At 44.9% G+C, this 57671-nt stretch carries 44 protein-coding genes and 1 tRNA gene (1 of these 45 only partly in view); 6 read left to right on the top strand and 39 right to left on the bottom strand.

Annotated elements, in window-relative coordinates; translation table 11 throughout:
• Nucleotides 1-164: 164 nt before the first annotated feature.
• From AC0MXB_RS17595 to AC0MXB_RS17545, 11 genes are all read right to left on the bottom strand, one after another.
• On the bottom strand, nt 165-2210 hold the full coding sequence (locus AC0MXB_RS17595) for a methyl-accepting chemotaxis protein (protein WP_474041030.1): 2046 nt from the start codon (nt 2208-2210) through the stop codon (nt 165-167).
• A gap of 403 nt (nt 2211-2613) precedes the next feature.
• Nucleotides 2614-3978 (bottom strand): aldehyde dehydrogenase family protein, encoded by a 1365-nt coding sequence (locus AC0MXB_RS17590; protein WP_474041029.1) that lies wholly within the window; start codon nt 3976-3978, stop codon nt 2614-2616.
• A 12-nt stretch (nt 3979-3990) separates the two neighbouring features.
• The gene (locus AC0MXB_RS17585) at nt 3991-5106 is read right to left on the bottom strand and encodes a 4-hydroxybutyrate dehydrogenase (RefSeq protein ID WP_474041028.1); all 1116 of its coding nucleotides are present in this window, start codon (nt 5104-5106) and stop codon (nt 3991-3993) included.
• Nucleotides 5107-5548: 442 nt separating this feature from the next.
• Nucleotides 5549-6976, bottom strand: a complete 1428-nt coding sequence (locus AC0MXB_RS17580; RefSeq protein WP_474041027.1) for a sigma-54 interaction domain-containing protein — start codon at nt 6974-6976, stop codon at nt 5549-5551.
• Between the two features lie 111 nt (nt 6977-7087).
• Nucleotides 7088-8509 (bottom strand): AMP-binding protein, encoded by a 1422-nt coding sequence (locus AC0MXB_RS17575; protein WP_474041026.1) that lies wholly within the window; start codon nt 8507-8509, stop codon nt 7088-7090.
• A 12-nt stretch (nt 8510-8521) separates the two neighbouring features.
• Entirely contained in the window at nt 8522-9718 is a 1197-nt protein-coding gene (locus AC0MXB_RS17570) for an acyl-CoA reductase (protein ID WP_474041025.1), read from the bottom strand.
• The gene (locus AC0MXB_RS17565) at nt 9708-10778 is read right to left on the bottom strand and encodes a LuxE/PaaK family acyltransferase (RefSeq protein WP_474041024.1); all 1071 of its coding nucleotides are present in this window, start codon (nt 10776-10778) and stop codon (nt 9708-9710) included. The genes AC0MXB_RS17570 and AC0MXB_RS17565 overlap by 11 nt, the downstream gene beginning before the upstream one ends.
• On the bottom strand, nt 10768-11442 hold the full coding sequence (locus tag AC0MXB_RS17560) for an MBL fold metallo-hydrolase (protein WP_474041023.1): 675 nt from the start codon (nt 11440-11442) through the stop codon (nt 10768-10770). Before AC0MXB_RS17560 ends, AC0MXB_RS17565 begins: the two co-directional genes overlap by 11 nt.
• 9 nt (nt 11443-11451) lie before the next feature.
• Entirely contained in the window at nt 11452-11697 is a 246-nt protein-coding gene (locus AC0MXB_RS17555) for an acyl carrier protein (RefSeq protein WP_474041022.1), read from the bottom strand.
• 1 nt (nt 11698) lies between these two features.
• Complete coding sequence (locus AC0MXB_RS17550) at nt 11699-11971, bottom strand: hypothetical protein (RefSeq protein WP_474041021.1); 273 nt, start codon at nt 11969-11971, stop codon at nt 11699-11701.
• 10 nt (nt 11972-11981) lie between these two features.
• Complete coding sequence (locus AC0MXB_RS17545; RefSeq protein ID WP_474041020.1) at nt 11982-12278, bottom strand: NifU family protein; 297 nt, start codon at nt 12276-12278, stop codon at nt 11982-11984.
• Nucleotides 12279-12719: 441 nt separating this feature from the next.
• Here AC0MXB_RS17545 and AC0MXB_RS17540 point away from each other — a divergent pair, with 441 nt between their 5' ends.
• From AC0MXB_RS17540 to AC0MXB_RS17530, 3 genes are read left to right on the top strand one after another with little or no spacing between them, the layout of a single operon-like run.
• Complete coding sequence (locus AC0MXB_RS17540) at nt 12720-14171, top strand: 4-hydroxyphenylacetate 3-hydroxylase family protein (protein WP_474041019.1); 1452 nt, start codon at nt 12720-12722, stop codon at nt 14169-14171.
• A 26-nt stretch (nt 14172-14197) separates the two neighbouring features.
• Entirely contained in the window at nt 14198-15505 is a 1308-nt protein-coding gene (locus AC0MXB_RS17535; protein ID WP_474041018.1) for an acetyl-CoA hydrolase/transferase family protein, read from the top strand.
• 60 nt (nt 15506-15565) lie between these two features.
• Nucleotides 15566-16366: an N-acyl homoserine lactonase family protein gene (locus AC0MXB_RS17530; RefSeq protein WP_474041017.1), complete on the top strand. Its 801-nt coding sequence runs from the start codon at nt 15566-15568 to the stop codon at nt 16364-16366.
• A gap of 105 nt (nt 16367-16471) precedes the next feature.
• Here AC0MXB_RS17530 and nifJ read toward each other — a convergent pair whose 3' ends face one another.
• The 10 genes from nifJ to AC0MXB_RS17480 form a co-directional block, all read right to left on the bottom strand.
• Nucleotides 16472-19981 (bottom strand): pyruvate:ferredoxin (flavodoxin) oxidoreductase, encoded by a 3510-nt coding sequence (gene nifJ / locus AC0MXB_RS17525; RefSeq protein ID WP_474041016.1) that lies wholly within the window; start codon nt 19979-19981, stop codon nt 16472-16474.
• An 86-nt stretch (nt 19982-20067) separates the two neighbouring features.
• Nucleotides 20068-21639, bottom strand: coding sequence for a BCCT family transporter (locus AC0MXB_RS17520; RefSeq protein ID WP_474041015.1), 1572 nt, complete (start codon nt 21637-21639; stop codon nt 20068-20070).
• 17 nt (nt 21640-21656) lie between these two features.
• Entirely contained in the window at nt 21657-22844 is a 1188-nt protein-coding gene (locus tag AC0MXB_RS17515; RefSeq protein WP_474041014.1) for a trans-sulfuration enzyme family protein, read from the bottom strand.
• A gap of 241 nt (nt 22845-23085) precedes the next feature.
• Nucleotides 23086-23886 (bottom strand): MerR family transcriptional regulator, encoded by an 801-nt coding sequence (locus AC0MXB_RS17510; RefSeq protein WP_474041013.1) that lies wholly within the window; start codon nt 23884-23886, stop codon nt 23086-23088.
• Nucleotides 23887-24005: 119 nt separating this feature from the next.
• On the bottom strand, nt 24006-25298 hold the full coding sequence (locus AC0MXB_RS17505; protein ID WP_474041012.1) for an APC family permease: 1293 nt from the start codon (nt 25296-25298) through the stop codon (nt 24006-24008).
• Complete coding sequence (locus tag AC0MXB_RS17500) at nt 25295-26062, bottom strand: gamma-glutamyl-gamma-aminobutyrate hydrolase family protein (RefSeq protein WP_474041011.1); 768 nt, start codon at nt 26060-26062, stop codon at nt 25295-25297. Before AC0MXB_RS17500 ends, AC0MXB_RS17505 begins: the two co-directional genes overlap by 4 nt.
• A 140-nt stretch (nt 26063-26202) precedes the next feature.
• The gene (locus AC0MXB_RS17495) at nt 26203-28251 is read right to left on the bottom strand and encodes a sigma-54 interaction domain-containing protein (protein WP_474041010.1); all 2049 of its coding nucleotides are present in this window, start codon (nt 28249-28251) and stop codon (nt 26203-26205) included.
• Nucleotides 28252-28386: 135 nt separating this feature from the next.
• Nucleotides 28387-29283, bottom strand: coding sequence for a dihydrodipicolinate synthase family protein (locus AC0MXB_RS17490; RefSeq protein ID WP_474041009.1), 897 nt, complete (start codon nt 29281-29283; stop codon nt 28387-28389).
• 28 nt (nt 29284-29311) lie between these two features.
• Complete coding sequence (locus AC0MXB_RS17485) at nt 29312-30661, bottom strand: gluconate:H+ symporter (protein ID WP_474041008.1); 1350 nt, start codon at nt 30659-30661, stop codon at nt 29312-29314.
• Between the two features lie 32 nt (nt 30662-30693).
• Nucleotides 30694-32670 (bottom strand): YjhG/YagF family D-xylonate dehydratase, encoded by a 1977-nt coding sequence (locus AC0MXB_RS17480; RefSeq protein WP_474041007.1) that lies wholly within the window; start codon nt 32668-32670, stop codon nt 30694-30696.
• Between the two features lie 287 nt (nt 32671-32957).
• Between AC0MXB_RS17480 and AC0MXB_RS17475 the strand changes: the two genes are divergently transcribed.
• Nucleotides 32958-33707, top strand: coding sequence for an IclR family transcriptional regulator (locus tag AC0MXB_RS17475; RefSeq protein WP_474041006.1), 750 nt, complete (start codon nt 32958-32960; stop codon nt 33705-33707).
• 119 nt (nt 33708-33826) lie between these two features.
• Here the strand turns inward: AC0MXB_RS17475 and AC0MXB_RS17470 are convergent, their stop codons facing one another.
• From AC0MXB_RS17470 to AC0MXB_RS17460, 3 genes are all read right to left on the bottom strand, one after another.
• Complete coding sequence (locus AC0MXB_RS17470; protein WP_474041005.1) at nt 33827-34453, bottom strand: NAD(P)-dependent oxidoreductase; 627 nt, start codon at nt 34451-34453, stop codon at nt 33827-33829.
• 47 nt (nt 34454-34500) lie between these two features.
• Nucleotides 34501-35130: a DsbA family protein gene (locus AC0MXB_RS17465; protein ID WP_474041004.1), complete on the bottom strand. Its 630-nt coding sequence runs from the start codon at nt 35128-35130 to the stop codon at nt 34501-34503.
• A gap of 127 nt (nt 35131-35257) precedes the next feature.
• A complete protein-coding gene (locus AC0MXB_RS17460; protein ID WP_474041003.1) occupies nt 35258-35692 on the bottom strand; it encodes an Rrf2 family transcriptional regulator in 435 nt (144 codons plus the stop codon).
• Between the two features lie 224 nt (nt 35693-35916).
• On the opposite strand from AC0MXB_RS17460, the gene AC0MXB_RS17455 reads away from it, so the two are divergent.
• Both AC0MXB_RS17455 and AC0MXB_RS17450 read left to right on the top strand, forming a co-directional pair.
• Nucleotides 35917-36330 (top strand): MarR family winged helix-turn-helix transcriptional regulator, encoded by a 414-nt coding sequence (locus AC0MXB_RS17455; RefSeq protein WP_474041002.1) that lies wholly within the window; start codon nt 35917-35919, stop codon nt 36328-36330.
• 18 nt (nt 36331-36348) lie between these two features.
• Entirely contained in the window at nt 36349-38250 is a 1902-nt protein-coding gene (locus tag AC0MXB_RS17450) for a heavy metal translocating P-type ATPase (protein WP_474041001.1), read from the top strand.
• 116 nt (nt 38251-38366) lie between these two features.
• Here the strand turns inward: AC0MXB_RS17450 and AC0MXB_RS17445 are convergent, their stop codons facing one another.
• The 15 genes from AC0MXB_RS17445 to AC0MXB_RS17375 all read right to left on the bottom strand — a co-directional run.
• The gene (locus AC0MXB_RS17445) at nt 38367-40526 is read right to left on the bottom strand and encodes a BclA C-terminal domain-containing protein (RefSeq protein ID WP_474041000.1); all 2160 of its coding nucleotides are present in this window, start codon (nt 40524-40526) and stop codon (nt 38367-38369) included.
• A 96-nt stretch (nt 40527-40622) separates the two neighbouring features.
• Complete coding sequence (locus AC0MXB_RS17440; RefSeq protein WP_474040999.1) at nt 40623-41720, bottom strand: tetratricopeptide repeat-containing glycosyltransferase family 2 protein; 1098 nt, start codon at nt 41718-41720, stop codon at nt 40623-40625.
• 236 nt (nt 41721-41956) lie between these two features.
• Complete coding sequence (locus AC0MXB_RS17435; RefSeq protein ID WP_474040998.1) at nt 41957-42991, bottom strand: phage tail protein; 1035 nt, start codon at nt 42989-42991, stop codon at nt 41957-41959.
• An 11-nt stretch (nt 42992-43002) separates the two neighbouring features.
• A complete protein-coding gene (locus AC0MXB_RS17430) occupies nt 43003-43536 on the bottom strand; it encodes a phage tail protein (RefSeq protein ID WP_474040997.1) in 534 nt (177 codons plus the stop codon).
• 99 nt (nt 43537-43635) lie between these two features.
• Nucleotides 43636-47622: a SpaA isopeptide-forming pilin-related protein gene (locus tag AC0MXB_RS17425; protein WP_474040996.1), complete on the bottom strand. Its 3987-nt coding sequence runs from the start codon at nt 47620-47622 to the stop codon at nt 43636-43638.
• A 158-nt stretch (nt 47623-47780) separates the two neighbouring features.
• Nucleotides 47781-48440, bottom strand: a complete 660-nt coding sequence (locus tag AC0MXB_RS17420) for a response regulator transcription factor (RefSeq protein WP_474040995.1) — start codon at nt 48438-48440, stop codon at nt 47781-47783.
• 75 nt (nt 48441-48515) lie between these two features.
• On the bottom strand, nt 48516-50201 hold the full coding sequence (locus tag AC0MXB_RS17415; protein WP_474040994.1) for a sensor histidine kinase: 1686 nt from the start codon (nt 50199-50201) through the stop codon (nt 48516-48518).
• A 480-nt stretch (nt 50202-50681) separates the two neighbouring features.
• Nucleotides 50682-50771 (bottom strand) — tRNA-Ser (locus tag AC0MXB_RS17410).
• 5 nt (nt 50772-50776) lie between these two features.
• On the bottom strand, nt 50777-51232 hold the full coding sequence (gene tadA / locus AC0MXB_RS17405) for a tRNA adenosine(34) deaminase TadA (RefSeq protein WP_474040993.1): 456 nt from the start codon (nt 51230-51232) through the stop codon (nt 50777-50779).
• A gap of 156 nt (nt 51233-51388) precedes the next feature.
• Nucleotides 51389-52540 carry an iron-containing alcohol dehydrogenase gene (locus AC0MXB_RS17400; protein WP_474040992.1) on the bottom strand — a complete coding sequence of 384 codons (1152 nt, stop codon included), beginning with the start codon at nt 52538-52540 and terminating at the stop codon, nt 51389-51391.
• Between the two features lie 91 nt (nt 52541-52631).
• Nucleotides 52632-53930 (bottom strand): amidohydrolase, encoded by a 1299-nt coding sequence (locus tag AC0MXB_RS17395; RefSeq protein ID WP_474040991.1) that lies wholly within the window; start codon nt 53928-53930, stop codon nt 52632-52634.
• A gap of 332 nt (nt 53931-54262) precedes the next feature.
• On the bottom strand, nt 54263-54922 hold the full coding sequence (locus tag AC0MXB_RS17390; RefSeq protein WP_474040990.1) for a carbonic anhydrase: 660 nt from the start codon (nt 54920-54922) through the stop codon (nt 54263-54265).
• Between the two features lie 261 nt (nt 54923-55183).
• Nucleotides 55184-56044 carry a 3-hydroxybutyryl-CoA dehydrogenase gene (locus AC0MXB_RS17385; protein WP_474040989.1) on the bottom strand — a complete coding sequence of 287 codons (861 nt, stop codon included), beginning with the start codon at nt 56042-56044 and terminating at the stop codon, nt 55184-55186.
• Nucleotides 56045-56088: 44 nt separating this feature from the next.
• The gene (locus AC0MXB_RS17380; protein ID WP_474040674.1) at nt 56089-57282 is read right to left on the bottom strand and encodes an FAD-binding protein; all 1194 of its coding nucleotides are present in this window, start codon (nt 57280-57282) and stop codon (nt 56089-56091) included.
• Between the two features lie 14 nt (nt 57283-57296).
• Nucleotides 57297-57671, bottom strand: the final stretch of a protein-coding gene (locus tag AC0MXB_RS17375; RefSeq protein WP_474040988.1) for an electron transfer flavoprotein subunit beta/FixA family protein. The gene runs 411 nt beyond the window's last position; 375 of the gene's 786 nt are visible here — the last part of the coding sequence; its start codon lies off the right edge, out of view; the stop codon is at nt 57297-57299.

The following is a 57671-nucleotide window of genomic DNA, read 5'->3' as shown; positions in this document are numbered from 1 at the left end:
GCTATTTTGCATTTTTATTAAAATTCTAATTTTTCTCGCAAAACAGCAATAAATTGTTCTTACTTATGCCAAAAATTTTTTGTCCCTTAAAACAGCAAGAAACCGTATCAAAATCTCTTTTGATACGGTTATCTACTGTAAATAATCCCACTTCACTGCCTCTATTAATTTTTGATTGTAAATTGATTAACAGCAAATTCTAAGTCATGTGCTAATCTAGCAAGGTTTTGGCTGGCTGTTGTAATTTCTGCCATCGAAGCAGACTGTTCTTCCATCGCTGCAGAAACACTCTGCGCTTCATTGCTTGCTAACGACGTTAATTGATCAATTTGTTGTGCTGCTGTAACAATCTTTTCTCGATCACTGGCTAATTGCTGAATAGACTTCGATATCTCCTTAGTCTGATCTGCTAAACTTGCTACCAATGAAACGATTTCGTTGAAAGCCTGGCCAGCTATATTGACAATTTCAGCGCCTGCCTTGACTTCCCTTGTCCCGTTGTTCATCGCTGTAACTGCTTTATCCGTCTCCACTTGTGTCTGATTGATCAACATTGAAATTTGTTTTGCTGCAATTTCAGACTGCTCTGCCAGCTTGCGGACTTCCTCTGCCACTACAGCAAAACCTCTGCCTTGTTCGCCGGCTCTTGCCGCTTCAATGGCGGCATTCAGCGCCAAAAGATTCGTTTGCCCGGCAATTCCCGAAATAGTATCGACAATCTGCCCAATTTCTTTGGATTGTTCACCAAGCTGTGCTACAACATTCGCTGAGTTGCTAACTGTTCGTTCTAAATCCAGCATCTGCGTTACAGCTTTTTCAACAGAATTACCACCTTCTTGCGCCGTTTCCGTCGCTTTTATCGATTGCTCAGATAGCAACCTTACTGCCTCAGCCACTTGCCCGATACTTTTTGACATTTGTTCAATAATAACCATCGTTTCCTTGGCAGCATGGCTCTGCGTCTCAGTACCTTCCGCCATTTGTGTAATTGATCCCGATACTTGATTTGCCGCCAAAGCCGACTGCTCAGCACTGGCCGTAAGCTCTTCTGATGCTGCCGCAACCTGATGTGATTTATCTTGGACATTTTCCACAATACCAATTAACGCTTTTTTCATTACGTGGAAGCTATCTGCCATTTGCCCGAGCTCATCACTTCGTTTGCTAATGCGATCAGACTTGTTCAAATCTCCTTGCGCCACAACGGCCATTTCCTGATTCATCGTCACGATTGGATTAACAAACTTTCTGCCGTACACATAAACAATGACCCCTGAGATCAATAGCCCGCACAAAGTGATTAGGAGAACCCATCGCAAAATTTCTCTAGAATCTTCATAAACCTCACTGGTATCCGTAGTAATCATCAATATCCAATGTTGCATTTCACCTAATATAACAGGACGTACAACTGCATACCGCTCACTATCATCGCCACTCTTATAGAAAATTTGGCTAGTTTTCCCTTCTAAAGCCGCTTTGGCACTATTTACAAAATTTTCAGCTAGGCTTTTTTGCGATAGCTTTAAATCAGGCGAGATACTCTGACTCAGTAAATTGAGCTTGCCTGTCGTCTCACTGTATTTTCCATGAACAACAACCAGTCCATCACTGCCGCCTAAAATAGCATAACCAGTCTTACCAAACTTAGCTTGTTGAACCTTATCGAGAATTTTTTCTATGGGATAAACTGCATTAATCATGCCGTCAAGCTTGCCATTTCGAAAAACAGGATAGACTACTGCTACCGTATACTTACCCGTAATTTTAGAAATATAAGGGTTGGAAACGTAGGGCTTTTGATTTTGTTTTACTATCTTGAAATAATCCCTGTCGCCACTTTGTGTTTCCAGACCTGTTGTATCAATTGAGGTTCCATTCATATCAAAATACCATAATGCACTAAACATGGGAAATCGTTTATATTCTTTTCTCAAGATTTCTCGAATTTGATTTTTATCGGTTGTACTGACTAGTTGCTCTGATGTAGCAATACTATAGGCATAGCTTGATAAGAGATTGAATTCAGACTCGATATCCCGTGCATAATCTGACGCAACAGCCTGCTGGGTTTCCGATACATTCTTTAAAATGGTTTTCTTCGTCTTCTCATAAATTACCAGGGAAACAGCCGACAAGGCAATAAGTAAAATGACACAAATTACAGCGACTAGTCTAAATTGCAATCGATTCACTAACTTATTTTTCATATACGCCCTCCTCCGTTCGCAAAATAGGTCTTATTATAAAACGTTTCTAGATTTACGGTTTATATTTTGACATATTCCATCATTTTTCTCACAAACCTCTTTCTTATAACAAATACAGATGCTCTTGTATCAATTATATATGAAATTGATTCACGCTCTGTTTTAACTCTTGTGCCAACTTTGTAGGCACTCCTGATAGTTACATGTATTTCTTTTTAAAACAAAAGTAATTTTTATTACCTTAAGTATAATCACCCGTTTAAATTTTGTAAAGATTTCATATTTTCTAAAATAAAAATAAATACTTCTTCTCTTCAACAAAAAACTTTCCTTCCTAATTGCAAAAAAATCTACTGCATAATGAAAATCACTATGCAGCAGACGTAAAACTTAAATGTATCATTTACCCTTGCCAAATTTCCTCATCAGTCGGAACGTTAGCGTCTTTATTAAAATAGCCGATTCGAGATATATTAATTAGATGTTCATAATTGAGGTTTTCCGAGATGGAGTTCATTCCCCACGATCCACAGCCTAGCGTTGTCGTTGGGGAAAAACCGTTATAGAAACTGCCGCCTGCACCAGTAGAAGAAGGTTGATTCACAACAAGACGACTAACTGGCAGCGCCTCGCCTACAGCAGTAACATGAGTCGTATTATTGGAGTGAATTGCCGCTGTATGACCAGCGCCTTCATAAAATAGATTCGTCTTAGCAATATCAATCGCTTCCTCGAAAGAATCATAAGTCAAAGTAATCAAGATAGGACACATTTTTTCTTTGCAAAGAATATCAGTCTGTCCCTTCCCTTGTGCTTTTAGAATAATAACCTTCGTCTCCGGCGGAATTGAAACATCAGCCAATTTAGCAATAAACGCTACAGATTGACCAACAACGCTGCTATTCATTGCGCCATCAATAAATAAAACCTTGCGGAATTTCGCTATCATTGCTTCATCTGACACATAGTAAGCGCCGTTTCTTTCAAAAGCAGCCATAATTTCTGTATGTTGTTCGGCTGGAGCAATAATGGACTGCTCACCAGAACAAATAATGCCGTTATCAAATTTGCGACCAGCAATAATATCTTTAGCTGCTTGGTCAAAGTCGTAGTTTCGATCAACAATGACCTGTACATTGCCAGCACCGACCCCATAAGAAGGTTTCCCGCTAGAATAGGCAGCCTTTACAAGCCCCATGCCGCCTGTGGCTACGACAACATCAACTTTCTGCATTAATTCCTGCGTCAATTCCATAGTAGGCTCCGTAATAACTTGAATCAAATAATCAGGCGCCCCTAATTTTTTCAGTTCTGCATTCATTAACTCTACGGTATGCGTTGAACATCGTTTAGAGCGAGGATGCGGAGCAATAACAATTGCATTGCGACCTTTTAAAGCAAACATAGCATTACACATGGGAGTAACTACAGGATTTGTCGTAGGCGTAATCGCGCCAATAACGCCTTTCGGTTTTGCCACATAGATCAAGCCTTTATCGGGCTCTGCTTTGATAATATCAACCGATTTTTTCCCTTTCAAGCTGTGCCAAATTGTTCTTGATTTTCCTCTCGCTTTGGCAACTTTATCTTCATAAACACCCATGCGGGTTTCTTCAACGGCTTCTTTTGCTAACATTTCAGCATTATCATAAACTACCTTGCCAATCACTCTGACTAGTTCATCGACTTGCTCTTGCGTATATCCAGCAATAGCTTGCTGCGCCATCCGAGCTTTTTCAAGCATATCATTAATTGTCACTGCGTTCATATAATCCCCCTATTAATACAGTTGCGTGTAAATCGCAATCAGATTTTTTCGATCAAGTGCTATGTAGTTATTTGCCAGCAATCTCTGTTGGTTTGCTAATACACTATCGGAAAAACCTTCGATCTCGCCTTCTTTCATGCCATATTCCCGCAATGATTTTCGTGGTATGATCTTCTCTAATAAAGCTTCCAGCTCAGCCCATACGCATTCTACTTCGACGCCGAGCAACTGGGCCAACTGGTCTTCAAGCTCTACAATCTTGCCCTGTGGCGCTAGTTTCTTATATTCTTTAAAAACAGCAATAAACATGAGTTGATTGGCTTCCCCGTGAGGAACATGATAGGTCGCGCCTAACGGATAAGCCATGGCATGTACGGCACCGACGCCAGCATTCGCAAAGGCAATTCCAGCATAATTGCTTGCGATAAGAAAATCTTTCATTAGCTTACCGCTAGGAGCTTTATTGGTATCACGGACTTGCTTATAACCAGTCAAAATTAATTCAATGGCCTTAGCGCTAAAAAGTTTAGTAAATTCCGTTGCCTTTGGTGAAATATAAGATTCCACTGCATGGACAAGCGCATCAACAGAACTGGTAGCAAAAACTTGATAAGGCAAGGTTGCTAGCAAATCAGGAATGAGAACCGCAGCATCGGCATAAAGCACATCGTCAGCTAGACCTTTTTTCGTATGTTGTTCCTTGATTTCCATAATCGTAATATTAGTCACTTCACTACCAGTACCACAGGTTGTCGGCACAATAATAAGCGCTTTTTCTTTCTGCAACGGAATACGACGTTCGAAATAATCAACCGTTTTCCCCGTGCCGCCCAGAACTAATAGTTTTGCTATATCAATAACAGTGCCGCCGCCAACGGCAATAACACGGTCAAACTCCTTCGTCCGAGCCACGCGCCAAATTTCATCCATCATCACATTAGACGGTTCGCCGCTGCCAAACCTTTCTTGAAATAGAAAGCTGCACTTCAGATTCAATGTCGCCATATGATCTGTATACAAAAATTCATTTGTAATCACTAAATCACTGGCATCCAGTTGAAATGATGCAGCAAACTCCCGAAAATCTTTACATGTTGCAATTTGAGGCGCAATTTTAAAAGGCACCATAGCTCTCATCCTCGCTTTTCATATGGTTACCCCCTCACATACTACTTTCACTGTAAGACCGAAATCTTTTCATCTCCTTTCTTTTCACCTGCATATAGTCTTGCCTAAACCCGATTTCGGTTAGGTATATTTTTTTCTTTTTTATATTTTTGTAATAAATATTACACAAATAATATAAACTAAGCTTAATAGCTTAGTAAAACCTTCTAGGTTTTGATTAGCTTCTATTCTCGCTTCTTTTCATGAAAATTCAATGATTAGCTACGATTTACACGCTTTTATTAAAATTCTAATTTTTCTCACAAAAATACAACAGATCGTTGCTACCGTACTAACACAATAAAAAAACTTCTTTTAAAAGTGTAGATTCTATCTCTACAGCTTTTAAAAGAAGTTTATATAATACACCAAACAACATTTCCTAAGCTTTACTTCTCATCGGTTACTCTTCTTGCTGGTCTAAATATCTTTGCCGTTTCCGCACAAAAGTAGAGGCTGTCATATTCAAACTTTTCGCGGCTTCACGAACATTACCATATTCTTGATAAGCCTTTTCAAGATACTGAAACTCTAATTTATCGAGCGTTGCTTTTAAATCTGTTGTGGCGGCAAGCGAGACTTTTGCTACAGCGCTGCTCCCAGTGTAACTATTAATTCCCTTGGTCTGATGAATATGAAGATTCTCCGGCTTAATCTCATTGCCAGCGCTAATAATTGTAGCGCGTTCAATTACATTTTTCAGCTCACGAATATTGCCCGGCCAGGAATATTCATTGAGAAGTTGGATCGAAATCGCCGAAAAATACTTTGACAGATTATATTTATGATTTAATTTATCTAAGAAAAATTTAGCAAGCGGCATAATGTCTTTCGGTCTTTCCCGCAGCGGCGGAATGTAAATAGGAAATACATTAAGGCGATAATAAAGATCCTCGCGAAAAGTCTGGTCGATCACCATTTTTTCTAAATCCCGGTTCGTCGCCGCAATGACACGCACATCCACCTGAATCGGTTTCACCCCGCCGACTCGTACAATTTCCTGCTCCTGTAAGACCCGCAAAAGCTTAACTTGCATTTCTTTTGGCAGCTCGCCCACCTCATCAAGAAATAAAGTTCCCTGATCCGCCAGCTCAAAGAGTCCCATTTTTCCGGTTTTATTCGCACCAGTAAAGGCGCCTTTTTCATAGCCGAACAGTTCGCTCTCAATGAGCTTTTCCGGAATGGCGCCGCAATTTACCTTAATAAAGCTCTGCTTAGCGCGAGGACTCTGGCGATAAATATATTTAGCCATCACTTCTTTGCCAACGCCCGTTTCACCGAGCAGCATGACTGTCGTATCCATGGGCGCCACCCGATTCGCGAGCAGTACGGCACTAAAGGTCGCATCGTCTTTCGCAATAAGCTCAGGATCATTGGAATCATTGATATGCTCCAATTCCAAACGCAGCTTATTCATAGTTTCCGTCTTTTCTTCCACTTCGCGCTTTAGGTTATAGATTTCCGTTAAATCTCGCACATTTGTAACTACCATAACAAGCTCACCGTTCCTATCAAAAATCGGTGAACTGGTAATTAAAGCGCGTTTACCTGTTTTAAAATGCTGCTCTAACGTAACCGGTTTTTTATCAACCACAACAATTAACGAACCTGATACGGAAATCATTTTTTCCCGCACAAGATCAGCCATATTGCGCCCTAGGACATCGGATTTTTTTAAGCCCGTAATTTCCTCATAAGCCTGATTTACTTTGATGGTCGTGGCATTCTTATCGGTAATAAAAATTCCATCAAAAGAATGTTCAATAATCGCATCAAGTCGTTCTACGGCTTCTGAAACAGTCGAAAATATGGGTAACTTTTTATTTGCCATGGGATAAACCTTCTCATAAGCAAGCGTAAGCTATTGCGATAACAGAGAATACAACAGCTCCACTTCCATTTTATCTCATTTTTTCAGCGTTGCCAAACAATTAAAACAAGTTCAGTCTTTCCTTGGTTGTAAATCTGTATATTGCGTTTTTCCTGAAGAATTTTTCGGAATCGCTGCGATCGAAGCCATTTGGAACAAGGCTGGGTGAAGATTCACCTTATCTGTAAGAAAGTCCGCCAGTGCTGCCAAATCCGCTGCTGGCGCCGTTGTATAAATTGTGACAGCATCATCTTCACCAATACAGGCAAAATCATAAGTCGTATATTCATTTTTAAAGATTTGCTCGATTTCATCAAGATTGACACGTTTCCCCTGCATTTTTACAAACCGTTTCTTCCGTCCCGTAATATAGTAAAAACCATCGGCATCGCGATAGGCAATGTCACCAGTAAACAGCCTGCCCTGATTTTCATCGCCTGCTTGCAAATCAGCAGCGCAACAGGCATAGCCAAGTGTCACATTATCCCCTTCATAGCAAAGCTCACCCACAGCCAAAGGCTCAGTAATTTCTGCCTGGGAATCTTCCATGATGCGAAAAACCCCGCCGGGAATGGCAACACCGATACTGCCGATTTTCTCCAGACAGTATCGCGGCGGCAGATAGGACATGCGCGCTGTAGCTTCCGTCTGCCCATACATTACCACAAGACGTTTATTTGTTTTTACAGCAAATTCGCCATATTCTTGGTGAAGCCGTTTCGACAACTTGCCGCCAGCTTGCAGCATTAGCTTTAGATCCGGTAAATCCAGCGTGAAAAACCGCAGCCGCTGCAAACATTCATAAGTAAAGGGAACTCCCGCCAACGAAGTAATGCTCTTTTCCTTCATAAACTCCCAGAAAGCAGCATCCATAATCGTTGCTTCTGTTACATAAATGGCGGCGCCGCAAACAAGATGGCTATGAATGACTGACAAGCCAAACGTATAATACATCGGCAGCGATGAGATCGGCCGCTGCTGTGCATCAAGCTCTAAATAAGCGGCAATCGATGCGGCATTGGCTTGAATATTTTTGTAGCTCTGCCGAACTAATTTCGGGCTTCCCGTACTACCTGAGGTGGTCAACAGCAACGCCAATTCAGGAAATAGTTCGACTGGTTCAGCGGCATAACAAGGATAAACACCATAATCAAAGAGATCGTAAACAAGTTCATTGTCAGGCAGGGCGAAGTCATGGTTAAGGGGCTTTAATACATAGTTGGGTTTATAGACCTCAATTAAATCAGCTAAAAGCTCCCCATTCATATCATCATTGATTAACAGCGGCACAATCCGATTTTGCAAACAGCATAAATAAGACAGAACCGAGCCAATCGTATTGCGGCAAAGAATAAACACTAAGGAGCGCGGCGGTATGATTTGTTGTAAGCTGTCCGCATAATCATACCAATCCTGATAGGTAACAACTTGATTCTGATCATCCACTAATACATTTCGCTTCGCAAATTCCTCATTTTTCTCAAAAAACAGCATTGTCTATCCCTCCTATCGAATAATACGCGACAGGCGTTCTAAGAGATTGACGCCGTCCCATATCACATCCATCTCCATCGCCTGGCCGACAGAAACAATTCGATCTCCCCCTGTCACACGACTCGTCAGCAACATACGACGCAGCACGGCAGGGTCAATTCCCAGAACCGAAATGGTCTGAACTTTCTTCGTCACCAAGGGCAGCAAGTCCGCTAACTCTGTTAATTCATACTGAAAAAACAGACCAAACTTCCCTGATAAAAGCGTTATATCATCAGGCACAGTCGCCAACGTAGCGACATAGAGGCGATTCTCAAAGCAATCGACTGTAGCTAACTCTGGGCAAGTCATGCCAAAATGCCATAATTGGCTGTACTTCTGACTCACCTTGATCGGGGCCAAATCATAATCAACAGCTTGGCGCGCTAGAACTTCCCACCAACGACGCCGCGCCTCTGACAGAACCGTAACGGTTTCTTTCGCCTTCGAATTCACCCAAAAAATGATTTTCGGACTGGAGCAAGCATTTTGATCCATAGCGTACGTATCGTTATAAAAACGATGAGCCCATAACGCAAGCTCATTGTCACTGCAGAGATGCACAAATTCGCTGTCAAAAACAGCAAGGGAAAAGCGATCAGCAAAAACTACGTCTGTCGCTTGCGGCGCCAACGGTGATTTTCGAATTTCGGTGATCGAAGCATCGCCCCCCCACAAAACCCGCATATCGCACAATAATGACAAGCGATCCGTCAACGAAGCATTTCTTTCATAGGAAATTAAAACATTTTCCGCCTTCAGTTCAGAAAACTCTTCACGCTCAAGCAGCCTAGCAATCACAGCAATGAGCGGCGCCGCTTGCTGCACCGTTCGCGGCGATAGGCGAATCACATTACAATTTCCCGCCAACAGCGCCAGGACCAAGCTATAAGCAAACATCACCGGAATATTGGCCGGAGCAATATGAAACACAAGCCCGCGGCCAATGCGGCTTGCACTGTGACTCGTCTCTTGGCGGAACGACTCGACATGTTTGCGGCGCAGCCAGAAAGCAAAGGCCTGATAGGATGGATCAGCGAAAAGCGCGTTGTCACTTTTGACGGCTGCCTCCAACTGCGCAAGAAAGTCCATGACGAGCGGCGAAAAAAGGGTGCGCGGCCTTGGTCGAATCGGCCAGTCCCCAGCAAGTTTTACAAATTCACTGTCCATACGTATCGCTGCACCCCCTGATTTCAGCCGATGGAATTCGCCCATCTACAGAAAAATATTTTCCTTTACGACCACAGGGACAATCGTCAATTCCCAGCAGCCTACCCACATCTTCTGTTAGGAGGGAGTGTCCCGGATAGGATATGGCAATCGGCGAAAGCACCTGAAGAATTCCGGCCTTCCCAACAGGACAAAGCGAAAAATCAAGGTGATTTCGCACTAAAATCTCAGAAAAGATACTGGCATGTAGGTGACCATATTCACATTCCATATAGATCGAGCCAGTCTGCTCCGCCATGCCGTAGTAATTATGGATCCGTGTAATACCAAACAGCGCTTGCAGGCAACGCTTATATTCCGCGGGCGATACCGCCTCCTGCTGCAGTTTTTTCCAGCCGCCGCCATGAATTAAAATGGCCTGGGAAAAATCAAAGCGCAGGTTTTGGGCCTGGAGGGCCTCATAAAAATACTTCCAAACCATAAAGGTAAAGCCAAACAGCAAAACAGGCTTACCGGCATAAGTTTCAACAAAGCTGCGCAGCGAAGTGGCATCTATCGTCAGGTCATCAGAAAGTGCATAATACCGCCGCTTGGCAAACATGGAAAACCCGAGAATTGCCGCGCCGCGGGCCGTAAATTTTTCCCGATCCGTCAATACAGAAGGCGCATCAATAATCAACATGGGTAACCGCGACGATGCGATAAATTCTTGCACAATCGCATTTAAGGTGAACTGCTGATTTTGGGCCGTTGCTGCATCAAGAAAAATGCGCGATACCGGCCCTGACGTACCAGAAGAAGTGATCGTTTTAAACACCGCTTCCTCCGCAATACTTTTTAAGTTCTGTCGTTTAAATAAAGTAATCGGCAGGAAGGGAATTTGCGCCAGACTCGTAACTTGGCCCGCGCGATAGCCAAGCAAATCAAGCATCCGACCATAGGAAGGGCAGTGCTTCCTATGGAACTCCGTCAGTTCTTTAAAGTAAGTCAGATAACGTTCTTCCTTTTCCGCCTGCGGCCAACTATAGGGTTTATACGACAGCCATTCATTATAATCCATAGTCTCGCTTTACCTCCTTTGTTAAGAGAAAAGCTTCGCCATGTCCTGGAAATGTTCGTATATTATCTGGCAAGGAACGAAGAATCGGCTTTCCTTTCGCTTCATAGGCCATTTCATCTCCGCCTGGCAGCCGAGTCAAAACGGCTTCGCCGGGAAGAAAGTAATCGCCGGAAAAGAGCAGCCGATCATTGACGACAATACAAGTACTCCCAAGGGTATGACCGGGAACTGCAAGAAAGCGGAAATGATATTCATACCATCGTAAAGCAAAGGAATCATCAAACGTCATATCGGCCGGCTTACAGGTAAACTTAGGGTATTTCCTTAAATCACAGCCGCCGCTTTTAAAATACAAATAAGACTCCATAATCCGCGTCATATTGAGCGTCGTACTTTGAATCCCATCACTGCAAGCGCTGCTAGCTAAAACAGAAATATCGTAAAGCTCTCGCAAGGAATTTAACCCTGAAATATGATCACAGTGCTCATGCGTTAAAAAGACCAGATCAAGCGTCCAGCCCCGCTCCTCTAGCAACTGCTGGATTTGAGCAAAGTCATTGGGATCGATAATCACGACATGGCCAGCTGCTTCTAACATGTAGCAATTGCTCTTTGTGACTGGATCGACAATACACACAGGCAAAGCTTCGCCAAAAGTAGTCATGGTGCTCGCCTATAAATGCACATCATATTTTTTTAGAAGTTCAATTCCCTTTGGATAAGAAGTAAAGGCTAACACATCCTGAGTCGCAAAGGTAATATCAAATAAATCTTCAATGGCTTCCATCAACATCATATGGCCTAGCGAATCCCACAATTTAATGCCGCGATACTTTAAATCAGGCAGTTCCTCCGGAGTTACTTTAAATTGATCCACAAATAACTTAGAGTACTGTTCCAGCTTAGTCATGAAAATCATCTCACTTTTCTTCTATTTGTTGTAAAAATGCAACAACAGCCGCAAACTGCTGCGGTGTATGAAGCAGAAAGAGTTTTTCTGTCGCAATAAGTCCCTGCGTAGCAGCACAGCAAACACTGCAGCCGCAAACAATAAGCCATACTTCACAAAGAGCAGCTCCTTTGGCCGCGTAAAGGAAGGTGTACTCTGGGAACTTTTTCACTAATTCGGCAATTTCTTCGGTTCGATCATAATGGCTGTTACAGCCGCCGCAATATTTGATCCCAATATTCATGGTTACCTCCTCAGCGGGGATATTCATGCCGCAAAAAAGCTTTTGCTTGGGCAATCAAATCATCGCTCACGGCAGTGACTAACAAGACTTTTTCAATCTCCGGCAATCGCGCTTGTATTTTTTCGGCAATAAACTCTTCCGTCGTCGCCATTGCCGAAGGACAGCCGTTGCAGCGGCCAGTAAGGCGAACTCGCAGTACGCCGTCGGTGAAGGTTTCAACAGTTACATTGCCGCTATGTTCGGCTAATGCGGGCCTTACTACTTCATCTAAGACAGTTTCGATCTTCGTTAAAATCGGTGTTGTCATCTAGCTCACATCCTTATTCGTTTTCGTTGCAGAAACGGAACAAGCGTCAACGCGGTTCCCGCCGCTTGTTATCGCAATTTTCATACTCTTGCATTATATTTATTGCAAAAAACATGCCAGAAGCAAAGGCCCGAAATAGTCCGCTATTTCGGGCCTTTTAGGCTAATATCCTAGAAAAACTTACCAAAAATGCATCAAACAGCTTGTCTTGTTTGCATTTTTGCAACAAAATCTTCAGAAAATGAAAGCCCAATCGCCGTAACAAAGCGTTGTCACCAATAAGAATTTTTTTAATTTTCCCACGATATTTCTAGGGAAATGATCCTTGCCGCCGCAAAGAAAACAAAATTAATTTCATTTGGGCATGACTTTTGCTTGTATAAAAAGCAACCGCACAGGACTGTGTGAAAAAGATTACAAAACGAGAAGGGATGATCCGTTATGCCATTAATGACAGGAGAACAGTATGTAGAAAGTATGAGAAAGAAGAATCTGCAGGTGTATATGTTTGGCAAAAAAATTGAAAATCCAGTGGACGATCCGATTCTTCGCCCCTCTTTAAACTCCGTAAAAGCCACTTATGATCTAGCCCAACTGCCGGAATACGAAGACTTAATGACAGCGATGTCACCCTATACGAACCAACGGGTAAATCGCTTCACTCACATTCATCAAAGCACTCAGGATTTAATGGATAAAGTGAAAATGCAGCGTCTCTGCGGCCAAAAAACGGCTTCTTGCTTCCAACGCTGCGTCGGCATGGACGCCTTCAACGCCGTCTTCTCGGTGACTTATGATACAGATAAACAGTACGGAACAAGCTATCATGCAAATTTCATGAAGTTCTTAAAATATGTTCAGGAAAACGACCTCACTGTTGACGGCGCGATGACCGATCCGAAAGGCGACCGCGCCCTCGCGCCCCATGCGCAAGCTGACCCTGATCTTTATTTACATGTAGTAGAACGTCGCCCTGACGGTGTTGTCGTTCGCGGCGCCAAAGCGCATCAGACTGGCTTTATTAACTCCCATGAAGTCATTGTTATGCCTACCATCGCCATGGGCGAAGATGACAAAGACTATGCCATTGCCTTTTCCTGCTCGACTGATGCGGAAGGCATTTTTATGATCGTTGGCCGTCAGTCCTGCGATACGAGAAAACTAGAAGGCGCTCCCATGGATACAGGCAACCCTGAATTCGGCGGCACAGAAGCCCTCGTTATCTTTGATAATGTTTTCATTCCCAATGAACAGATCTTCTTAAATGGCGAAGTGGAATTTGCTGGTTCTCTCGTAGAACGGTTTGCCGGTTATCACCGTCAGTCTTACGGCGGCTGTAAAGTCGGCGTTGGCGACGTACTCATTGGCGCTGCCGCTGTAGCGGCTGATTATAACGGCTGCCCGAAAGTATCGCATATTAAAGACAAAATTATTGAAATGCAACACTTAAATGAAACCTTATATGCCTGCGGCATTGCATGCTCCGCCCTTGGCACAAAAACAGAAGCAGGCAACTACTTAATCGACTTGCTGTTAGCCAATGTCTGTAAGCAGAATGTCACGCGCTTCCCTTATGAAATCGTTCGCTTAGCTGAAGATATTGCCGGCGGCCTGATGGTAACAGCGCCATCGGAACAAGACTTGCGCGATCCGAAACTAGGACCTTATGTAGAAAAATATCTCCGCGGCACAGCCAGCGTCTCCACGGAGAATCGCCTCAAAATTTTACGTCTCATTGAAAACCTCTGTCTGGGCACCGCCGCAGTGGGCTATCGTACGGAATCCATGCATGGCGCTGGTTCACCACAAGCGCAGCGTATCATGATTGCGCGCCAAGGCAATCTTCGTATGAAGAAAAAATTGGCGAAAGAAATTGCTAAAATTGAAGAATGATCTTACAAATGGAAAGGGTGTAACCATTGAAAGATTGGGAAAGCAAGTATGCTAATAAGCTAGTAACCGCTAAAGAAGCGGTCAGCCACGTGCAATCAGGCGATAAAATTGTCTTCACCCATGCCTGCGGTGAATCACAAGTCTTAACGAGCGAATTAGTCGCCCAAGCGGATCGCTTGGAAAATGTAGAAATCATTCATATGGTAGCAATGGGGTCGGCCCCCTACTGCCAGAGCGGCATGGAACATCACTTTCGCCACAACGCCTTGTTTGTAGGCGGATCAACCCGCAAAGCTGTCGAAGAAGGCCGTGCTGACTTTACGCCGATCTTCTTTAGTGAGGTCCCAGAAGCCTTTGCTTCCGGCCTCATCCCTGTCGATGTTGTCTTTTTACAAGTAACTGAGCCTGACGCAAATGGCCTGTGCAGTTTCGGTATCTCCGTTGACTATACCCAGGCAGCCGCAAAAGCGGCAAAGCTTGTCATTGCTCAAATCAATAAAAATATGCCCTATACGTACGGTAATAGCATTTCACTCGATGATATCCATTACATGATCAAGCAGGATGAACCGCTCATTGAACTGCAGCCGCCCAAAATCGGGGAAACCGAAAAAAAGATTGGCGAATATGTGGCTTCTCTTATTGCCGACGGCTGCACGCTCCAGTTAGGGATCGGGGCAATTCCCGATGCAGTCCTCTCCTTCCTCGGTGATAAAAAAGACCTAGGCATTCATTCGGAAATGTTCTCAGACGGCGTCGTCGATTTAGCCAACAAAGGCGTTATTAATAACGCCAAGAAAACCGTTGATACAGGCAAATTTGTCGCGACGTTCCTCATGGGAACGAAAAAATTATATGATTTTGTTGATCACAATCCTGACGTCATCGTAAAGCCCGTAAACTACACGAATGATCCCTTTATCGTCGCCCAAATTGACAATATTGTCTGCATCAATTCAGCGCTGCAAGTCGACTTAATGGGTCAAGTCAACGCCGAAATGATTGGCTCCCGTCAATTTAGCGGCGTAGGCGGTCAGGTCGATTTCGTCCGCGGCGCGGCCCGTTCCAAAGGCGGCAAAGCCATTATCGCTATGCCTTCGGCCACAGCCAATGGCAAAGTCTCCAAGATCTGCGCGCACATTGATCCAGGCGCAGCGGTTACGACCTCGCGCAATGATGTCGACTATGTTGTCACCGAATACGGGATTGCCGCCCTAAAAGGTAAAACACTACGCCAGCGCGCCGTAGCGCTCATTAATATTGCCCATCCTGATTTTCGTCCCAGCTTAATTGCTGAGTTTGAACAACGGTTTCATGCCAAGTTTGAAGGCTAATCTCACTGTGTAATAACAACGAGTTTTCCGCTGCTAAATTGAAATGAAAGAAGGGACATTATGAAACTTTATATACTAAACACCGGTTATTTGGAAACGGATGAAAATTGCGTAGTTGGCTGTGCAACTGTCGGCACAAAAAGCCAGCCCCATGTTCAGAACAATTGGATTAAGCTGCCAGTCATGGCGTTTTTGATCGAAACAAAAGACGGCTACATTTTATACGATACAGGCAGCAACCCCAATGCCATGAACGGCTATTGGCAAAAAATCATGCAGGAAGTATATCCGCTCTATCAAACCAAAGAAGAACGTCTGGAAAACCAGTTAGCTCTCTGCGGTGTAAAACCGGAAGATATTAAAACGGTCATTCTTTCCCACATGCACCTGGATCATGCCGGTAATATTCATCTCTTCCCCCATGCCGATGTGTACGTGCCCAAACAAGACTACATGCAAGGCCTCGCCATGGTTCATCAAAACCCCGATCCGGAAAAACACGGCGGCTACATTAAAGGCGATTTAGAAGCCCCAGTAAAACAATATCATCTCATTGATGAAGATTTTGAAATTGCTCCCGGCGTCGAAGTCTTGTGTCTGCCTGGCCATACGCCAAATTTGCTTGGCCTTGTCGTACATTTAGATGGTCAAACAATTATTCTCCCGCAAGACTGTATCTACACGAGCACTATTTATGGCCCTCCCGCAAAAATGAGCGGCTTCTTACATGACAGTATTGCCTTCTTTAAATCCATTGAAAAGGTTCGGAAATTAGAGAAGAAATATAATGCGAAAGTGATCTTCGCCCATGATTATGAATTCTTTAAAACCTTAGACTTAGCCCCGAAATTCTATAAATAAAGCCAGATTGTCAAAATAAAACAGCCAATCAAAGTAAAAGGAGCAAACACGTAACCGTGTTTGCTCCTTTTTTTCTGAAACTCTGATTGTAAACCTCTGACACCCTTAGTGAATATCAGCCAGTCGCTTATAGTTGGCCAAGCGATCTTTAGCATCTTTTTCGGTCTTCTCAAATAAAGCTTCCGCCATTTCGGGGAACTGTTTTTTGAGCGCCGAGTACCGGACTTCGCCCAGTAGGAATTCTCTAAAGTCGGCGGTTGGCTCTTTCGAATCAAGCACAAAAGGATTCGCGCCCGTTTCTTTCTTTTGCGGATCAAAGCGGTACAAGGACCAGTAGCCGCTTGCCACAGCCTGTTTCGCTTCTTCCTGACTGCAACCCATGCCTGCTTTCAGCCCATGATTAATACATGGTGCATAGGCAATAATGAGTGACGGTCCTGGATAGGCTTCGGCTTCAGCAATGGCTTTTAACGTCTGATTCTTATCAGCGCCCATAGCAATCTGGGCTACATAAATATAGCCATAGCTCATGGCAATCATGCCAAGGTCTTTCTTCTTCGTCCGTTTCCCGCCTGCCGCAAATTTCGCAATCGCTGCTGTCGGCGTTGCTTTCGAAGACTGACCGCCTGTATTCGAATACACTTCTGTATCAAAGACAAGTACATTTACATCTTCGCCAGAGGCTAGTACATGGTCAAGACCACCAAAGCCGATATCATAAGCCCAGCCGTCGCCGCCAAAGAGCCACTGCGACCGTTTTACTAAAAAGTCTTTGTTTTGTTCAATTGCGTGCAGCAAACTATCTTTTTCGGTTTCATTTTCGAGTGCCGCAATGACCTGATCCGCCCGTTCGCGCGTACCTTCACTCGTATCTTTTCCGTTCAGCCATTCGGTCAATGCGCTGCGCAATTCGTTGCTGAGGTTTCCAGTCAGAGCTTTCTCTACGTCAGCAGCTACTTTCTTTCTTAACTGTTTCACGCCAAGCAGCATACCTAAACCAAATTCAGCATTATCTTCAAAGAGGGAATTGCCCCAAGCCGGGCCATGACCGCGATGGTTCGTCGTATAAGGCACCGATGGCGTACTGCCTGCCCATACGGACGAACAGCCTGTCGCATTAGCTACCATCATCCGATCGCCATAAAGCTGCGTGACGAGTTTGGCGTAAGGGCTTTCGCCACAACCGGCGCAAGCGCCAGAGAATTCGAGCAGCGGTTGTTCAAACTGACTGCCTTTGATCGTTTCTTTCTTCATAGGATTCGCTTTCGGCGATACCTTCATGGCATAATCCCACAAAGTTTCCTGCTCTGTCTGCGTAGCTAGCGGCTGCATAATAAGCGCTTTTTCTTTGGCCGGGCAAACCTGCGCACAGTTGCCGCAGCCGGTACAGTCGAGGGTGGAAACAGCCATTCTAAAGGACAAGTCTTTGGCGCCAACAGCTGGTTTTACGACAAAGCCGGCCGGAGCTGCCGCCACTTCACTTTCACTCACAAGGATCGGGCGAATCGCCGCATGAGGACATACATAGGCGCACTGGTTACATTGAATACATTTGTCAGCCTGCCACTCTGGTACATTAATGGCAATGCCGCGTTTTTCATAAGCCGCTGTGCCCACAGGATAGGTGCCGTCTTCTACTGGCAAGAAAGCGCTGACTGGTACTTTGTCGCCATCTTGACGATTCACTGGAACAAGGATGTTTTTAATAAAGTCAGGAACTTGCGCCGTTGCAGCTTCCGTGCTTTCAGCCTGGGCCCAAGCAGCTGGAACGTCTACTTTCACGCAAGAAGTGACACCACGGTCAATCGCCGCCTGATTCATCGCCACGACTTTTTCGCCTTTTTTGCCGTAGGATTTTACAACGGCTTCTTTTAAGTAATTCGCTGCGGCTTCCACGGGAATCACGTCGGCAATTTTAAAGAACGCTGCCTGCATGATCATATTGATACGTCCGCCAAGACCGATTTCCTGGGCAATTTTCACAGCATCAATTGTATAGAAGTGAATCTGTTTTTCCGCGATATAGCGTTTCATCGCGGCGGGTAAGTACGTGTCAAGCTCTTCGGCATTCCAACTACAGTTGAGGAGGAAGTTGCCACCGGATTTCATGCCTTCTAAGACATTGTATTTATCCACATAGGATTGGTTATGGCAAGCGATAAAGTCCGCTTTGTTGATGAGGTATGGCGCTTTGATCGGCTGTTTGCCAAAGCGCAAATGGGAGATCGTTACGCCGCCGGATTTTTTCGAGTCATAGGCAAAGTAGGCCTGAGCATACAAGTCCGTATGATCGCCAATGATTTTAATGGCGCTCTTATTAGCGCCGACGGTGCCGTCAGAACCAAGACCCCAGAACTTACAAGCTTTCGTACCGACTGGCGTCGTATCAATATCTTGGCCAAAAGGCAGGGACGTGTGATTCACATCATCAATGATTCCGACCGTAAAGCCGTCTTTCGGTGCATCCGCCTTGAGGTTGGCAAAAACGGCTTCAATGTGGCTCGGAATGACGTCTTTGCCGCCCACGCCGCAGCGTCCGCCCACAATGACAGGGTGCCAGTCGCTCGTATAGAAGGCCGATTTTACATCAAGATAGAGCGGCTCAGCCAAGGAGCCCATTTCTTTCGTCCGGTCGAGAACAGCGATTTTCTTGACGGTTTTCGGAATGTATTTGAAGAAATGCGAGATCGAGAAAGGACGATATAAATGTACCGTCAAGAGACCCACTTTTTCGCCTTGCTCATTTAAATGATCCACCACTTCTTCAATGGCTTCGCACATGGAACCCATAGCAATAATCAGACGTTCGGCATCAGGCGCGCCATGATAGTTAAAGAGGTGATATTCACGGCCAGTGAGTTTCGTAATTTCTTGCATGTATTCTTCCACGATTTCCGGCAAAGCGTCATAGTAACGGTTCGTGACTTCGCGCTGCTGGAAGTGAATGTCCGAGTTTTGTACGGTACCGCGCAGAACCGGATGATCCGGGTTTAAGCCGCGGCGACGGAATGCTTGAACGGCATCCATATCGACGAGTTTTTCCAGTTCATCATATTCGAGCACTTCAATCTTTTGAATTTCATGAGACGTTCTGAACCCGTCAAAGAAATTGAGGAAGGGAACGCGGCCTTTAATGGCTGCTAAATGGGCGACTGCCGCCAAATCCATAACTTGCTGTACACTGCTTTCAGCAAGCAAGGCAAAGCCAGTCTGTCTTGTCGCCATCACATCAGAGTGATCGCCGAAAATGCTGATCGCATTAGCGCCAATCACGCGGGCGCTTACATGAAAGACGCCAGGTAAAAGTTCACCAGCAATTTTGTACATGTTCGGAATCATGAGCAACAGACCTTGCGAAGCCGTATAGGTCGTTGTTAACGCACCAGACTGCAAGGAACCGTGCACAGCACCGGCAGCGCCGCCTTCTGACTGCATTTCTACGACTTCTACAGTCTGTCCGAAAATATTCTTACGGCCTTGTGCAACCCATTCATCGACGCTTTCAGCCATATTCGATGACGGCGTAATCGGAAAGATTGCCGCTACATCAGTAAATGCATAAGAGATATGGGCGGCGGCTGTATTGCCGTCCATTGTTTTCATTTTTCTTGCCATAATAAAAAATCCTCTCCTCTGCTAAAACATAAAATTTTCCACTTAATTTTACTTACTTTGTTATCTTATTTCATTTACTTTCTTACTTAATTCCACTTAAACAGTTTATTTTTATCGACAGGAATACACTTATTAGCAATATCCTGTTTTAATATTTTATAGAAGGTCACAAGCAGTAACGCAATAACGAGCAGCATCGGCAATGCGAAGACGGAAGTTACCGACTGAATCGTTTTTAATACATTCAGCCCTGGCACCATATGCTCTAGGAACAAAATACTTACAGGCAGCAGCAACACGAGAAATGCCCAGAATACTTTGTACCATTTATTCGGCTCTTCATCATTTTTCAAGTTTTTCGAAGTTAAAATAGATACAACCGTCGAAGCTGCCGTAGCGCCACAAGCCAAAGTAATAAACACTACCGCCATATAGACAGCAATCGCCAGGCCCGAGAATGGCAGAGTTTTTAAAACAGCTAATACAGCGGCATTATTGCCATTTTCCGCAACGATCTGCGATAAATTAAGCGTTCCAGTCAATTCTAGGTTCATGCCATAATTGCCAAGTACGGCAAAAGCTACCCAACAAGCTAAGGACGTCCAAATACACCGTACAATCGCAATTTCGCGGAAGGTACGACCGTAGGAAACACGGGCCAGCCATAACCCATCAGAAATGGTACAGCCCACATACCAAGCCCAATAGAATACTGTCCACTCTTGAATAAAACCAGTTTGCGCAATCGAATCCGTATTAAAGCTCATATGGACAAACTCGCGAATATTCGTACCAATCGCCATGACAAAATTGTTCAATATAAACGATTTCGGCCCCACCAAGAAAACAAACAGGAAAAACCCAATCGCTAGTTTGACATTAAAATCACTGATAATGCCAATTCCTTTGGCAATACTCTTGGACGTTGACAAGATAAAGAACAAACAGAACACAAGAATGACCGCAATGCGTAGTTCAAAAGTGACTGTCATATTCAGCAAATGTCCGGCAAGCTCTGCTAAAATCGAAGTTCCTAAACCAACCGTACAAACAAGTCCGCCAATATAACCAAACGCAACAACACTATCAATACAAGTCCTTGTAATGCGTACTGGCAGGCTGTCTCCTTTTAAAACACTCTTACACAAATCAGACAAGTTTAAAGAGTCTACTTGTTTATTCCAGAAGATATACCCTAATGCTAAGGAAACAGGCAAATAAATCGCCCAGGCGGAAAAGCCCCAATGAAACATGCCGTAAGCGGAAGCATATTCATAAGCCTGTATTGACATGGGCTCTACGCCAAAGGGAGGCGTTTTAACATAATACATCCACTCTACCATGCCAAAAATCAAAATTCCCGCACCAGCGGCTGAACACATATTCATGGCCGCCCAAGTAAAAAACGAATAATGAGGTTTTGCATCAACACCGCCTAAGCGGATGTCGCCATATTTAGAGAACATAATAAACGCAGCAAATACAGCACTTAAAAAAGCAATCAGCATAAATAACCAAGGTAAGTTTAGCGTCATAACAGAATAAAAGATGTTAATAAAGGCGGCGCTTCCATCAGGATTCATCGCCATAGGAATCACCATAGCGACAAGTAAGCCTACAGCCAACAGCGCAATTGGCAGGTTAATATTTTTGAACATATAGCACGCTCCTCTTTTTACACTTTCTCAAAAACGGTCAAGGCCTGTTTAAAATCAGCAATCAAATCATCGATGGCTTCCGCTCCGGCAGAAATACGAATTAAGCCTTCTTCCATACCCATTTCTTTTAGTTGGGCTGGCGTAAATTCATTGCGGAAAGCCGTAGCTGGATGGGCAATCGTCGTACGATACCCGCCTAAAGTTCCCAAATATTTTACCACATTCAATTTATGCATAAAAGCATTCACTTTGGCGCGGTCATCTTCTACACGGAAGCTCAGCATAGCGCCACAGCCATTCGGCATTAATCTGGCCGCTAAGTCACGCTGCGGATGATTGGCTAATGTTGGGTAATTTACATAGCGTACATGAGGATCGGCTTGCAGAGCCTCAGCAATTTTTTTCGCATTCTCAAACTGCTTGGTTACACGCAGTTCCATCGTGCGAATACTGCGCAGCATCAGCCAAGCACTATTCGGATCTAAACAGCCGCCTAGCAGCAAAAAGTCCCCGTAAATCTTCTTAATTAATTTAGCGCTACCTGTAATGGAGCCGCCGGTAATATCACTATGGCCGCCAAAATATTTCGTCAGACTATGAATCACAATATCGGCGCCGTGTTCTAGTGGGCGAATGGCCAGCGGCGTCGTAAAGGTACTGTCTACCAGCACTAATGCGTCAATACTATGAGCTAATTCGGCAATCGCGTCAATATCGATAACCTCAATGAGCGGATTCGCAATAATCTCGGTATAGAGCATTTTCGTATTCGGTTTTATAGCGGCACGAACACTGGCGATATCCGTAAAATCGCTATAAGTAACCTCAACGCCCAGTTTCATTAAAATACGATCAAATAGCTCGATTGTTTCGCCATAAATCGAACGACTTGCAATAATATGATCGCCTGCTTGAATCAGCGATAATATTGCCGTGGAAATAGCCGCCATTCCTGACGCACAGACTAAAGATTGTTCGCCTTTTTCCAAATAAGAAATCGCTTCTGCCACACCGTCCCGATTCGGATTGGCCGTCCGGGAATAATAATATTTACCGCCCGTACTGGCAAAATCGTAATCATCCATATCACGAATAATGTTAGCAGTAGAATGATAGATCGGCGGTGTTTCCGGGTGCTCAATCGGAAGCTTAGCCTCACTTCCGGCATATAAAATATGGGTCTCTCTCGTTAACTCTTTCGGCATCGCCAAAAATCTCCTCTCAAAATGTAGATTGGTTTGTACGGTAAAGAATAAACCTTGTTGTTACCAATAGGTCAAGAGGAATTTTCAGATAAAACCGAATAATCTTTAATCACAGAAGATATAAAAAAAGATGCCTATCCTGTAGACTTACAGAATAGGCATCTTCTCAGTATGTTTCGTTCATTGATCTGCTCAATATTACCAGTTACACTCATGGAAAAAGTCTTTGTTCCCACAGATTTTACTCTAGCAGAATTTGCACTTCATAATCAGCATTCATATACTCCACTAAATTATTTTCAAATTCCAAGGCCAGAATCGTCGTTGGCCTTGGCAAAAAGTCAAAGTATTTCTGTAACAGCGTCGTATCCCATTTCTGCTGCAACAATTTCGTGCGAAAACAGAGATACTCTCCGGCTGGCAGTTCTTTATAGTAAGGAGTAAAGAAGGAAGGCCGATCCTTCAAGTAAATAAAGTATGTTTTAGGATCAAATTTTCTCTGAAACAAACTATTGGGTGTTAACTCATAGCCATATTGGCGGCGATACGACAAGTGATGAAGTTCTTTGCGGCTACGCGCCTTCGCCAAACGAATTTCCATGTCGGCTAATTCATCATCATCGTAACAGGGTACATAAATCAAATGACGCTTTTCCATGTGCATGCGATACAGCGCTTTCGAAGCATCCATTTTACTGAGATACGTGAAATAGTCAATATACCATTCCACATCTTTAATCCGGGTGCGAATCACTTCTAATTCCCGGTTCGCCTCTTGCCACTCTTGCTCTAACGCTGGCAAAAGTCCATCGACTGTGCCTTTTTTTACGATATTGCCAATCTCAGTTAAGGACAATCCTAAATACTGCAAATACTTAATCCGGTCAATAATATGGAACTGATTGAACTCATAATAGCGATAGCCGTTCTTTTCCGATATGTAGCGCGGTTCAAGAATGCCGATTTTCTCATAATGCCGCAGCGTCTGCGCCGTAACGCCCAATAGTTTAGCAGTTTCCCCAATCGTATAGTACTTTTTCATGAGAATACTAACTCCTTATATCAAACATAGCCTTCCTTTCTATTTTAACTTACAACCGAATCCTTTGTCCTAATTTCTAGAAAAAAACCTTATTGTAACAATAAGGTTTTTAAGTTACTTTAATTCTTGCCCGTTTTGCCAAATAATTTCAGCACGAAATACAGCGGCGTAATCAAAATTAAAGCGCCAAAGCCCCATTCCAGCTGAACTGCTGTGGCTTTCGTCAACAACCAAATGCTAATCAAAGTAGCAAAAGTCGGAATGACAGGCCCAAAAGGTACTTTAAAGGAACTGACCAAATCGGGGCGTTTTTTCCGCAGCACCAACACGGCTAAGCAGGTCGGCAAATACTGGGCAAAGCGGGAAACGACACTAATCGCAGCAAGCTGAACAAACGAACCCGATAAAGCAATCGGTATAGTCAGTAACAAATTCACAAGAATCGCCCATACTGGCGTGCCAAAGCGACCATTCTCCGTGAGCTTTTTGGGCAGAAGCCCGTCTTCAGCCAAAGCAACACCACTGCGCGGACTGCTAAAAGAAGCTGCAATGTTGATTCCGCCAATTGAAATCAAAGTACCAATCGTCACTAGCCATTTTCCCTGCTCGCCCAGAAAAACCTTGGCGGAATCAGCGATGGGCGCCGTACTTTTGGCAAGCGCCGGTCCCAGTGTTCCGACAGCGACTGCCTGCACGAGAAAATAAATGGCCGAGCAGCCCACCATAACGACCATCATGGCAATAGGCAGATTACGACGAGGATTATCCATATCTTCCGCCGCTACGGCCATAGCCTCAAAACCAGTAAAGGCATAAAAGATGAGCAAAGCCGCCGCTCCGAAGGAATCCACTTCTAATCCCTTGGGAAACATGGGCGTAAAATTCTCGCCATGAATATAAAAAATACCGATAGCCACAAATAACAACAACGGAATTAATTTCCCAACCGTAGCCACATTATTCACAAATTCCGCCATCTTTACACCTAAGATATTAATGATACTCAACCCGATGAGAATCGCTAAAACAATGATTGTTTTATTCGGTTCTTCTAACGCAGGCGGCCAGACTGCGCTGAGCGCCGTTGCAAAGCCAACAGCCATAACCGCCCAGGCGATAACCCGTATGGCCCAACTCATTAGCCCCACTTCAAACCCGACAAAGCCGCCGAAGGCCTCGCGAGCATATACATAAGCTGCGCCATAGCGGCTAAATTTACCGGCGCATTCTGCAAAACACAAGGCAATCGACATAATAATGACAGTCATAAACAGATAGACAAAAATACTGCCAGGTCCGACAAGTTCCATAGCCTTGCCGGGAAGCAAAAAGATCCCTGACCCAATAACGCCATTAATGCCAAGCAAAACAATACTCCAAAAACCCAATTTATTCGCTGCCGTTTTCATCATGCCTCGCCTCCTGGCTTAACCGAGTCGCAGGCCGCCACAAAAGCGGCAAAAAGTCTTGCCATGTTTTCATAATGGGGACACAGGTCTTCTGGATGCCATTGCACGCCGACAGTAAAAACAGCGTCAGGCAGTTCCAGACCTTCAATCAAACCATCGCGACTTGCCGCATTGACAACAAATCCCGGCGCTATATCTTTGACAGCCTGATGATGAAAGCTATTAGTCAGAACAGCGCCTTCCCCTAAAACAGTGGCTAGACGAGTATTCGGCACAATATCTACTGTATGGGAAAGAGCCCGCCGCTTCCCTTTCTGCACATGCTCCAAACTAGCAGGCTTTTTACCACTCGCTTGTTCTTTATAAATATCTTGATAAAGCGTACCACCGAAAGCGACATTCATGATCTGAAGCCCCCGGCAAATTCCCAGCATGGGTTTGTTCATGTCACGGCAGAGCCGTGCCGCCGCAAGCTGATGACGATCCATCTCAGGCAAAGTTAGGCCTAGCTCTGGAATGGGTTCTTCGCCATAATACAAGGGATCTACATCATAACCGCCGCTTAACAGCAAACCATCGACACAGTCCAGTTGACGTTGAATCGCCGCCTCGTCAGCTATCACCGGTAACAAGAGCGGAACAGCGCCAGCCGCTTCAACAGCCCGGACATAAGCAGAATTCACATAGACCCGCTCCATGCCTGGAAAAGCACCCTCACGGTCAAACAAAATATTCGGAAGTATTCCCACAATCCTTTTCTTACTCATCATGCACCTCCAGGTATTTGCTTACCTCTTAAATAGATGCATGATCCATGCCAACAAGACCGTTCTAGTAAAAAGCCAGCACTTCGGCTGAAACAGCAGTGATTTTTCACAACAACGGATCGTGCATTGGCAAAAACAGGTTAAACAGGTTGCTTTTCCACCCTATTTTTTAGCCAATTTACAAACAAGTCTCCCTTTGCTGTCAGATTCGTTCCACTTCGCCCCACACCAGAACGAGCGATTCCCAAACGATTCAACCATAGGAGAATCTGCCGAATTTCCGTTTCGCTGACTCCCGCACTATTCTGCGTTAACCATGCCGCCAACCGTCCTCGACCAACACCGCCTTTTTGTATCCCCATAGCTTCAAAGCCCTTGAGTAATGCCACGACTTTGGGCCAACTGCATTTGGTTGATAATGTATCGTATTCTGCCGTAAACTCATAAAGCTGATCCATAATATGATGAGGCAAATCAGCCAGAGTAATCACGTTTCCTGCCGCAAAGGTCAGAAAAGCGGCTGTATTTTGCAATTCCCGAATATTTCCCGGCCAACCATAGGCTAAGAGTACTTCGGAGCAGGCACTATCAAAGGATTTGTTTTGCTGATGCTCTTCGGCCAGAAAATAGGTTAACAACGGTAATATATCTTCTTTTCGTTCATATAATGCCGGCACTTTTAACGGCAGCACATTTAATCGATAATATAAATCTTTGCGAAACTGCCGATCTTGGATATGCTGCGATAACTCCTGGTTCGTCGCCGCAATAATGCGCACATTAATATCCAAGACTTTGCTAGACCCAAGACGCATGACCTGCTTCTCCTGCAATACTCGCAGCAGTCGTACCTGCAGCGCATAAGGCATATCGCCAATTTCATCGAGAAAGATGGTTCCATTGTTTGCCTGTTCAAATAAACCGGCTTTTCCTTCTTTCATAGCTCCTGTAAATGCGCCGCCTACATAGCCAAACAATTCGCTTTCCAGTAGATTTTCCGGCACGGCGGCGCAATTGATGGCCAAAAAAGGATATTTCGCTCGTTGCGATGCCTGATGAATCGACTGCGCTAAAAGTTCTTTGCCTGTCCCCGTATCACCGGTAATCAACACTGTTAAATCAGAAGCAGCAAATTTTCTAGCTCGGGCAATACACTCTTGCATAGCTGGCGAATGCGTAAAAATATCAGTAAAGCAATATTTCGCAGTAAGACCTTTCTTGGACAACTGCCTGCCTAACGTTTCCTCCAACCGCTTAATATGAGTGATCTCTTGAAACACATAACAGACGCCAATTACTTCGCCACAATATTTCATGGCTTTACGAGTAATAACAAGGGATTTTCCCCGATAGGAAGTAACTTGGTCTGCTTGGCTATCCCGGCATAACAACGTAAAAAGTTCCCCATCAAACACTGCGGCTAAATCGCGACCAGCTAAATTCTGAGGAAAATCAAGGATTCTTAACAAGGCTTGATTAGACAGCGTAATTTCTCGCTGCTTATTGACAACCAAAATGCCCTCATGGGATAAATTGATCACCGTATCTAGCTCGGTATTTTTGACAAACAGATCACGAAACCGCTTATTTACGCCATTATCCAAAGCAACAATTCCTTCGGCATAAGCCAACAAGCGGCGCGTCACTTCAGGATCAGAAATTAACAGCCGGTCAAAAATATCAATAAAAGTGGAGGTATCAATAAGACGATTGCCAAAATCAATAATTTCCGCGATATAGTTAGGTACGAGATGACTTTCTCCCGGAGTAACGGCAAAATGAATCTGTTCATAATTCTGCCCGGGATCGTAGGGAATAAAATCTAGATGCTTTACATTCAGTTGATACAATAAAGCAACGGTTTGTCGTGTTGTTTCCGCATGGTCATTGACAACAAGCACTTCCGTATGGGGCGGAATGGCGAAAAGTCGATAGACATCGCGGGCCTGAATAGTCCGCCTCACGACACTGACTTTTTGCTTATCTCGAACAAAGGGATATGTATCCGCTTGATTAGAGCTGCTCATAGTCAGAACAACATCATCTAGAATCCATTGGCCACTCTGCAATTCGTCCACATAGTAATTATGAATTTTTACAGTATCCCCCAAAACTTCGCGAAGATTGTCTCGCAAAAAAATTCCGAGGGAAAACTGACGACTCTTAGTAACAATACCAATGCTTGGCATATCTTTAGCGCTCCATTCCCATTCTTACCGCAATAGATAAAAACAACTCCCATTCATGAAAATTATAGCATGAACGAGAGTTGTTTTCTGTTTATTCTATATAGTTTTACGCGCCATTAGCAGGCATTCAGTGACTTATTTATTGCGCCACAAAGCAGCGGCAAAATCAGTGAGTTCCGCTTTTTCCGTATCTGTTAACGCCGTAATCGGCGCTTTGCAATGCTCCTGCATTCCTGTGCCCATTTCTGCCATGCACCACTTCATAACCGGATTGAAGGGCGTATGAACTTCATAAAATCGCATTCTTGCATCAATGGCTCGCTGCACTTTGGTCATTCGAGTCAGATCCTCGACTTGCAGTGCATCAATCGCCTCAGCGCACATGGTCGGATACACATTTGACAGCGCTCCGATACAGCCGTCACCGCCGGAAATAACCGTTGGGATGCAATTGTTATCATAACCTGTGTAAACAAGATACTGCGGGTACTGCGATTTGACCAGTTGAATATACTGCTGGGTATGACGAAGTACGGCATGAGTATCTTTCATTCCAGCAAGATTATCGTGTTTTGCCAGTAAGCGCAGAATCGTTGCTGGTTTTACATCATAGCCAGTACGATCTTCATAATTGTAAATGTACAGCGGTCCTTTTACAGCACTAAGCAAGCGATCATAGTAGTTAAAAATATCTTCCTGGCTGCAAGCGCTGTAGTAAGGGCCTACGACAAGAACGGAACTCGCGCCAGCGGCAAGCACTTCATTCGACAAAGCAACCGTCTCATCATAAACCATCCGGCCCGTACCAGCCATAACAATGGCCCGATCGCCAATATAAGAAATCGCATCAAGAATGAACGCTTTGATCTCTTCATAAGTAAATGCGTAAAATTCACCAGAGCTTCCGCCAACGAGAATGCCGTCAATTCCGGCGTCAATCAGCGTATCGTAAAGCTTGTGCATCGTTGCATAATCGACGGAACCATCCCCATTAATCGATGTCAAAATGGGCGTAATATATTTACAATCCATGTGAAAATCCCCCTATTAATTTATATTCTTATTGCAAAACCATATCAAGCAGCAAAATGAAGACCAGCCCGACAACTGCTGTAATGGTAGACAGTACTGTCCACGTAGCAAAAGTTTCTTTCAACGTCAAACCAAAATACTCTTTAACCATCCAAAACCCGGCATCATTAACATGCGACGCAATGGCGCTGCCGCAGCCAGTCGCCAAAGTAACCAGAGCCAGATTGACATGATACTGCGACAACATGGGAATGACGAGTCCCGCTGTGGAAATCGCCGCAACCGTTGCCGAACCTAGGGATATGCGCAGAATGGCTGCTACAACCCAGGCAAGGAAAATCGGTGACATAGAAGTGCCAGCAAATAAGGTTGCAATATAGCTGCCAACTCCACCTACGACTAGAACTTGTTTAAAAGCGCCGCCGCCGCCAATAATCAACAGCATCATCCCAATATCACTGGCTGCCGACGAACAAGATTTCGCAATTTCAGTAATCGGAATATTACGTCTGATTCCCATCGTATAAACAGCTACCAAAACAGAAATCAACATGGCCACAGAGGGATCACCTAAAAATACTACCGTTTTTAGCACAGCGCTTTTGTCAATCGCACTATTACCAACAACCATTTTTACGGCTGTAGCAATCAACATGAGAAACACGGGAAACATAGCGGTAATCATACTAACCACAAAGCTCGGCGTTTCTTCTAGATTAAATTCTTTCTGAGTTCCCAGTGAACTAATATTGCCCCGTTTGGCAAAAGCGTCAGGCACAATTTTTTTCGCAATACGAGTATAGAGCGGCCCGGCAACTAGCACAGTTGGAATGGCTACTATGATACCGTAAAGTAAAACCAGACCGATATCGGCGCCATATTCACCGGCAATAACGGTAGGACCCGGATGCGGCGGGAGAAAGGCATGAGTTGCCAGTAGTGCTGACAGCATGGAAATCCCCAGAAACAACATGGAAACTTTCATTTCCCTTGCAATCGAATAAACGATCGGGATCAACAAAACCAGACCTACTTCAAAAAACATGGCAATACCGACAATAAACGAAGCAATAATGACAGCCCACTCTATTTTCTTCTGTCCGAACTGACGAATCAAAGTCATGGCAATACGCTGCGCACCGCCAGCGCCAGCTACGAGATGACCTAGCATCGCCCCAAGACCAAAGATCAGAGCAATATGTCCCAGTGTGCCGCCGATTCCTGCTTCTATGGTTCCAACAATTTTACCAACCGGAATTCCCAAGACGAGAGCTACGCCAAAAGAAACGATCAGTAAAGCTATAAAGGTATTCATTTTTAGTCTGGAAATCAATAGGATCAATAGGACGACACCGACTAATACAGTTAACAACGGCATTATGCATTTCTCCCTTATTTTTTATCTTATTACTAACTTTTTTGCTCAAGTAAAGCCTTCTTGCCAGCTTCAATGACTTCAATAATTTTATCAACATCATAGACACAGCCCCGCCAGATACCACCACTTACTGACTGGAGCGCCGCCCATAAGCGCGTATCTTCAGGTAAATCAGGATTCGGCGCTAGCCCTGGATAGGTATCGCGTGCTGCTAGAACCTTAGCCCCCGCGTCATAAGACAGGCGCTGTTCTTTTGTTCCAATAAAATTGATGGATCCTTCAAACTGTTTGGCATCAACAACAATTTCGATTAAATCGCCATCGCGAAGTTTGCCTAACGGGCCGCCAACCAATGCTTCTGGTCCCACATGACCAAAGCAGGCGCCTGTCGACACACCAGAAAATCTAGCGTCTGTAATCAAAGAAACGTGCTTGCCAAAAGGCAGTTTCTTTAGCGCCGAAGTAAGCTGATAGGTTTCTTCCATCCCAGTTCCTTTCGGCCCGCCGCCCATAACAATCATGATATCGCCAGCTTGAATCAGCTTATCCTTGATTGCTTTGATTGCCGATTTTTCCGAAGTAAAGACTTTTGCCTCGCCAGTATGACGAAACACTCCGTCAGGATCGATCACGGAAGGATCAATTGCCGTCGATTTGACAACAGCGCCTTCTGGAGCAATGTTTCCTACTGGGAAGGTAACCGTCGAGGTCAGTCCTCTTGCCTTGGCTTTGACCGGATTCATAATGACATCATCAGGATTAACTCCATCAATTTCCATCAAACGACTCCGACATTTTTGACGCCGTTCGGAAGTTTCCCACCAGTCCAGATTTTCTTTCAATGTAGCGCCAGTAACCGTCATTACATCTTCATGTAAGAGTCCCAGTTTCCGCAAATGCAGCATCACTTCCGGCACGCCGCCAGCAAGGAACACACTCACAGTCGGATAGTTAACAGGTCCGATCGGCAGAACGCTAACGAGACGGGGAACTTTTTTATTGATAGCCGCCCAGTCTTGAACTGTTGGCATTTTACAGCCAGCCGCAAAAGCAATTGCTGGCAAATGCAACAATAAATTGGTCGAGCCGCCAAAGGCCGCATGGAGCACCATGGCATTTTCAATGGCTTTATCCGTAATAATTTGCTTTGTCGTAATATTTTTATCTTTCAACGCCAACAAAGATCTCGCTGACTGACGCGCAACTTCCTGCCAAATTTTCTGACCGGAAGGAGCTAGAGCCGAGTGAGTAATCGCCAACCCCAGTGATTCCGCAATCACTTGCGACGTACCAGCAGTCCCAAAGAACTGACAGCCGCCGCCAGCGGATGCACAGGCTCTGCAGCCCACTTTTGCCGCTTCGTCAAAGGTAATTTCGTCATTGGCAAAACGAACGCCGATCGTCTGTACCGTACCGGCATCTTCCCCGTTTATCGGTTGCAGCGTAGCGCCACCAGGGACAAGAACCGTCGGCTCGTCATGAAGCGACGCCAGGGCCATCATCATTGCTGGCAATCCCTTATCACAAGTCGCAACTCCCATTACGGCTTTGCGTGTCGGCAATGACCGCGCCAACCGTCTCAGTACAATGGCCGCATCATTGCGATAAGGAAGTGAATCAAACATCCCCGTCGTTCCCTGACTGCGTCCGTCACAAGGATCAGTTACATAAGCTGCATAGGGAAGAGCGCCCTGTTTTTTAAATTCATCAGCGGCTTCTGCCATCTGAATTCCCAATTCATAATGCCCCGTATGAAGTCCTACGGCGATGGTTTCTCCCTTAGAACCGCGAATGCCGCCCTGCGTACTCAGAATCAGCACATCATCATCATTCAGCTTTTCCGGCTCCCAGCCCATACCAGCATTGAGCGTCATACCAAACAAATGACCGCTCGGCGACTCTCTCAGATACTCTTCACTAAAGGGCAGCTTTCCCTGCGGTCCTTCGGCATGAGTATCAATTTCATAAAAAGATTCATCATCGACATCATATATAGATTTCACTGCCATACATAACTACCTCCCGATTATTTTCTCGTTACGAACTTATAACCCGTATTGTTTTTGTTCTTATATACGAATCAAATTCTTTTATAAGAACCAGCAACTAAATATTAGCACAATTCTGCATTTGCTTGCAACTGATTTTTAAAATTTCACAAAATATTTTCAATGACTTCTTTCAACTTAAGGAAAACACTTTTATCTAGACAAAGGTTTTAAATATTACTAGAATAAATATGAATGCCCTAAGCACTTGGCAACAAATGAAAACTACGGTCATCAAAGGAGTATCTATGTCACACAAACCTACCGAGCGAGTACTTAATATTTTAAATCTCCTATCTGGTAATGCAGACGGACTCACACTAACTGAAATATCGAAAGCGATCGATGTCCCCAAAAGTACTCTATTTCCCATTCTGCAAACCATGGCCGATATGAATTATATCCAGCTAAATAAAGACTCACTCCGTTATAAGCTTGGCATCTCAGCATTTTGTACCGGTACTTCCTATTCCCAGGATGAATATATGCTCGAATTTGTCCGATCTATCATGAAGAAAATTGTTGCCGAAACAAAAGAACTCTGCCAAATGGGGATTCTAGACGGAAATAATGTACTTTATGTGCTAAAAGAAGAACCAGAGCTTGGTCTTGATATCCGCATTATTTCTCGCGTGGGAAAACGGCTCCCCGCCCATTGCACAGCCCTTGGCAAAGCCCTGCTCAGTACCTATGAAGAAGATGACATCAAGCGGCTTTATCCTCATGGTTTAACAGCTCATACCGACCACACTGTCACGGACTTTTCTACGCTTTTTGACCAGTTGGCAAGAGTGCGCGCAGAGTATATTGCCATAGAACAGGAAGAAATCACTCCTGGACTGTGCTGCTATGCCGTCCCTCTAGAATCATCAGGAAAAACCTTAGCTGCCCTCAGCGTAAGTATCCCGCTATTTCGAGCTACCAAGGAACATATCGAACTAGTATCCCGCTTGCTACTTGATGCGCGCGAACAATTCCGTCAAGTAAAATTCAGGTAAATTAGAGCTGTAATCCTTTGTAACTGGCTTGCACTGACTTTGGCAACGCAAAAAAATCACGCCTCAGCTGTATTTGACTATAGCTGAGGCGTGATTTTTTTATTTTTATTGACAGTCTCTTAATACCCAACTGTAAACCGTTGTTTAATATGTTTCGGTTTCTCAATTTCATCAACAAGGGCGATTGCGTAATCTTCCATACTAATGGAGCTATTTCCATCGGCAGCAATCAGCAAATGATCTTTGCCTAGGCGAAACGTACCAGTGCGTTCGCCTGGGGCAAATACCGCCGACGGGCTAAGAAAGGTCCAATTGACATCGTCTACGCTGCGTAAGAATACTAATTCATCCCGCATTGCTGTTGCCGTAGGTTTGTATGCTGCGGGAAAATCGGGTGTAGCGCAAAGCTCTGTTCCGTGATCATCTACTAGTAAGCTGCCAGCGCCACCAACAATAATTAGGCGAGGTTTTTCTTGATTTTTTAGCAAAGACGTTAAATGTTTCGCCGTTTCTACATGCAGCTCGTATGGTCCTTGGTGAGCCCCAAAAGCACTAACAACTACATCATAGCCCTGTAAGTCCTGTATAGTTAATGCGAAAATGTCCCGTTCGATTACTTGGATCTTAGGATTTGTTATGGTGGCAGCATGGCGAACGATAGCAGTCACTGCATGATTCCGGCTAAGAGCCTCAGAAACTATACGGGAGCCAACGCGCCCATTCGCACCGATTACAGCAATTTTCATAATAAACACTCCTCTTTTTTATTATTAGAACAATCTATTTGTATCAACTAGGATAACCTAGCAATTCTCGCATCTAGCTCGCTAAAAGCTGTATAGCCTTGAGACACTAGCTGTATTTCGTTCTCTTGCACTGCTACAAGACTAGGATAAGTAGTAGCTCCCAGTTTCTCGGCCAAGTCAAAAGCCTGTTTAACCTTTGGCAAATTCTCTTCAGAAAAGAATTCTGCCTGGAATACCGCTTCGGGAACACCATATTTAGCAGCTAATTCAGCGTAAATACGCCAATCATTCATATCTCGTCCTTCGATATAAAAGGCCTGGTAAATTTGTTTGATATATGCAAATACCTTGTCTTCCTGTAAATTTTGCATAGCTATAATGGCCTTAGAACCTGGTAAACTGTCTAAAACAGCTTGATCCTTTTCCAATATGTTTGCTTCAAAATCAGGCCCAAAACTTTTTCCTGTCACCTTCGTAATTATTGTATTGTGAGATTTTATCATACTGCCTAACTGACCATTCATGACCTGCACATGATCACCAACCCACATCCCTGCGGGCAGCACCGTAAATTCAAAATCCCTTTTGTATTTGTCATGAATTTGACTCATTACATCACTAAATCCGTAGCACCAACCACACATTGGGTCCATAACATAGTAAAGTTTTGTTTTCATTGTTTATCCCTCCATTAAAGCAAGCACAGCATAGTAACTCTGCCGCCTAGCTTAGGCTAAATTTACAACTTGTTTTGTTGTAATCAAAGTCATTACAACGCAGTTAAAAAAATTTTATATTATAAAGTTAGGTTTCATTGATTTTTTCAACAAGACCCGCCACAAGCTGCTTCAGCGTAACTTGCGCTAATACTTGTTCAAGCGCAAATTGAGCCTGTAGTAAGACCTGTTCTAATACGGCTTGAATATTAGCGCCAACAGGACACTGCGGATTGGGTTGCTCGTGAAGATGAAATAGTCCTTTTGCCGGAACAACCTCCACGGCTTGATAAATTTCAAGCAGATTGATTGTTTCTAGTGATTTATTGAGATAGGCCCCACCTACTCCAGGTCGTATCGTAACCAATCCACCCTTTTTCAGCTGTCCTAAAACATTGCGAACAATAACCGGATTCGTATTGACACTTGAAGCAATCCACTCCGAAGTGTTATGAGCCTCCGGATTGATCGCTAGCAACGCTAAAATATGAACTGCCACTGAGAAACGACTGCTAATTTTCATTTTGCTCCCCCTGTTGTAATCATTATAGTTACATCAATATAAAAAGTCAATACTTTTGGATAAAGACTATCCATTTTAAAATATTCCTATTTTGTCCTCATATTGTAACACATTATGTGATAGCTTTGTGTTGACAGCAGTTATCTCTTGTTATACAATTAGTTTGAATTTCAAACTATATTATTATCAAATATTATTATCATCAAAGTTTAGGAGAGAAAATCATGGTAGATAAATTAACTGATGAACTTTTTACTTTTTTTAACGAATTTGCGTCTTGGGAAAACTCCGTTATTAAAGCAAGTGACGTAACGGTGGCCGAAGCTCATGCTATTGAGATCCTTGGACAGCTCGGCCCAATGAATATGAAAACACTGGCACAAAATCTAGGAGTTACTACAGGAACAACTACGGTTACCGTAGATAAGCTTGAAAAAAAGGGCTATGCCAAAAGAGAAAGTGTGAAAGAAGACCGCCGAGTGAACCTAATTACCCTCACCGATAAAGGCAGAAATATTTTTGATGAACACCATGAGTACCACCATTCGCTCACACAACAAATCCTTGCTGTACTTACGGAAGAGGAAGGCCAACAGCTATTAAACATTCTGCAGAAAGTGAATTCGGAAGCTTTCTAGAAAAGAGGTGGATAAACTATGCATGATCATCATTTAGGCGGACATCTCAAAGACTATAGTATCATTTCCATTACAGCAATTTTGCTTGGAGGCTATTGGCTTGGGTATGTACCGCAAATACTGGGGATCGATACAACCTTGATCGCCGCAATCATTAGTGGAGTACCGATCGTTTTAGAAGCGGTTAAAGCAATTTTGCAACGTGGCGATACCAAAGTCGGTTTACTAGTAAGCATTGCAATTATTGCCGCTGTTGCCATTGGCGAGTATCTTGCCGCCGCCGAAGTGGCCTTGATTATGACCTTCGGAGAAATGCTTGAACACATGACCCTAGAAAAATCGAATTCAGCCCTGCAAAAGTTAGCCGAATTAACACCGCTTAAGGCACGTCTATTTAACACAGGGGAAGAACAGGAAATTGACGCTGAACTAGTTCAGGTAGGCGATCATTTGCTCGTAAAGCCAGGAGATAAGATCCCCGTAGATGGCGTTGTTGTGGCCGGTTTCGCCACCGTTGATCAATCGACAATTACCGGAGAATCCATTCCGGTGGAACGTAGCAGCGGCGATAATGTATTTGGCGGAACCATTGCGTCACTAGGCAGTATCGAGATCGTTGCTACCAAGGTTGGCCAGGATACCGCGCTAGGCCATATTATAAAGCTGGTAAAAACAGCCCAAGACAACAAAGCGCCGATCGCCCGCATAGTTGATCGCTGGGCCAATTGGTTTGTTCCCCTGAGTCTTGCCATTGCCGCACTCGTATATATTGTAACAGGCGATATTGTCAGAAGTGTAACCATACTAATCGTCTTCTGCCCTTGTGCGATGCTGTTAAGTACGCCTACGGCAGTTGCTGCCGCAATTGGATCTGCTGCGAGAAAAGGGATTTTAATCAAAGGCGGCGACATCCTTGAAGCAGCGAGCCGCATCGATACGCTCGTACTTGATAAGACGGGAACCGTTACGATCGGCAAGCCGCGCTTAAAAGAGTTGCACTGCTACGAGAACTGGAATAAAAGCGATGTGCTTGCCATTGCGGCCGGCATGGAAAGACGTTCTGAGCACCACTTAGCCAAAGCGATTATTGAGGCTGCCGAAACTGAAAACATCGTTTTAGCAGAACCAACAAAGTGGCAACACGTCATCGGTCAGGGAATCATTGCCGAAATAAATCACAAAAAGTTCCTCTTAGGCAATAAAACATTATTTGATGCCCAAAACATCGTAATGACAGAACAACAACGTGCCTACTGTGAAAACCAGCAGTCGCTCGGTGGAACGGTCATTCTATTTGCTGCTTATACACAGGTAGCCGCTATCCTCGTGGTACAAGATCCAGTACGCCAAGAAGCAGCTGCCGTTTTGAAGTATCTCTTCCCGTCAAAACTAAAAAATCTAGTTATGTTGACAGGAGATGCTCTTCCCGTCGGAAAAGCGATTGCCGCCGAACTAAGCATTCCTATCGTTCACGGCGACTTACTCCCGGCAGACAAAGTAAGCTACGTGGAAAAATACCAAGACTTAGGCCATAAAGTCGCTATGGTTGGCGATGGAGTTAATGATGCCCCATCACTCGTTAAAGCAGATATCGGCATCGCCATGGGCTGTTCCGGCACCGACATTGCAATGGAAGCGGCAGATATTGCCCTTTTATCGGATGATTTAGCTAAAATTCCGGAGGCGATTGATTTAAGCAAACAAGCGTATCGTACAATCTGGCAAAATATTATTGCGGCAAATCTCATTAACATCGTAGCCATTGTTTTTGCCACATTGGGATTGCTTGGTCCGATAGCAGCCGCCATTGTCCATAATGCCGGCGCAATTCTAGTCGTACTTAATTCAGCACGATTATTACGCAGCGCAACATTACGTAGCTCAACCGCCAGCGTTTTGACGACAGCGTCTCAACCATAATATGGCTTTAGCCAGGTGACAAGATAAAAATCCATTTAAATTGAAACTGTCTATTATTGACGTTATTAAATAAAAGAAGGAGGCTGCTATGTCGTAAAGCAGCCTCCTTCTTTCTATTAATTGAGTCGTGTTATGACTAGTTGCGAACCTACAGCAGGAGCCAGTGTAATAGTTAAAGCAATTGCTGAATTATTTCGTAGTGTTAAAACATCCCCAGCACTTAAAGAGAGAATAGCGGTTCCGCTAATTTCGCCTACAGCAACTAAGAATGAAATAGGTGTTGAACTATTAACTACGCCATTTACAGCAATCGCTATTTGAGCACCAACGCCAGCTGTAATAGACAAATTATAGTCAATTTTATACGTCGCTGCACTAGTGACAACCACGGTACTAGTGCCTGGCGTATGCGTAACCCCACTCAAAGGGCCGTTATTGCTAAAAGGAACGTCTGCACCGCCGACAACCGTTGCATCAGCAAGAGTTGCCAATTGGTAGACATATCCATAACCATTTAAGCCTGCCCCGGTAGCACCAGTTGCGCCTGTAGTTCCTGCAGCTCCTGTTGGACCTGTAACCCCTGCAGCTCCTGTTGGGCCACTCGGGCCAGTAGTTCCTGCGGCTCCTGTTGGACCCGTTGCTCCTGTAGGTCCTGTTGCGCCGGTCGGGCCACTTGGACCTGTAGCACCAGTTGAGCCGGTAGCTCCTGTGGGACCGGTTGCTCCTGTAGGGCCTGTTCCTCCGGTAGCACCTGTTCCTCCAGTAATTCCTGCAGCTCCAGTCGGACCCGTAGCTCCTGTAGGTCCTGTTGCGCCGGTAGCACCAATTGCGCCGGTAATTCCTGCAGCTCCTGTTGGACCACTTGGACCTGTTGAGCCGGTAGCTCCTGTGGGGCCACTTGGACCTGTCGGACCACTTGGGCCTGTTGGGCCACTTGGGCCTGTCGGACCACTTGGGCCTGTCGGGCCACTTGGACCTGTCGGACCACTTGGACCTGTTGGGCCGCTTGGACCTGTCGGGCCACTTGGACCTGTTGGGCCACTTGGACCTGTCGGGCCACTTGGACCTGTCGGACCTGTTGAACCTGTTGGGCCTGTTGGGCCGGTGGCTCCGGTGGCTCCGGTGGCTCCGGTTGCGCCGGTAGTCCCTGTTGCGCCTGTAACCCCTGCAGCTCCTGTTTCTCCGGTAGCACCAATTGCGCCGGTAATTCCTGCAGCTCCTGTCGGACCACTCGGACCTGTGGGGCCACTTGGGCCTGTCGGGCCACTTGGACCTGTCGGGCCACTTGGACCTGTTGGGCCACTTGGACCTGTTGGGCCACTCGGACCTGTCGGACCACTTGGGCCTGTTGGGCCACTTGGACCTGTCGGACCGCTTGGACCTGTCGGACCGCTTGGACCTGTCGGACCGCTTGGACCTGTCGGGCCACTCGGACCTGTCGGACCACTTGGGCCTGTCGGGCCACTTGGACCTGTCGGACCGCTTGGACCTGTCGGGCCACTTGGACCTGTCGGACCGCTTGGACCTGTCGGGCCACTCGGACCTGTCGGACCACTTGGGCCTGTCGGGCCACTTGGACCGGTTGGGCCACTTGGACCTGTCGGGCCACTTGGACCTGTTGGGCCACTTGGGCCGGTTGGGCCACTTGGGCCTGTCGGACCACTTGGACCTGTTGGGCCACTTGGGCCTGTTGGACCGGTTGGACCTGTTGGGCCTGTTGGGCCTGTTGGGCCTGTCGGACCTGTCGGACCGGTTGGGCCTGGATCTCCAGTTGGACCTGTGGGGCCGGTTGGGCCTGTTGGGCCTGTTGGGCCTGTTGGGCCTGTCGGACCCGTCGGGCCTGTGGGACCTGTCGGACCGGTTGGGCCTGGATCTCCAGTTGGACCTGTGGGGCCGGTTGGGCCTGCTGGGCCTGTCGGACCCGTCGGGCCTGTGGGACCTCCTCCGGGACCAGTAGCACCCGTCGGACCAGTTGGGCCACTTGGACCTGTCGGACCACTTGGGCCTGTGGCTCCTGTGGCTCCCGTAGCTCCTGTGGCTCCCGTAGCTCCCGTGGCTCCCGTAGCTCCCGTAGCTCCTGTGGCTCCCGTAGCTCCCGTGGCTCCCGTAGCTCCTGTGGCTCCTGTGGCTCCCGTGGCTCCCGTGGCTCCTATTATACATATTTCACACCCTTGTGGATGATGCTTAGGGCAAGGCTTAGGGCAAGGCTTAGGGCAAGGCTTGGGACAAGCTTTTCCCTTTGGTTCATTATCATCAATTAACGACTCATATACCATTCCTTTGAGCAACCTCCTTTAATGGATTTCATAGTATTTTATGCACCTAAAGAAGTGTTGCTCTACGAAGAAACCACAATTGCCTCTTCGACAATATTATTTTTCACCAATTACTAAAAATTTTTCCAAAAACTCTCGATTTTGAATCACTCTGCCATCATTGCCAAGATATTTTGCAGCCATTTCATTATGATAAGAAGCAAGTTCGTATTTACCAATTTTTGAATAACACACACATAGCTGAATGTGAGGTATCCAGGTCCAACAAGCATGACTAATTAGCCCCCAACTATCATTTGGCTCTTCTAGGGATGGTACTAATTTATACCAGAATATGGACCTTTTAAATTCACCAATGCTTAGATAATGGTATCCGAGCCGACAACAAAACTCTGCTCTGGGAACATCATATTCAAATGATTTAAAAATATATTTTAATTGGTTTTCTATATCATTTAGAAAATAGTAACAATCTGCTAGCTTCCCACAAGTGGAAATAATATCTTCAACCCACCCCTTATTCGTTGCTAAGAAACGGTGGTAGTATTCAATTGCCCTATTATATAATTTGTGATCTAATAACTCATTAGCAAAATAATACAAATCTCTAGGAGTGAATGTTTCTCCTTTTAATAATCGATGCTCATAAATTCGCAAATTGCGATCAGAATCATGTTTTATGGGACTATGAGTTATTGCGACATCACTCTGTAAGACATGCCCATATACTTCAAGATATTCATGAACCTTTCCAATCCAAACACAATTATTTGCCCTTTTTACCAATCTATTACGGCGAATCTGAGTAACAATGTTGCCTTGATCATCGCTAGACAAATTATATAGCATACTGACCGCATCTGTTGTGTTGTCCATGCTTCCCAAAAGCGTCAATAGCTTATTACGATCATTAGGTTCTAGAACATCATCGGCATCTAGCCAGAGAATATACTCCTTTGTTGCTAAACTAAAGGAATAATTCCTGGCAGCTGCAAAATCATCTATCCATTCAAAATCGTAAATTTGGTCAGTATACTGACGTACAACATCTTTTGTATGATCATTTGAACCTGTATCAACAATAATAATTTCTTGTACAACATCCCTTACAGATGTTAAGCACCGCCCAATAGTAGCTTCCTCATTTTTTACAATCATACATAGACTTACTGGCATGATAGATGGTCCCTCCATAGTACCCCTTCCTTCAACCTTTATTAATCTATTCTATTGCTAGAACCAACCAAGGGACTCATCTTTAATAAAAAATGAGAAATCGAAAAGCTTCCAGCAAAAACGCTGGAAGCTTTTTTAAAAAATTGCGTAGATGGAGGGAACTTCATTAATACCTTCCCCCCTCATAAAACAGGTGTTTATGTTAGGATTTCCCCCATCAAATAGCCAGAGAGCAATCCCCCTATTTTTATATGTTAACCATAATAATCCGCCGGATTTGCCCCAGTCAAAGCAATCATAAAATTGAGGCCCAAAGATGGCATCATATTGTTGTGCGCCTTATCGCCGCCGCTGGTAGTGAGCGCTGCTGCATTCATTGTAGAGTCAAGAGCACTTCCTGCAGCCGCATAAGGGGTTTGTGTACCGCCATTTGCCCATAGCATATTTTCGCCAGGCACACTATTCGTCCCCGCGCCACTTGTCGCACGCACAGTGTGGCCATGCCTGGGGACTTCGTTTACTGACAGGGTAACCGTCTCACTCCCCCCCTTGGCGCCTAAAGGATATTGCTCACTAGCCCCAATTATCGTCCTGCCGCATAAATCTGGTAGCGCAAATTTATCTGTACCGTCACCACCATAGGTTATACCAATTAAATTATATAAATCCTGATACTGTTTTACATCTACTAAGCTTCCATCACACAAATGCCAGCCATCTGGCAACGTAGTCCCGGCAAACATACGTATTTCCCCCACATAATACTGAAACTCATAGTCAGCCGGATAAGGAACAATCATATAATTCAGGCAAATACTCGGCTGGATATTATTATGAGCAAAACCCTTGCCCTCTGTAGCGGTAATTGCCGAAGCGCACATTTCGGTATTTGGCGCATTTTCTGAATAAGTACCCGGCACATTCTTCGCCCAAAAACTCCCCTCAGGATTATTGGTTAATGCCGAATCTGAGCACTTACTAACAGCCCTTACCTTATGAGAATGCACCGGCATTTGCTCAGCTGATAAGGTTTCTTGGGTACTGCCAACCAGATCATTTAACTTGCGTTCGGTGAGTCCCGTGCCCTGACCTGTGCCAATTACGGTTCTGCCGTTAAAATTCGGCACCCCAAACGTTGTTACTCCGTCGCCGCCATAAGTATCTTTCAGCACAGCTGCTAACTCTGGATACTCTGACACTGAAAAAACACCGCCATTACACATTAGCCAGTCCCATGGCGTAAAATTAAATCCAACAATACGAACCTCGCCTACATACCAATCCGACATTTTGCTGCCTCCTAACTCCGTGATGGGTAAAGTCCCATACACGCAATACAAAAATATACCGGTAAATATGGCTGCATATTATCATGCGCCCCGCTACCCCCGGCATCATCTAACGCCGCACTATTCATAGCTACCAAATTAGACTGCTGAGCGTATACATTAACTTGCCCATCGACTGTTCCCCATACGGTACCGTTAACACTGAAACTTCCTCCGCTCTGATTATCTGCTTGTGGGACATGATTATGAACAGGGACTTCCTCGTTGGTGAGCGTATGCAAAGCATCCCCGTCCGACTTGCCATATTCAATGTTAATTAAGTCCAGGGCATTATTATTTAACCCCACGACAGCTTTTCCCCTGAGATCCGGCAAACCAAAGACACCGGTTTTCATATCCCCGCCAAAAGTAAACCCAATAAGACTTTGCAATGCCACGTAATAAATTATTGGTATTAGTCTGCCGTCACACGGCAGCCAGCCTACCGGGCATACACCATAGGGAAACGCTCTAATTTCGCCAATATACCATTCCGTACCAATCACACTCTCAGCTCCTTCCATATTCATTTTGCCGCAGTGAATTTCCCTGCGGCAACTATACTAGATTGTTGTCAGCCTGTTTTGCTTAAAGATCTGCTTGAGCTATTCTAAAGTAAGTGGTCCATAATCTATAGCATCTACGTGTCTTCCAGAATGCCCCACAGCCTGCATATAAGTCGTATAACCATGTACTCCATCAGGGGAACCGTAAAAGGCATAATAATCATTAGTCAGCGGCGGTAATGTAAACCTAGCTAACCCACCAACTACCTGAACGCTCGCGACCACAGTACTATTATCACTACCTAGATGTGCAATAATGTATTTAACACAATATTGACCATTATTGGGAGTATCATTAAACTGTGAATCGCTAACCGAAAACGTAATAGTAGCCATTGCCTGCGCCGCAAAGGTGGCTGCTATGGTATGCACCCCCGTTACATTGGTAAAGTCATAGTTTTGCGATCCGCCTACTCCAGTAGCTGTTACGGCTACTGTTTGCTGCGACGGAAGACCGCTATCCACTGTAATTGTGGCGATAGTGTGCGTCGCATCTGCCGTTATGGTATACCTCTGAGTACCTCCAGTAGTTACTGCTGTTGTACCGCTCGGACTGATGCTTCCTCCGCTTCCCGCACTTGCTGTTATATTGTAAGTTTTCAGTGTAAAGGTGGCTGCTATAGTATGCACCCCCGTTACATTAGTAAAGTCATAGTTTTGCGATCCGCCTACCCCGGTAGCTGTTACGGCTACTGTTTGCTGCGACGGAAGGCCGCTATCTACTGTAATTGAGGCGATAGTGTGCGTCGCATCTGCCGTTATGATATACCTCTGATTAGCTCCGCTGGTTACTGCCGTTACACCGCTTGGACTGACACTTCCTCCGCTTCCTGCACTTGCCGTTATATTGTAGGTTGGTACCGCCGCAAAGGTGGCTGTTATGGTATGCGCCCCGGTTACATTCGTCAAGGAAACGGTTTGCGGTGACCCTGTCACTGGTACAGAAACGGCATATGGCGTACCTGTATCCACGGTGATACTAGCAATTGCTTTCCCTGTATCTGCCGTTATAGTATACGTTGGACTGCTTCCATAGCTCACGCTGGTTGATCCGGTAATCGTTCCGCCCGTTCCGGAGTTAAGCGTAATTGAATAGGTTGGTACCGTAAAGGATGCCGTTATCGTATGCACCCCAGTTACATTGGTAAAGTCATAGTTTTGCGATCCGCCTACCCCTGTAGCTGTTACGGCTACTGTTTGCTGCGACGGAAGGCCACTATCTACAGTAATTGAGGCGATAGTGTGCGTCGCATCTGCCGTTATGGTATACCTCTGAGTACCTCCACTGACTACTGCCGTTGCACCGCTTGGACTGATACTTCCTCCGCTTCCTGCACTTGCCGTTATATTGTAAGTTTGCACCGCCGCAAAGGTGGCTGTTATGGTATGCGCCCCGGTTACATTGGTAAAGTCATAGTTTTGCGATCCGCCTACCCCTGTAGCTGTTACGGCTACTGTTTGCTGCGACGGAAGGCCACTATCTACAGTAATTGAGGCGATAGTGTGCGTCGCATCTGCCGTTATGGTATACCTCTGAGTACCTCCACTGACTACTGCCGTTGCACCGCTTGGACTGATACTTCCTCCGCTTCCTGCACTTGCCGTTATATTGTAAGTTTGCACCCCAGGCTGCGAGCTGCTTGTTATGCTTACCGTTGCTGTTTTGCCATTTTCAACTATTATGCTGCTCGGATTTACTGACGCATTATAACCAGCTGGCGCTGTTACGGTTACTGTGCAGTTGCCTGCCGGTATATTCCCAATTGTCGTTGTTGGGCTACCGCTCTTTACTGTTCCGACATGGTCTACATTATCCTTATCTTTTACCGTTACAGTATAATCTGACGCTGACGTTGTTCCATTCAAGGTTACGCTAACACTCCCAACCTGAGGTTGCTGCATAAGCGCAATGGCTACAGCTGCCGTCCCGCCATTAACTATGGCTGTGCTAGCTGATGTCGCACTGATATACCAGTTCTTACTTGCGGTAAATGTATAGTTACCTGCCGGTATATTATTGATTGTTACCACCCCGGAATCATTGGTTGTTCCTGTAAGAGAAGTTCCATCAACAGTTACCACAGCACCACTTAACGGACTTGATCCACTCATTACTGTAATTGTCGCACTGCCGCTCTCTGCTCTTAAAACACCAGTGACTGCTGTCGTGATACCATCGCTAATTTTGGCACTTACTGATTGCGAACCATAATTAGCTTTGCTAACGACAAAAGTATAATTCCCTGCTGGTAAGTCACTAAATACACCAAGTCCCCGGTCATTGGTTGTTACCGTTTTAGTCCTTCCGTCTACCACCACATCAACAGTAGCTCCGCTTAGCGCCATACCTTTTTCATCTTGGATGGTAATGACCGCACTCCCTATGTTGCTGCTGCCAGCTGGCGTCATAACAATATTGGTGTTCACCGTACCACCTGCTTGTACGCTCAAAGGAGTACTGCTGATTACCTGTCCATCATACTTAGCCGTAAATTTATATGTTCCCAGCGGCAGATTTTTAAATGTCACCGTGCCATCTACCCCGGTAGTGAGAGTTAGCGAAAAAGGTGCTTCTGCCGCATAGGCCTTCTGCATCCCAAAGAGGTTTGACAACCAGCTTGTTGCAACCTGTGCTGTCTGGCTTGTCGCTTCGGCTGTAACTGTAGCCCCACTTACAGATTGCAAGGCTGCGTTCTGAACACTTACCTGAATACTATTGCTTGCTATCGGCATTCGAACCTGAGCTGATACTGTCTGATCTTTTTGTACGGTTACTGGATTACTTTGCTGCGACAGATCAAAATAGATAACTTTTACGGTATATACCTTACCTGCATTTAACCCACCTATCGTCGCTGTACCATTTTCATCTGACACCGCCGTAGCTCCGACCATACTGCCGTCCTCTGCGTAGGCTTGTACTTTGGCGCCTTGTAACGCCTCATCGCCTGCATTTACGACCTTGACATTGATACTGCCTTGATAAGCCACAAACTTGGTGAAAGTTTCTGTTTTAATCGTATTATTTCTTTCAACTTTTTGCAGAAATTTTCCAGAAAGATCAAGCGCTTTGTCCTCCTTTTTATCTTTCAGCGAAGCTCCAAAACCGTTTGCCAATTGATAAGTAAACTTGCCATAAAAGCCACCTCTTGATAAATTTGACTTATCATAACCTGCCTCTAAGCTAAAACGTGGCGTCAGCTGCATCACACTACGCAACCTGTAGCCTATTTCTTTATCCCGGTACTTGTTATCATAAAAATAACCTGATGCAAATAGTTTTAGCCAGCGGGCATGAGTAAAAGAAGTGCCTGCCTCGTAGTCAAGCCCCTGCACCGCTCTGATGTAAGAATATAATATGCCATCGTTTTGATAGACAACCCCTGTTTGCTTATCACCGGATGTCGGCACATAAATATTAGCCCGATATTCCGCTAATTTATTAAAATATTCCACGCCTGCCCCAATGCGGGAAAGATTGTACTTAAACCCATAATCATAAAAGAGATTTAAGCCAACCATTTGTTGCTTATCTTTTGAGATTTTCCGCCAACCAATACCGAAGTTAGCTGTGTTATTATCACTTTGATAAGCATATCTTCCCTGCCAAAACCACAGCTCTCCCTTCTCACTAACTTTGCCAAAAGGCTGAATTGTTGTCAAAGAATACATTGGCTTATAATTTTGATCAAAGGCGAGCTCAAAATCAGTTGTTTTTAACCAATCCGAACCAAGTTTTTTCCTGTTTTGAAGATAATAAGGAATAATTCTATTAAAAAACTGATTAAATCTTTCTCCATCTGTTAATTGCCTGGAATCGTTGTTGTCTATTGTTGCTGTATTAACTGCCGTATTCTTGGCTGCATCTTTTTTAGCATCAAGATTAAACTGTTCAAGGTTGTTAGTTGACTCTTTTACCCCGGTACTTTCTGCATATATGGGGCCGATAAATGCCGGATTTGTCAGATACATCACTAAAATCAATAATATGGCTAAAACTTTGTTCGCTATTTTTGAACCAGTCATTGTCTTCCTCCCTCTTTCGCCAATGTTTTCCTCCTATTCGTATAATATAAATAACTATCACGTAAATCTATGTACGAAAGTGCAAAAATGCACAAAAAAAAGTGCAATCACTGTTTTAGGATTGCACTTTCGTTATTCTTCAGTCTTCCATTTACATTTTATTCCGATTTTCCAACCAGACCAATTCCGGCGGCGTAAGCAATTGCTTCGCTGCGGCTCTTAAGTTGAAGACACTCCAGAATCTGTTTGATTTCGTATTTGATTGTCCGTTCACTAAAACAAAGCACCGTCGCTACTTGTCGGTAGGTCTGTCCATTGGCTATAAGAGTCAAAATAGCCGTCTGCCGTGGTGTAAGCTTTCCCATCTCGTCTGCTGCCGTTGACACTTTTTCTGCGAAATTGTCATGACCGCTAATTTCTTTTAGGACTTTCATAGCAAGACCCGGTGCTAGTGGAGGCTCATCTCTTTCCAATGCAGCAAGCAGTTCAATCAGTTCCCTAGCCTGAAGTTTCTTCAGCAAATAGCCGCAGGCGCCACTTTTTATGGCATCAAACAGATTATCGTCTTCTTCAGAAGCTGTCAGCATAACAATCTTTACATCAGACATTTCCGCTTTTATCAAACGGGTAGCGGCAAATCCATCGCAATCACTCATGTAGATATCCATTAAAATAACATCTGGCTTAAGATTTCTCGCCTTTTCCAGTGCCTCTAACCCATTACTTGCCACACCGACAACTTGAATATCATGAGCTTGCAAAAGGGATGCCATACCTTCCCGAAACAAGCTATGATCGTCAACAAGCAATACTTTCATAAACTTTCTTCCCTTCTGTAATAGCTGCGACGGTTTTCCGGCTGGCCATAGCTGAGCTACGCCCCGTAAAGGCATTTATTCTTTGTTTAGTGGAACCGTCACAACAACTTTGGTACCTCGCCCTGGTTCTGAAGCAATTTCTAGCACACCGCCAGATTTTTCGGCGCGTTCGCGCATGCTAGTAAGACCATACCCTTTTCCTTCAAAATCGATAAACGGCTCAAAGCCCTCACCATCATCTTCCACAATAATTCTCACTTTATCGCCCTCTATTGTCAACGCAATTAAAATCTTGCTTGCTACCGCATGTTTTAGACTATTCGTCAAAGCTTCTTGCACAATCCGCAGCAGTTGCAGGGCTAGCTCAGCCTCCAATTCCCGTTGGTAAAAACTTTCCGCTATGTCGAGTTCAAGTTGCAAATCATGCTCTTTTCTGATCCATTCGACATATTCCCTTAACATCTCAGCGAATCCTTTTTTTAGCATTTTTTCCGTTTGCACACCGCGAATGTATTGACGAACATCGTCATAAGCCTGTTGGGAAGCTTCAGTTAGACGACTTAAACCAGAAACCACCGCAGCCGTTTGTCCCTTGGTAGTAAATTCTGCTGCCGCTTGGGATTGGATATTTATATACCCCAATATTTGGCATAGATTATCGTGTAACTCCCTAGCCAAACTGGCCCGTTCCTCCATAATTACTACTGATCTTTGCTGCTCCAGCATTTGCTCTTGGTTTCGCCTTTGTTCGGTAATATCTTTTAGTAATATAATTCGCCCAAGAAAGTGGTTCCCCGATGATTGTAGTGGAATCTTGAGTAATTGGTAAAAACAATAACCATCCGGCTGTTCTCTTTCTCCTTCGACAACCTCAGAATGAACCGTGGCGTCCACCTCAGACAAAACCGGCCAAACTTTTGCAACTGCCCGAAATTCACTGCCTACAACTACAGGCAAACCATTGAGCATTCTTTTTGCTATAGGATTTACATATACAATATAATTTTCGTCGTCAATAATCAAAAGGCCCTCGACAATATTTTGCATAGCCGCCGATTGCGCTAATGACAAGAGATTATAAAACTGCCAGAGATAGTATATCCAAGTTACAGCGATTCCATTGAGCAAAAAGCCCAATGGAATTGCTATATTAACTTGCTGCTCTGAAATCTTCCATATGAAAAAGCTGACCCAGGAAATTAACACAGCAAAAAAGTAACAAACGGCTTGTTTGCGTCGTAATCCCACAGAAGTAGTAATCCAGCGAAGCGCAAAAAATGTGGCGATGCAACCTAACAAAAGGCTGTATCCCATAATAATCGCTTGACTTATTCTACAATTAAAAACAACTTGTTGCCCGTCTTGATAAGCGCCTCCCCCAATTAGCCCATTCCAATTCGTCATTATGATGAGCAGACAAATCAAAAACCAGCTTCCGAAAAGACTGTATTTTGCCACAGGTGCCATTCTGTTTTTCCGCTGCCCGAACTGCCAGGAAAAGATCACCCAAAGACAAACAAGCGCAGAACCTACCAGTTTCTGAACAGTAACCCAAAGTACTTTATCAGTTAACGTTGTACTGGTACTGTACAGTACCATAGTCAAAATCCAAATTGCTTTGCATACCTGAGCACTAGAAGCAGCCATAGCGCCTGGCATTTTACGAAACTGCCAGGTATAGATCGCTAAAGCCTCCAAGACTGCAATGACGCTAAAGTAGAATGCAATATTCTCGACAGGATAGTACGTTTGAATCAGCACAATAAAATCTAACCTTTCCCATTATGACAAATAATATATGTAACTAGCACACAATCCTAATATCCATAAAATTGGCGTTATGTCTAATTACTTCTACGATATAGATAAACTCCCTGTTATTTATCTAGTATTTTATTTAAAACAGTTGGTTTTAACTGTATTTTTATACTACGATACTTCCTCGATCTCTTCACTTTTTCCCCCTTGGATTGGCACATAGTTTAACAAGATATATTGTGTTTGAACTGATCGATCGCATCAAAGTATCGAAATACTATTGCATTAATGGGTAGAAAGTGCTGGACATAAATATTTCCTATCAGTTTAGTCTAAAAAATTCGAATCATAAGCCGCAAAAAATAAATAGAGCTACTTGAAGTCATCCTACAAAGATAGCACTTCAAACCAGCTCTATGGACAATACATTATCAGTATTCACAAAAAAGCTTCCAGCAAAATTGCTGGAAGCCTTGATTTCATTGGCGGAGAGGGTGGGATTCGAACCCACGGTCCCTTTGACAGGACACTTGATTTCGAGTCAAGCACCTTCGACCACTCGGACACCTCTCCATATTTTATTTACGACGACTTTTAAAGAAGTTCTTCATTAAAGAACTACATTCATCAGCAAGTATTCCCGCCGTCACGTCAACCTGATGATTCAATCCCGGATGCTGCACAATGTTAAACAGGGATTCCACGGCTCCTGCTTTATAGTCAGAACTGCCATAAACGACACGGTCAATCCGGCTCATCACAATAGCGCCTGCACACATGGGACACGGTTCTATAGTAACATAAAGAGTTGCTCCCGTCAAACGCCAACGCCCTAGCTTTTGGCAAGCTTCCCGAATGACAATGACTTCCGCATGCGCTGTAGCATCATGCCAAGTTTCCCGTCGATTATGGGCCGTCGCAACGACTTCATCGTTCAGCACTAAAACAGCGCCAATGGGAACTTCGCCTATGTCACCAGCCAGTTTTGCCTGGTCTAACGCTAGATTCATATACAAGACGTCTTTATTTTCCATGATACATCCTCTTTTACAGTTACTATAATATTTTATCGCATATAAAGTAATTCCGCAAGTCTCAACTCACAAAACTCGCAAAAAACCGCTGCCAAATTTTGCTTTGACAGCGGCTACTATAAACTTTCCTTATTGACTGATTATCAGATCGTTTACTTACATACTTTTACGATAAATTTCCCGAATCTCTTCACGGGTTGGCGTTTTCGGATGATTCGACAGATTTACCTGCATCGTATTGATCGCCTGATCAGTAAGCCAGTCAATATCAGCTTCTTTCGCGCCAAAATCCTTTAGACGTGGCGGCATATCAACTTTGGCCATAAGCTCTTTGACACAATCAATACATTTTGCGGCAGCTGCTTCTACCGACAAGCCGCTAATATCGGCTCCCATCGCTTGGGCAATTTGAGCAAATTTCTCCGGTACAGCCGAAAGTGTGAATTCTAAAATGGCCACATAAAGCGAAGCAAGGCCTTCACCATGAGGCGCATCATAAAGGCCGCTTACGGGATGCTCCATGCCATGAGGCAGTGCCGTACCGCTGCTGTCAATCGCCATACCGCCCAAAGTATTAGCCAGCGATACCTTTTCCCAAGCAGCTAGATTTTTCGGATCTTCATAGACAAGCGGCAAGTTTTCACTAGATAGACGAATCGCCTGAAGCGCCATCATAGCAGTCATATCATTGCTGCGACGGCCAATAAACGCCTCAATGGCATGAAACAGCGCATCAAGACCTGGGCCAGCAATCGATTTTTTCGGTAACGTCACAAGCAGCTCCGGATCAATAATCGACGCTTTCGCATACAAGTGCGGTCCGCGCATTCCTTTTTTATCTTTATTTTCAGGATTCGTTAAAACCCCGATGCAGTTTCCTTCACTGCCCGTACCGGCTGTCGTCGTGACAAGCACCAGCGGCAATGCGCCTATTCCAGGCTTACCGTAAAGATAATCAGCAGCTTTCCCAGGATTTTTAGCCATAAAAGCAACAGCTTTGGCCGCATCCATAGAACTGCCGCCGCCAAGACCGATAACGAGGTCACAACCTTCCTTGCGTGCCACTTCACCGCCTTCATCCACTGTTGTCGTCAAAGGATTGGCTTTCACTTTATCAAATACGACTGCCGTCACACCAGCCTCTGTCAAATACCCTTTAACCCGATCAAGCAGACCAGTTCGTCCTGAGCTACCAGACGTAACAATAATAGCTTTTTGTCCATTTTCTTTAGCAATCGCGCCAATTTCCGCCAGTCTTCCTCTGCCGAAAATTAACCGTACTGGATTATGAAAGTCAAAAGAACTCACTTCAAGCACCTCCCAAAATCTTGCTTCTGTTAAGGATTTTCGCAGATATAAACGTAAAGTCCTGCTTAGAGCCCTAGGAAAGTTTTCCTTGTCATGACCCAATGAGCGCATCAACAGTTCGCACTAACAGCTCCGTACCAGGCGCTAAGATTTCCTCATTAAAATTAAAGTAGTTATTATGATGCCCTGCCGCAAGCTCCGAACCCAGCATTAAATAAGTCCCCTGGCCGCCGCCCGCCTGTACAACTGACATGAAGTGAGAAAAATCCTCGGTAGCGCCAAAGGCGCTATATTCGATAAGCTCCTGAAAAAATTCCATCTTACTAGCAATGGCTTTTACTTTTGCCGCAAGTTCGGGACTACTTTCGCCGCTCTTCGTACCGCCTACTTCGGCGATTTCACAATCGACATCATACATAGCCGCAGCGGCCTTGATAATCCGGCGAGCTTCTGTCGTCATATATTCATCAAGTTCACTCGTTTCACCGCGGGTTTCCAGCTTCATGAGCGCATTCGGCGGAATGACATTTCGCCCCTGACCAGCCTGCAGCGTTCCTACAGTAATGCGAGTCGCGCCTTGACTATGCCGGGAAATTGCATGGAGATTTAAGGCGCAGGCGGCAGCCGCTAACAGCGCATTTTTCCCTTCTTCCGGCGCTGCTGCCGCATGGGCCGGTTTCCCGCGATAGGTTACATCATATTTTGTCGTTGCTAAAAACTTACCTGTACTGCAAATTAAAGTGCCTGTTTGCTGGGCCTGAAACCCTATATGAAGTCCTAATATGTAATCTACACCGTCAACAGCTCCGGCGGCAACCATCGCCCGCGCCCCGCGGCTGCCTTCTTCGCCAGGCTGAAAAATCAGCCGGACTGTACCGGCAAGCTGATCTTTAAGACTCGCCAATACTTTGGCAACAGCCAAACCAATGGCGCTATGCCCATCGTGACCGCAAGCGTGCATTACGCCGTCATGACAGGAAGCAAAGCCAGCTTGTGCCGGACTATGCTGTTCATCTTGCGCTTCCTGCACATCATTGGCGTCAATGTCAAACCGAAGCGCTACTACCGGCCCTTCACCGCAAACAAGATCCGCTACAATCCCAGTCCGTCCGCCCGCTAAGTGTTTCAGCCATTTTTCATCAGCGCCTTCGGCTTGGGCTCGTTTCATATGAGCAGCCAGCTCGGCCTCATTTGGCACGCCTAACATGGCTTCTTGTTTTACAGCCGCCTCACCAAGTTTCAACGTATACCCCAAACTATCAAGTTGTTGAGCAATAAGCGCTGCCGTCCGAAATTCCGTCCAACCACTCTCGGGATAGCGATGAAAATCGCGACGACATTGAATGATTTCGTCTTTTATTGCTTGCACGAATTGATGAATTTGATCCATTATTCTTACTCCCCCTACGAATCTACAACAGATAGTATCCTGACCTTTGCTTATAGCATACCACGAAGCCTCATTGAACGTCAGATCAATTCAAGATTTTCCCGTAAAGACAAAAAAAGGTCCTCAAGGCATAGGGGAGGCCAGAGGACAAAAGAGGAGTAATGAGATTTATATGAACGACCTTAACGGCCGGTGTTCCGTTGTTCTTTCTGGCTATAGAATAACAAATAAATATGACAAAAATATGACAATCCTATTGAAGTTAAATAAAAAGACCGCTGCCATTTAGAATCCTAAATCACAGCGGCTTTCTTCTACGCTTCTATAACCTTTTATCGAAAAATAACTTTACCTGTTTTTAGATCATAGACGGCGCCGGCAATCTTTACGGAATCATGAGAAACGCCTTCACTAATAATCGGTTTCGTCATCATTAACTTTTTAACAATCAAATCTACATTGGCTTTTACCGTATTAGATACTTTATCACCAGACTGGTTAGCAGCTTGTAATACGGCAGGCTCGATGGCCTTAGTAATGGCGCCAATATGACCGGGCACCTCACCACCAGCGACAGCCGCTTTTACAGCACCGCAATCTTCATGACCTAAAACAACGATTAAGTGAACTCCTACATGTTCTACCGCATATTCAATACTGCCCAAAGCGACATCATCAACAACTTCACCGGCTGTACGAATCACAAATAAATCTCCTAGTCCCTGATCAAAGACCAGCTCTGGTGGAACCCGAGAGTCAGAGCAGCTTACGATAATGGCAAAAGGATGCTGGCCTTTCGTCAGTTCAGTTCGTCGCGCCTGACCAATATTACTTGCTTTCTGCTGCTCAGCAACAAATCGGCTATTGCCATCAGTCAAAAGTTGCAAGGCTTTATCAGCACTCACACCAGTGTCACTGCTATTGGCCCATGCCGCCGGTGCAAAGCAAAGGACAAAAGCCATCATAACTACCATCGATACCCATTTTCTCATTTTAGCCCTCCTATTTTTTATGAATTATCAATCAATTCTATTTCTCCATCCTATTTTCCTGTAAAATATGACATTTTATTTGAAAATAAAAAGCAGTTTCACTCTGAATGCAGAGGAAACTGCCCTAAAGACTATTATGAAGCTACAATAGAACGATTATAACTACTATAGGAGTTATTGTGAAGTTACTATGAGACTGCTAGAAAACTTATGAACCTAAAATAAAGCTCTAGCCAAAACTACGATAAGCCTAGTCTGCAACTATTTCGCCGAATAGTCGTAGAAACCTTTGCCTGTTTTACGGCCTAAATAGCCAGCCTGTACCATTTTCTTCAGCAGCGGACAAGGACGATATTTCGGATCACCATAGCCCTCGTAAAGCACTTCCATAATCGACAATACCGTATCATTGCCGATCAAATCAGAAAGCGCTAACGGTCCCATGGGATGATTAAAGCCAAGCTTCGCTACAGCATCAATATCTTCCACGCTAGCAACGCCTTCGGCATAGGCAAAAATCGCCTCATTAATCATAGGAATCATAATCCGATTGCCCGCAAATCCTGGTGCATCATTAATCGTAACAGGCGATTTTCCTAGATTCTGCGCCAAAGCAAAAATAGTCTGGTACGTTTCTTCGCTTGTTGCCAAACCCTTGATAATCTCAACAAGCTTCATAACTGGCGCCGGATTGAAGAAATGCATACCGATAAAACGATCGGGCCGTTTTGTCGTAGCCGCTACAGCTGTAATCGGCAGAGAGGATGTATTAGATGCCAGAATCGTATGACTAGGACATAAATCATCAACGGTTGTAAAAATTGTCTTTTTAATCGCCATATTTTCTACAGCTGCTTCAATGACAAGATCTACATTGCAGGCCGCTTTGTCAAGTTCAACAACGCCGCAGATTCGCTGATTAATAGCGCCTTTTTCTTCCGCAGTCAGCTTGCCCTTTTCTACAAGTTTCGCCAGATTCTTTTCAATCCCAGCTACACCCTTTTGCACAAATTCTTCCTTAATGTCCTGCAGTACAACTTCCAGGCCGCTTTGCGCTAAAACCTGCGCAATACCGCTGCCCATTTGTCCAGCCCCAATAACAAGTACTCTTCTAATATCCATAGTGATCATCCTCCCTTGATTACAAGCGTTTTATCCTCACCTTATTAGGCTTTAAGCTTTTTAAACTCTTCAATCAAAATCGGTAGAACTTCCATAGCATCTGCCACAATACCATAGTCGGCATATTTAAAGATTGTCGCATCAGGATCTTTATTGACAGCAATAATCAGATCTGATGTCGTCATGCCCGCCAAATGCTGAATGGCGCCTGAAATTCCAAAGGCAAAATAGATCTTCGGCGCAACGGTCTTACCCGTCTGCCCCACTTGATGCAGCGCCTGTTTCCAGCCAGCGTCAACGGCTGCACGGGACGCCCCAACGGCTCCGCCCAGCACTTCTGCCAAGTCTTCAATGAGCTTGAAGTTTTCCAAGCTGCACAAGCCACGGCCGCCTGCTACAACAATTTCTGCTTCTTCAATATTGCACGATGCCGAACATACGCTGATCACTTCGATCAGTTTCGTCCGAATTTCTTCTGGTTTCACTTTGCTCTTTAAGCGGACAATTTCGCCCGTTTTGCTATAATCTTGCTCGGGACGCTTAAAGACTTTCGGGCGAACCGTCCCCATCTGCGGACGATAATCCGGGCATACAATCGTAGCCATGATGTTGCCGCCAAAAGCTGGACGCGTCCAAGCTACTAATCGATCTTCATTGATATCCAGGTTCGTACAGTCTGCCGTTAGGCCGGCATTGACTCGGCAGGATACTCTCGGTCCAAGATCGCGGCCGTCGACTGTCGCCCCTAATAAAATTACATTCGGTTTATACGTATTGACTAGATCGACAAACGCGCTAGTGAAGGCATCGGAATTGTAATGACTGAATTCTTCTCCTTCTACGGCATAGACTTTGTCTGCGCCGCTCGCAAAGAGTTCTTTCGCCACTTCATCTACATTACCGCCGAACATGACTGCCGACAATTCTTCGCCTAATTTATCGGCTAAAATCCGCCCCTGGCCTAACAGTTCATGAACCACGCCGCGAGCCTGACCGGCAGTTTGTTCTACAAAGACCCATACGCCTTTATAATCACTCTTATCGACTGTTGCCGAGGATTCTACTTTTTCCCGGCTGATTGCTTCTACCGGACATACCGATAGGCAAGCGCCGCAGCTTGTGCAGGCGTCTGTTGCAAAAGCTTTGCCATTATCCTGCATTTCCAGCGCGCCGAAGGGACAGGCTCCCACACAGGCGCCACAGCCGATACAGATTTCTTGATCTACTTTTACTGCCACTGTTTGTTCCCTCCTTATATAACCTTCGCGTCGGTAAGTTTTTGCATAAGCACTGCCACGGCTTCACGGGGCGTTTCTGCTTCGATCATCTGACCGCCCGAGCGGGAAGGAGGGGTAAAGATTTTGCTAACCTGTGTCGGCGACCCTTTGAGACCGATGCGTTTTTCATCTACCTCAATTTCAGCCAGCGTCCATACAGGAATTTCTTTACGATTGGCTTTCATGGTACCACGTACCGTTGGAAAGCGCGGCTCATTTGCTGATTTCACGACCGTAGCTAACAGCGGCAATTTCCCTTCGATCACTTCATAGCCTTCTTCATGTTCGCGTTCGACGCGGAGCGTATCGCCCTGCACTTCGAATTTAGAACAGCAGGTAATCTGGGAAAT

The sequence above is a fragment of the Pelorhabdus sp. sgz311001 genome (genome assembly GCF_055901755.1).
The sequence above is the reverse complement of the archived record's forward strand: the minus strand, read 5'-3'. Positions and strand labels throughout refer to the sequence as shown.

Bases quoted from the DNA above. Each gene is read 5' to 3' on its own strand.
- AC0MXB_RS17560 (WP_474041023.1), bottom strand. From the start codon at position 11,442: ATGACTACTTTTGGCGAAGCTTTGCCTGTGTGTATTGTCGATCCAGTC.
- AC0MXB_RS17460 (WP_474041003.1), bottom strand. From the start codon at position 35,692: ATGAAAATTAGCAGTCGTTTCTCAGTGGCAGTTCATATTTTAGCGTTG.
- AC0MXB_RS17470 (WP_474041005.1), bottom strand. From the start codon at position 34,453: ATGAAAATTGCTGTAATCGGTGCGAATGGGCGCGTTGGCTCCCGTATA.
- AC0MXB_RS17390 (WP_474040990.1), bottom strand. From the start codon at position 54,922: ATGAGAAAATGGGTATCGATGGTAGTTATGATGGCTTTTGTCCTTTGC.
- AC0MXB_RS17575 (WP_474041026.1), bottom strand. From the start codon at position 8,509: ATGCTGTTTTTTGAGAAAAATGAGGAATTTGCGAAGCGAAATGTATTA.
- AC0MXB_RS17585 (WP_474041028.1), bottom strand. From the start codon at position 5,106: ATGGTGCCTTTTAAAATTGCGCCTCAAATTGCAACATGTAAAGATTTT.
- AC0MXB_RS17540 (WP_474041019.1), top strand. From the start codon at position 12,720: ATGCCATTAATGACAGGAGAACAGTATGTAGAAAGTATGAGAAAGAAG.
- AC0MXB_RS17545 (WP_474041020.1), bottom strand. From the start codon at position 12,278: ATGACAACACCGATTTTAACGAAGATCGAAACTGTCTTAGATGAAGTA.
- AC0MXB_RS17495 (WP_474041010.1), bottom strand. From the start codon at position 28,251: ATGCCAAGCATTGGTATTGTTACTAAGAGTCGTCAGTTTTCCCTCGGA.
- AC0MXB_RS17465 (WP_474041004.1), bottom strand. From the start codon at position 35,130: ATGAAAACAAAACTTTACTATGTTATGGACCCAATGTGTGGTTGGTGC.
- AC0MXB_RS17475 (WP_474041006.1), top strand. From the start codon at position 32,958: ATGTCACACAAACCTACCGAGCGAGTACTTAATATTTTAAATCTCCTA.
- AC0MXB_RS17455 (WP_474041002.1), top strand. From the start codon at position 35,917: ATGGTAGATAAATTAACTGATGAACTTTTTACTTTTTTTAACGAATTT.
- AC0MXB_RS17395 (WP_474040991.1), bottom strand. From the start codon at position 53,930: ATGGATCAAATTCATCAATTCGTGCAAGCAATAAAAGACGAAATCATT.
- AC0MXB_RS17435 (WP_474040998.1), bottom strand. From the start codon at position 42,991: ATGTCGGATTGGTATGTAGGCGAGGTTCGTATTGTTGGATTTAATTTT.
- tadA (WP_474040993.1), bottom strand. From the start codon at position 51,232: ATGGAAAATAAAGACGTCTTGTATATGAATCTAGCGTTAGACCAGGCA.
- nifJ (WP_474041016.1), bottom strand. From the start codon at position 19,981: ATGGCAAGAAAAATGAAAACAATGGACGGCAATACAGCCGCCGCCCAT.
- AC0MXB_RS17520 (WP_474041015.1), bottom strand. From the start codon at position 21,639: ATGTTCAAAAATATTAACCTGCCAATTGCGCTGTTGGCTGTAGGCTTA.
- AC0MXB_RS17570 (WP_474041025.1), bottom strand. From the start codon at position 9,718: ATGGACAGTGAATTTGTAAAACTTGCTGGGGACTGGCCGATTCGACCA.
- AC0MXB_RS17445 (WP_474041000.1), bottom strand. From the start codon at position 40,526: ATGGTATATGAGTCGTTAATTGATGATAATGAACCAAAGGGAAAAGCT.
- AC0MXB_RS17565 (WP_474041024.1), bottom strand. From the start codon at position 10,778: ATGGATTATAATGAATGGCTGTCGTATAAACCCTATAGTTGGCCGCAG.
- AC0MXB_RS17595 (WP_474041030.1), bottom strand. From the start codon at position 2,210: ATGAAAAATAAGTTAGTGAATCGATTGCAATTTAGACTAGTCGCTGTA.
- AC0MXB_RS17530 (WP_474041017.1), top strand. From the start codon at position 15,566: ATGAAACTTTATATACTAAACACCGGTTATTTGGAAACGGATGAAAAT.
- AC0MXB_RS17580 (WP_474041027.1), bottom strand. From the start codon at position 6,976: ATGGCAAATAAAAAGTTACCCATATTTTCGACTGTTTCAGAAGCCGTA.
- AC0MXB_RS17555 (WP_474041022.1), bottom strand. From the start codon at position 11,697: ATGATTTTCATGACTAAGCTGGAACAGTACTCTAAGTTATTTGTGGAT.
- AC0MXB_RS17440 (WP_474040999.1), bottom strand. From the start codon at position 41,720: ATGGAGGGACCATCTATCATGCCAGTAAGTCTATGTATGATTGTAAAA.
- AC0MXB_RS17590 (WP_474041029.1), bottom strand. From the start codon at position 3,978: ATGAACGCAGTGACAATTAATGATATGCTTGAAAAAGCTCGGATGGCG.
- AC0MXB_RS17510 (WP_474041013.1), bottom strand. From the start codon at position 23,886: ATGAAAAAGTACTATACGATTGGGGAAACTGCTAAACTATTGGGCGTT.
- AC0MXB_RS17500 (WP_474041011.1), bottom strand. From the start codon at position 26,062: ATGAGTAAGAAAAGGATTGTGGGAATACTTCCGAATATTTTGTTTGAC.
- AC0MXB_RS17515 (WP_474041014.1), bottom strand. From the start codon at position 22,844: ATGCCGAAAGAGTTAACGAGAGAGACCCATATTTTATATGCCGGAAGT.
- AC0MXB_RS17425 (WP_474040996.1), bottom strand. From the start codon at position 47,622: ATGACTGGTTCAAAAATAGCGAACAAAGTTTTAGCCATATTATTGATT.
- AC0MXB_RS17505 (WP_474041012.1), bottom strand. From the start codon at position 25,298: ATGATGAAAACGGCAGCGAATAAATTGGGTTTTTGGAGTATTGTTTTG.
- AC0MXB_RS17385 (WP_474040989.1), bottom strand. From the start codon at position 56,044: ATGGATATTAGAAGAGTACTTGTTATTGGGGCTGGACAAATGGGCAGC.
- AC0MXB_RS17550 (WP_474041021.1), bottom strand. From the start codon at position 11,971: ATGAATATTGGGATCAAATATTGCGGCGGCTGTAACAGCCATTATGAT.
- AC0MXB_RS17485 (WP_474041008.1), bottom strand. From the start codon at position 30,661: ATGCCGTTGTTAACTGTATTAGTCGGTGTCGTCCTATTGATCCTATTG.
- AC0MXB_RS17490 (WP_474041009.1), bottom strand. From the start codon at position 29,283: ATGGATTGTAAATATATTACGCCCATTTTGACATCGATTAATGGGGAT.
- AC0MXB_RS17480 (WP_474041007.1), bottom strand. From the start codon at position 32,670: ATGGCAGTGAAATCTATATATGATGTCGATGATGAATCTTTTTATGAA.
- AC0MXB_RS17420 (WP_474040995.1), bottom strand. From the start codon at position 48,440: ATGAAAGTATTGCTTGTTGACGATCATAGCTTGTTTCGGGAAGGTATG.
- AC0MXB_RS17450 (WP_474041001.1), top strand. From the start codon at position 36,349: ATGCATGATCATCATTTAGGCGGACATCTCAAAGACTATAGTATCATT.